Consider the following 53,858-nt stretch of genomic DNA (forward strand, 5'->3'; position numbering starts at 1 on the left):
CGGACACCGCCACGACGATCCGCTGACGACGCTTGGCCGCCAGCTGTTCGAGGCGCTGCGCCTCCTGGATCCGCTCACGGGCGCTGATGCGCTTGGACTGCTGGTTGCCGGAGGTCTGAGCCATGGGAAGTCAACTCCTGTACGCGGCGCGCGGATGCGCGCGGGGAGCCGCACCGGGTGCGGCGGGATGGTGAACGCGGGAGTTGTGCGCGCTGCCTGCGGACGTCGTCGGCCGTCGGCCGTCGGTCGACGAAGACGAACGGGCGGGACCGGGATCAGCAGGCAGGCGCGAAGACCGGCGGGCCACGCCGGGGAGCCGGGCTCAGCACCACGTCCTCGCGGCGCGGCCGCGGGTGGTCCGACACCGGCAGCGGCACCCGCAGCACCGGGCGTACCGGAGCCGGGAGCAGCAGCAGGACCAGGGCGCGCAGCGGGCGGGCCAGCGACTGGCGCAGCGCGCGCAGGGCCCGGGACAGGCCCGACAGGGCCGCATCGCCCAGCCGCAGCCAGGCCGCGGCCGCCAGCGCGATCACCAGATGCACCAGCAGGAGCAGCAGCTGGGTCGCCGCCGGGGCCAGCGACCCCGCGTGGCCCAGCGGGCCGGACAGCAGCGATCCGTCCACCGAACCGCCGCCACACACCAGCAGGTTCACGCCGCGCGCGGGCACGTGCTCGGACAGGATCGGCCCACAGCCGGTCTGTCCCAGGTTGAACGTGGTGTTGAGCATCAGCTCGACCGGCACCAGCACGCCGGAGATGTGCAGCATCCGCCGCTCCCCGCCGGCCAGTGCGGCCGCGACCAGGAAGACGACGGCGGTCGCGGCGGCCACCAGGGAGAGCGGCAGCGGGCGACCCGTGATGACCACCTGGCCCAGCGCGGACAGCGGCACGGCGAGCGCGGTGAACACCGCGGCCCGCAGGGCCCTGGTCGCATGGGTGGAGGTCGTCACGCCCCGGAGTATGCCACGACGCTTACACCCGGCACGAGGGTGCGTACCCGGTGAGGGGGAGCGGCTTCCTGCCGGAGGGCGGTCGTTCATCTGCCTGACGCCCTGTCAACGGCGACGGCCGACGTCGCTCCTCCGTTCGATCGGCCGGGGCGCAGTGTGCGTGCCGTGGACGAACTGAGCTTCCGGGGGAAGGGCCGGTATCGTCCGTCCTGGTCGCAGCTTGCGCCACTGGGCGTCGTGTTGGCCCTTCGAGGGGCTTTCGCCCCACTGTGGCCGGAGTCGTCGCGGGCCTGCTCATGGCGGTTGTCGTCGCGGTCGTCGTGATGCTCCGGAGCCGGTAGGCCGGAGCCGTTGGTCGGGAGCCGGCGGTCCGGGCATCGCGCGGCCGGGTTCAGTAACCTGGATGGCGTTCACGGCGACCCCGACGAGGGGGTGAGTGCTCATGGCGCGTCCCGAGGCCACGGTGGGGCAGGTGCTGCTGGCCCGCATCGAGGGCCAGGTGGCAGTGCTGGCCAGCCTCGACGACGCCGTCCGGGCGGACGAACCGGACGCGGTGCACCGGATGCGGGTCGCCTGCCGGCGGCTGCGCAGCGCCCTGCGGACCTTCCGGCGGCTGTTCACGCCCGGGGCCACCGACCACCTGGTCACCGAACTGCGCTGGCTCGCCGCCGCCCTCGGCGGCGCGCGGGACCGCGAGGTGCTCGCCGAGCGACTGGCCGCCCAGGCCCGCGAACTGCCCGCCGGCTGTCGCCCGGAGCAGGTCGCGGCGGAGCTGGAGCGGTGGGGACGGGCCGAGTACCGGCAGATCTGGCCCGAGGTGGTCGCCGCGCTCGACAGCCCGCGCCGCCGCGCCCTCGCCGACGGCCTCGCCACCCTCCTCGCCGACCCCCCGCTGCGCCGCCGGGCCGACCGCGCCGCCACCTCCGAACTGGCCCGGATCGCCGAACGCGAGCAACGCCGCACCGGCGAGCGCGTCCGGGCGGCCCTCGCCGCCGGGACCGCGCCCGCCGAGCAGCGCGACCGCGCCCTGCACGACGCCCGCAAGGCCGCCAAGCGCGCCCGCTACGCCGGCGAGACCGCCGCCCCGGCGGTCGGCGCGGCCGCCGAGCGGTACGCGGAGCGGATGAAGGCCGTCCAGGAGCTCCTGGGCGAGCACCAGGACGCCGTGGTCGCCGCCGACACGCTCGCCGGGCAGGCCGCCGGCAGCGGCGAGCCCTTCGGCCTCGGGGCGCTGTACGTGCGCCAGCTCGCCGCCGCCGAGGCGGCCCGAGCCCGCCTGCCGCAGGTGTGGGCCCGGGCGGCGGGGCACAAGTTGCTCCGGTTCGGGTAGGGCCTGTCCGGCGGATCCTGCCGGGCCCGCGACGCCGGGTCCGCCGCAGGGCCGCACACCGTCTGCGGCTACTCCGGCGCGGGGCTGAGCCCCGCCGACCGTGCGGCGGTGCGTAGCAGGGCGCGGAGCATGGGGGTGGTGAGGCGGCCGGTGTTGGTGTTGCGCGGGCTCACGTGGTAGCAGCCGAACAGCTGGAGGGCGGGGCCGCCGTCGACGGCGGGGAGGGTGACCTGGGCGCCGTGGCCGAAGGCGGGGCGGGGCCGGGGGACCTGCCAGCCGGCGTCCGCGAGGGCCGGCAGGAGGGCCTGCCAGGCGAAACCGCCGAGGGCGACGACCGTCCGTACGGTGGGGCGCAGCAGCTGGAGTTCGCGGGTGATCCAGGGGCGGCAGGTGTCGCGTTCGGCGGTGCTGGGTTTGTTGTCGGGCGGGGCGCAGCGGACCGGGTCGGTGATGCGCACGCCGTACAGTCGCAGGCCGTCGCCGTAGCGGACGGACTCCGGGCGGTTGGCGAGCCCGAGGTCGTGGAGTGCCGCGTAGAGCAGGTCGCCGGAGGGGTCGCCGGTGAAGATCCGGCCGGTGCGGTTGGCGCCGTGGGCGGCGGGGGCGAGGCCGACCAGGACGAGCGGGGCGTCGGGCGGTCCGAAGCCGGGGATCGGGCGGGCCCAGTAGTCCCAGTCCTGGTAGGCGCGGCGCTTGGTGCGGGCGGTCTCCTCGCGCCACTCGACCAGGCGCGGACAGGCCCGGCAGTCGGTGACGACGCGGTCCAGCACGGCCAGCGAGTCGGCGCGGGCGGCGGCCTCGGCGGGGTGGCGGGGGTCGGTGGGGTCGTCGGCGGGGGACTGCGGCATGGCCAGATCCTAGGGCTCGCCGGCGTTGTTCCGGGCTTCGTTCCGGGCTTCGTTCCGGCTGTGCCCGGGCAGGCGTAGCGTGGAATCAGCTGCTCCGGCGGCCCCCGGCTGGGCCGGGTCGGCGACGGCCGGGACTCGCTGGTGCGCGAGCAGGCCGCAAGGAGGCCGCGATGATCGTTGATGTCGTGCTGGGTGCCATCGGGGGGCTGGCCGGATTGGGGGCGATCTGGGTGGGCCTGAGTGTCCGGGTCGTCCAGCAGTTCCAGAAGGGGGTGGTGTTCCGCTTCGGCCGGGTGCGCGAGGAGGTGCGCCAGCCCGGGCTGGTGGCGCTGCTGCCGATCGCGGACAAGCTGCGCAAGGTGAACGTGCAGATCGTGACGATGCCGATCCCGGCGCAGGAGGGCATCACCCGGGACAACGTGACCGTCCGGGTGGACGCGGTGGTGTACTTCCGCGTCGAGGACCCGGTGAAGGCCACCGTCAACGTGCAGGACTACAACTTCGCGATCTCCCAGGTGGCGCAGACCTCGCTGCGCTCGATCATCGGCAAGAGCGAGCTGGACGACCTGCTGGCCAACCGCGAACCGATCAACCAGGGGCTGGAGTTGATGATCGACAGCCCGGCGCTGGGCTGGGGCGTCGAGATCGACCGGGTGGAGATCAAGGACGTCGCGCTGCCGGAGTCGATGAAGCGCTCGATCGCCCGGCAGGCGGAGGCCGAGCGGGAGCGGCGGGCACGGATCATCACGGCGGACGGCGAGTACCAGGCCTCGGCCCGGTTGTCGGAGGCGGCAGCGGTGATGAGCGCGACCCCGGCGGCGCTCCAACTGCGGTTGCTGCAGACGGTGGTGGAGGTCGCGGCGGAGAAGAACTCGACGCTGGTGCTGCCCTTCCCGGTGGAGCTGCTGCGGTTCCTGGACAGCGCGACGGAGAACCAGCAGCGGGCCGCGGTGGCGGCTGCGGCTGCCGCGGCGAAGGCCGCCGAACGGGCCGCCGTGGATCGGGAGGAGGCCGCGAAGGCGGAGGTCGAGCAGGAGTCGAAGCCCGGACCGCCTCCGCTGGAGGAATTGTTGGATCAGTCGCCGCTGTCGCGGACGGACGCGGCGGACGGGCGTGCGGAGTCGGACTCGGCGGCCTGACCGGTGCCCGGTGGCGTCCGCCGCGGGCCCGGACCACGATGGACAAGGGGGCGGAAGCCAGGTCAGGAGGCGGATCATGACCAGAGCCAGCGACATCATGCACCCGGGCGCGGAGTGCATTCGCGAGCACGAGACGCTCGCGGCCGCCGCCCGGATCATGCGGGAACGGCACGTCGGCGCGCTGCCCATCTGCGGGGAGGACGACAAGCTGCTGGGCATCGTGACCGACCGTGACATCGTGCTGCGCTGCGTCGCGGAGGGCCGGGATCCGGCCCGGGTGACGGCGGGCGAACTGGCGATGGGCCGGCCGATGACGGTGGAGGCGGACGACGATACCGAGCAGGTGCTGCGGGTGATGGAGCAGCACCGGGTGCGCCGGCTGCCGGTGATCAACCACCCGGAGCACAAGCTGGTCGGGATGATCAGCGAGGCGGACATCGCGCGCGGGATGCCGCAGGCCCGGGTCGCGGAGTTCGTGGCGGCGGTCTGCGCGGAGGAGCCGCCCAAGGTGGAGGCCCTGACGGCGAAGGCGCCCGAGGCGGAGGTCTGACGGCGGAGGTCTCACGCCGAGAATCCGGCTCGGGTGGTAACGTTTGTTACCGAAACCCGCACTTGTTAACTATAGTTGTCACATGACGTCGATCGAGATCACCCCCGAGGAACAGTCCGCGCTGGTCAAGGCCCTCACCGACGCCCTGAACCCCCTCGCCACCGCCGTGCGCTCCCGCGAGACCGGGCTGCCCGAGGACCGGATGTGGCACGGGGACCCGGCCGAGGTCGCCCTCTCCGTCCTCGCCGCCTGGAAGGTGGTGGACGCGGAGGTCAAGCGGCTGACCGCGATCGCGGCCGGGACCGCCGGCTCCTACGGCGCGAGCTACGAGCAACTGGGCGCGGCCTGGGGCATCACCCGCCAGGGTGCCCGGAAGAAGTGGCCCGACGCCCGCCCGGCGGCGCAGCCCGGCAGGCTCGAACTGTTCGGCGGCACCGCGGAGTTGGTTCAGGACGCGGAGTCCGGCGGCTGGCGCTGGACGGGCGTCGGCGCCGACGGGGCGCTCGGCGCGGCCGACCGCGGCCACCCGGCGAAGGAGGAGGCCGCGGCCCACGCCGGCGCCTTCCTCAAGGAGCACGCGGCGGACTGAGGAGGACCCTAGCGCAGCGCCCGGGCGATCAGCTCCGACAGGTGCAGGGCCTGTCTCCCCTCGGCGAGTTGGGCGATCTGGGTGCGGCAGCTGAAGCCGTCGGCCAGCACCACCGTGTCGGGGGCGGCGGCCCGGACCTCGGGGAGCAGGACGCGCTCCGCGATCGCCTCGGAGACCTCGAAGTGGCCCTGCTCGAAGCCGAAGTTGCCGGCCAGGCCGCAGCAGCCGGAGTCCAGCACCCGGTTGCGCAGGCCCAGCCGTTGCTCGACCCGGCGGTCGGCGGCGCTGCCGAGGACGGCGTGCTGGTGGCAGTGGGTCTGGGTGACGGCGTCCAGCGGGATCCGGGGGAGCGGGGCGTGCGGTGCGTACTCGTCGAGGAACTCGGCGAAGGTGCGGGTGCGTTCGGCGAGCGGGCGGCCGTCCGGGCCGAGCAGCCGGGGCAGGTCCTCGCGCAGGGTGGCGGTGCAGCTCGGGTCCATCCCGACCACCGGGGTGTCGGCGGGCAGTGCGTCGCCGGCCAGCACCCGCAGGCTGCGGCGCAACACCCGGCGGGCGGTGCCGAGTTGGCCGGTGGAGTACCAGGTCAGGCCGCAGCAGACCGGGCCGGCGGGCAGTCGGACGTCGAAGCCCAGGTGCTCCAGCACCTCGACGGCCGAGCGCAGGACGTTCGGCTGGAGGTGGTCGGAGAAGGTGTCCGGCCACAGCAGCACCGGCCGCGCGCCCGCGGGGGCCGGGTGCGTGGCGCGGTGGCGCCGGTACCAGCGGGTGAAGGTCTCCGGCGGGAGGACCGGCAGGACGCGCCGCCGGTCGATCCCGCCGAGCCGCTTGAGCAGCCCGGCGGCCGGGGAGCGGGCGATGGTGTTGGCGGCGCCGGGGGCGAGGGCGGCGGCCCGCAGCCACAGCGGCAGCCAGCCCATCGAGTAGTGGGCGAGTGGGCGGGGCCGGTGCCGGTAGTGCTGGTACAGGAACTCGGTCTTGTAGGTCGCCATGTCGACGTGGACCGGGCAGTCGCTCGCGCAGCCCTTGCAGCTCAGGCAGAGGTCCAGCGCCTCCCGGACCTCGGCCGAGCGCCAGCCGTCGGGGATCGCCCCCTCCGTCCGGTGGCCGGAGGGCTCCCCCGCGCCGCGCAGCATCTCGGCGAGCAGCCGGGCCCGGCCCCGGGTGGAGTGCCGCTCCTCGCCGGTGGCCATGTAGCTGGGGCACATCACCCCGGTGTTCGGGTCCACGCACTTGGCGACGCCGACGCAGCGGTGCACCGCCTTGGCCAGGCTGCCGCCGTCCTGCTCGTACGGGAGGGCGAGCGGCAGCGGGCGGCGCGGCGCGGTGACGAAGCGCAGGTCGGCGTCGAGCGGGCGCGGGTCCACCAGGGCGCCCGGGTTGAGCAGGTTCTCCGGATCCCAGATCCGCTTGAACTCGCCGAACAGGGCGATGACTTCGGGAGAGTACATGCGGGGCAGCAGTTCGGCCCGGGCCTGCCCGTCGCCGTGCTCGCCGGAGAGCGAACCGCCGTACGAGACCACCAGGTCGGCCGCCTGCTCCAGGAACTCCCGGAAGACCAGCACCCCTTGGGGCTCGTCCAGCGGGAAGTCGATCCGCAGGTGCACGCAGCCGTCGCCGAAGTGCCCGTACGGGACGCCGCGCAGGCTGTGCCGGCGCAGCAGGCCGCGCAGGTCCCGCAGGTAGTCGCCGAGGCGCTCGGGCGGGACGGCGGAGTCCTCCCAGCCGGGCCAGGCCTCGCCGCCTCCGGGCAGCCGGGTGACGATCCCGGCGCCCGCCTCCCGGACGGCCCAGAGCTGGCGCTGCTCGGTGGGGTCGGTGACGAGGGCGACGGCGGCGGAACGCTCGCGGCGCACCTCGTCGGCGAGCCGGCGGGCGGCCTGGTAGGCCTCGACGGGGGTGGCGCCGCCGGTCTCCAGGAAGAGCCAGCACTCGCCCGCGGGCAGCCGGTCCAGCGCGGGCGGGCGGGGGCCGGCGGCGAGCAGCGCGGCGATCAGGTCGGCGGCCATGCCCTCGGCGGTGAGCGGCCGCAGCGGCAGCAGCGCGGGGATCGCGTCGGCGGCGGCGCCCTCGTCGGGGTAGCCGGCCACCACCAGGGCGCGCGCGGGCGGTTCCTCGACCAGCCGGACGGTGGCGCCGAGCAGGAGCGCGCAGGTGCCCTCGGTGCCGGTGAGTGCGCGGGCCAGGTCGTGGCCGCGCTCGGGCAGCAGGGCGTCCAGCGGGTAGCCGGAGGTGCGGCGCGGCAGTTCGGGCAGGCCCTGGCGGATGGTGGCGAGGTTGCGGTCGGTGAACTCCTGGAGCCCGCGGTGGAGTTCGCCGGCCCGCCCGGGCAGGGTGCGGAGCGCGGCGCGTTCCTCGGGGGTGAGCCGCCCGCCCACGGTCAGTTCGGTGCCGTCCGCCAGCAGCAGCTCCAACTGCTCGACGTTGTCCGCGGTGCGCCCCCAGGCGAGTGAGTGCGAGCCGCAGGAGTTGTTGCCGATCATGCCGCCGAGGGTGCAGCGGCTGTGGGTGGACGGGTCGGGGCCGAAGCGCAGCCCGTACGGCCGGGCGGCGCGCTGGAGGTCGTCCAGGACGGTGCCCGGCTGGACCCGGGCGGTGCGGGCCTGCGGGTCGACGTCCAGGACCGCTCCGAGGTGGCGGCGGAAGTCGAGCACCACCGCGCCCGGGCCGATCGCCTGCCCGCCGATGCTGGTGCCCGCCCCGCGCGGCACCACCGGCACGCCGTACTGGCGGCAGAGCGCGAGCGCGGTGCGGACGTCGTCCAGGTCGGCGGGTTTGACCACGCCGAGCGGCAGCTGGCGGTAGTTGGACGCGTCGTGGCTGTAGACGGTCCGCTCGGCGGTGCCGAAACGGACCTCCCCACACAGGACGGCGGCCAGCTCACGGGCCAGCTCGGCCCCGGGGACGGCGGACGGACGGCTCACCAGGGACCTCCGGGCGGCGACGGCGACGGCTTCGGCCGATCATGGCAGCCGCGGGCCCGCAGGGGTACCGGGCGCGACGGGGGTACCGCCGACGGGGTGTCCTGCGGCACTCCGGGGGCGCGTGATCACCGGCCCCCGGAGTGCCGCCCCGGCCGGTGGCCGGCGGACGGCGGCGCCGCGCACGCCCGACGCCCGGTCACTTGCGGCCGGTGAGCGTGCCGCGGGCGATGTGGGAGAGCTTGGCCATCTCGAACGCCGGGTAGGCGCCGCCGGCCAGCAGCGAGAACTTGATCCCCTCGCGCCCGGCCGGTCGGCGGTGGCCGGGGGGCTGGAAGCGCCGGTGGTGTTCGGCGGCCCGGTGGAAGAACGGCGGTCGCTCGGCGCGGGTGACGCACCCGGCGAGGTCGAAGACGAACAGGTAGTGCCGGATCATCCGGACGAACAGCGCGTCCCGCACCGCGTACAGGTGCGGCTGATCCTCCAGCAGCGCGAAGCTGCGCTCGTACTGGTCGAAGAGGTCGAACACGCTGCTGCCCGGCGATCCGGTCGGGTGGACGGTCTCGCGGCGGCGCAGCTGCACGCACTCGCGCGGCAGCACGGCGATCCGCCGCGCGGCGAGCAGCGCCGCGTGCACCACCGGGATCTCCTCGTACCGGCCGTCGGGGAAGGCCAGCCGCTGCTCCTCCCAGTGGCCGCGGCGGATCAGGCGGTCCCAGATCAGCGGCGGCGCGCCGAACAGCGCGGGGCGGTCGAAGGGCTCGAACACCTCGGGGCCGGCCTCGGCCAGCAGCGCCTCCGCCCCGCCCGGCCAGTCCCGGTCGTTGTGCCGGCGGGAGTGGCCGAACAGCAGCAGGTCCACCGGGCCGGTCTGCTGCAGCCGGTCGGCGAGGGTCTGCAGCGCGTCCCGGGGCAGCAGGTGGTCGGCGTCGAGGAACAGCAGGTACTCGCCGCTCGCCCGCGCCGCCCCCGCGTTCCGGCTCACCCCGACTCCGACCGCCGCGTTGAGGTGCAGGACCGACAGCCGCGGGTGCCGGGCCGCGTACGCGTCGGCGAGCCCGCCCGCGGCGTCGGGGGAGCGGTCGGCGACCAGGATCACCTCGACGTCGCGGAAGGACTGGGCGAGCAGGGAGTCCAGGCAGTCCGCGAGCTGTTTCTGCTGGTCGTAGGCGGGGAGCACGACGCTGATGAGGGGTGAGGGCATGACGCCGGAGCGTAAGAGGGCGCGCTGACCGTGGCAAAGCCCTGACGGTGCGTAATTCCGAGCAATCTGCGGCAAATCGTACGACCGTGCGCCATATCTTCACGCCGCCTGCCGGACGCGTCCACGACAGTCGGCCGGACGGCGCGAGGCCCGCGACGCGTTGCGCGTCGCGGGCCCGGAACGTGCCGAAGGGTCGGCTCAGTACCAGTGGTGGTTCTGCCAGAACGACCAGGCGGCGCAGGGGCTGCCGTAACGGGAGTTCATGTAGTCCAGGCCCCACTTGATCTGGGTGGCCGGGTTGGTGCGCCAGTCGGAGCCGGCCGAGGCCATCTTGGTGCCGGGCAGCGCCTGGACCAGGCCGTAGGCGCCGGAGGAGGCGTTGACGGCGAGCGGGTTCCAGCTGCTCTCGCGGGACACGATGTTGCTGAAGCACTGGAGCTGGCCGGCCGGGACGAGCTGGGCGGCGATCTGCTGCGGGCTGCCGGCCGGGGCCGGGGCGCTGGTGAGGTTCTGGCGCTGCTGGGAGCGGGAGGCGGCGGCCTGGGCGTCGGCCTGGGCCTTGGCGTCCGCCTGGGCCTTCGCCTCGGCCTCGGCCTGGGCCTGCGCGTCGGCCTGGGCCTTCGCCTGGGCGGCGGCCTCCGCCTCGGCCTGGGCGGCCTGGCCGGCAGCGGCAGCGGTGTCAGCCTGGGCCTGGTCGTTGACCGGCTTGCCGTCCACCGTGACGGCGGCCGCGGGAGCGGCGGCCTCGGCGGTGTTCCCGGCCTGCGGGATGGCGAGGGCGGCGGTGGCGGCGCTCGCGACGACGAGGGTGGTGATGCCGGTGATCAGGGAGTTGCGGCGGGCATGGCTGAGCTGCATGAAGCGGACGATCCTTTTCCGTCGGGGGCCGTGCCGGTGGCACTGGGGGCGGGGCATCGCACGGGCTCCCGGGTGAGCGGGGGCCCGCGCGGCCGTCCGGGACGGCCGTGGCGCCCCGGCGGAACTGGCGGGGCGGGCGGGCTGCGTGGCGTCGGGGTCGGCCGCGCTGCCTGGCGACGGGCCATTCTTGGCAGGGCCGGGGACGGGCCGCAAAGGCGTCCGCCACTACGGCGGGTAGTAGTCGCGGGGCGGTCGCGGCGGGGCACGTCGGTGGTTTTGGGGTAATTTTTCCGACTTGTATGTTTAGGGGTCGGAAGCCGGTGGCGCGGGCGGAGCACGAGGGCGGGAGGGGTGGTGGCCTGCGTGGTTCGGGGTGGGTCCGGCCGCGGGGGTGTGGCGGCGGCCCGGGGTCGGGTGGTCGGGCGGCGCCCCGGGCGGGGGCATCCACTATCGGGGGCCGTAGACGGTGAACCCCGTGTGGGCGGCCTCACATGTTCGGCGGGCCGACTTCGGCGCAGGGTGACCGGCCGGTCACCGCCTCAGGAGGCCGCGTGCGGGCTCCCGGGGACGGGCTGCGCGCCGACGGGGGTGATGTCGGTGTCGGCAGCGGCGGTGTCGGAGCTGGGGGACGGCTCCTCCTCCGCCGGAACCAGGTCGCGCGCCAGCAGGGTGGCGCCCGCGACGGCCCCCGGCATGGCGAGGACCGTCACCAGCGGGATCAGGAACGCCAGGATCAGCGGTGTGCCGAAGCCCAGCGCCAGTCCGAGCCGGGCGCGCAGCAGCCGGATCCGTTCGGGCTGCGGCACCCCGCGCCGCTGGAGGGCGACGGCCGCCAGCTCGACGGTCAGGAAGAAGCCGGACACCAGGAAGCCGAGCACCGGCACCACCGTCTGCCCGATCACCGGGATGAACCCACAGGCGAACAGCAGCACGCCGAACGCGGCCACCCGCACCAGCACGTACACGCTGTCCCGCACCGCGATCACCAGCTCGCGCCAGAGCGGCGACTCCGGTGGCGTGGGTGCGCCGCCCTCGGTCTCGTCGACCTTGGCGCAGAGCGCCTCGTAGAAGGGCTGCCCGACCAGCAGTGTGACGGCGGTGAAGGTGAGCAGCGAGAGCAGCAGTCCGCCGCCGAAGACGATCGCCGCGAGCGCGTCGCGCAGCAGGCTCTGCCAGGGCGAGCCCCAGTGGTCGGCGAACGGGGTGGCCCAGCCGGCGAGGTCCTTCGACCAGCCGCCGAGGAAGGCGAGCGCGACGGCGTACCCGACCAGGGTGAGCAGTGCGGGCAGCATGCCGAAGCCCCACCAGCGGCCGTGCCGGGCCACCCACTTCTGGCCCTCGACCAGGTACTTCATCCCCGCCGCAAGATCTCGCATGGCGATCACCTTAGACCGACCGGCACATGGTGAGCGGCGTCGCGACGCCCACCATGTGCCGGTCGGTCTAAGGGCTTCCCCGCCCGGAACCCCGCATTGCCGTGTTCCTGCCAGTTTCGACCGGCAAGGCCCGACTCCTCCCGTCGCGCCTCCCGTCGGGCCACCCTCGGTGCTCCCCGACCTGTCATGGAGGAGCCTGATGAAGCGTCAATTCAGCAGATTGATCGTCCTGTTGGCGTCCCTGGTGCTCGGCGCCGGCGCGCTGGTGCTGCCCGCCGCCGCCTCGCCCGCGCCCTCGCCGACCGTGGTCGGCGGCACGCGGGCGGCGCAGGGCGAGTTCCCGTTCGTGGTGCGGCTCTCGATGGGCTGCGGCGGCGCGCTCTACACCCCGCAGATCGTGCTCACCGCCGCCCACTGCGTCAACGGCACCGGCGCCGACACGAGCATCACGGTCACCCTCGGCGCGGTCGACCTGCGCAGCGGCAGCGCGGTCAAGGCCCGCTCGTCGTACGTCTACCAGGCGCCCGGCTTCACCGGGGCGGAGAACGGCGACGACTGGGCGCTGATCAAGCTGTCCTCGCCGGTCGGCAGCAGCCTGGTGACCACGCTGCCGACCACCGACTCCACCGCCAACGACAGCGGCACCTTCACCATCATGGGCTGGGGCGCCGCGACCGAGGGCGGCGCCCAGCAGCGCTACCTGCTCAAGGCCACCGTGCCCTTCGTCGACGACTCGACCTGCGCCAACGCCTACCCGGGCCTGAACACCGCGGCCTCGCTCTGCGCGGGCTACGTCGACCAGGGCGGCGTCGACACCTGCCAGGGCGACTCCGGCGGGCCGATGGTGCGCCGGGACGCGGCCGGCCGCTGGGTCCAGGTCGGCATCGTCAGCTGGGGCAACGGCTGCGCCCGGCCGGGCTACCCGGGCGTCTACACCAAGGTGAGCACCTACGCGGCCGACATCGCCTCGGCGGCGGCCGGGCTCTGACGCCGGTGCGGGCCTGAGCGGGCGCCCGGAGGAGCGCCCGCGGAGCGTCCGTGGGAGCGTTCGGAGGAGCGCCCGGGGGAGGTCGACCACCCCCGGGCGCTCAGCAGTTCGCCGAAGGCCGGTCCGGCCGGAGCCGGTCCGTCGCAGGCCCGTCCGTCGAGGGCCTGGCCGCCGAGGGTCCGTCCGCCGCAGTCCGGTCCGCCGCTGAACCGCCCAGCCAGGCCCGGGCCCGGCGCCGCTCGTGGGCGATCCGGCCGGTGGCGTCCGGCGGCAGCCAGGAGAGCACGGCGGCCGCGGCCTCGCGCCGCCCGGCCCGGGCGTACGCCCCGGCGAGGCGGCCGGCGACCAGCGCGTGGTCGTGCGGGTGGACGGCCGGGTCCAGGCGCCCCAGGGCGGCGCCCAGGTGGGCCACCGCCGCGTGGGCGTGGTCGGAGCGGCCGGTGCGGACGGCGAGGTCCCGGTGGCAGGTGCCGTGTGCGACGCCCAGCACCAGATCGGCCCGGGCCGGCCCGGGCGTCGGCTCGCCGGCCCGCCGGGCGGCCTCGGTCAGCCGCTCGGCTTCGGCCAGCGCCCGCCACGCCTCGGGCGCCGCGCCGGCCAGGGCGTGGGCGTGCGCCTGGGCGAGGGCGGCCCAGGCCCGCAGGCCGGGCAGTGAGCGGGCGACGGCGTGGGCGGCCTCGGCCAGGGCGAGTGCGGCGGCCGGGTCGCCGCTCCACCAGTGCAGGGTGCTCTGCCGGGCCAGCAGGGCGGCCGTGGTCGGCTGGTCGTCGGCCGCGCGGGCCCATTCCAGCCCGGCCGCGTACCAGCCGAGCGCGCGGGTGCGGCGGTCGCCCTCGAAGTGGGCCCAGCCGGCGAGTTCGGCATAGCGGGCGGCGAGCGAGCGGACGGCGGGGGCGGTCCCGCGCGGGGTGGTGTGCTGCCAGCCGGCCAGCGTGCGGGTGTGGTGTTCGAGGACGGCGGTCAGCTGCTCGCCGCCGATGTGGGTGGCGGCCGCGCGGTAGACGTCGAGCAGGTGGCCGAGCACCTCGAAGGTGACGGCGTCCGGCCGGTCCGCCGAGGGCCCTGGTCCGGCCCCGCCGAAGGTCGGCCGGGCGGGGGCGGCGAGCTCGCCGAGGCGTTCGCGCTCCCGTCGGACGGGCTGCCAGAGGGCGGCCAACTCACCTCCGGTGAGCAGGAGTTCGTCGGCCCGGGCGGGCAGCCCCGGGGGCGGCCAGCGGCGCGCGTTCTCCACTCGGCTGATCAGTGAGTTGTGGTAGCCGAGCAGGCGGCCGAGTTCGGTCTGGCTGAGCCCGCGGGCCTCGCGCCAGTGGCGCAGCCGGTGGCCGAAGCGCAAGCGCGCGGACGCAGGGGCGGGGAGGAGCGGCAAGAGGTCTCCCGGGAAGGGTGGGGGAGCGCTCGTGGGGGAGCGCCATGCCCAGGTATCCCCCTTGACGTGCCATCGTCAAACTGTTGTTCCCGTCGTCGTCACGTTGTGGATCGAGGTCCGGGCCCGGTGCCGGGCCCGGGAACGGCACCGGGCCCGGGAGCCTCCGCAACGGCTCCCGGGCCCGGCACCGCCGCGGCTCGGACGGGTCAGGACTCCGCCGCCACCGCGGCCCGCCGCCGGCGGCCCACCACGGCCGAGGCCGCGAGCACGATCGCCGCGGCGACCAGCGACAGGTACATCTGCTTGCGCCCGTCGGCGTCGGTGAACATGTACGCCACCACGAACCCGATCATGCCGATGGCCGTCCAGGTCAGGTAGGGGTACAGCCACATGCGGACGGTCAGTCGCTCGGGAGTCTCCCGCTCGATGATCCGGCGCATCCGCAGCTGGGAGAAGCAGATCACCAGCCAGACGAAGAGCGCAATCGCGCCGGAGGAGTTGAGCAGGAACGCGAACACCGTGTCCGGCGAGGTGTAGTTGAAGAACACGGCGACGAAGCCGAAGACCACCGAGGAGAGGATGGCCACCCGCGGCACGCCCCGGTCGGTCACGGTCGCGAAGGCCTTGGGCGCGTCCCCGCGCCGGCCGAGCGAGAAGGCCATCCGGGAGGCCGTGTACATCCCGGAGTTGAGGCAGGACAGCACGGCCGTCAGCACGATCACGTTCATCACCTGGCCGGCGCCCGGAATGCCCACGTGCTCCAGCACCGCCACGTACGGGCTGCCCTTGACGGCGGCCGAGTCCCACGGCAGCAGGGTGACCACGAGCAGGATCGAGCCCAGGTAGAAGATGCCGATGCGCCAGATCACGCTGTTGGTGGCCTTGCTGACCGCGCGCTCCGGGTCCTCCGACTCGCCCGCGGCGAGGGTGACGATCTCGCTGCCCATGAAGGCGAAGACCACCGTGAGCATGCCGGTGAACACCGCGCCCACGCCGTGCGGCAGGAAGCCGCCGTGGCCGGTCAGATTGCTGGTGCCGACCGCGTGGGTGCCGGGCAGCAGGCCGAAGACGGCGAGCGTGGCGATCACCAGGAACGCGGCGATCGCCACCACCTTGATCCCGGCGAACCAGAACTCGAACTCGCCGTAGGAGGCCACCGAGAACAGGTTGGTGGCGGTCAGCACCGCCATCACGATCAGCGCGAACGCCCACTGCGGCACGCCGGGCATCCAGGTGTTCAGGATCTTCGCACCGGCGGTGGCCTCCACCGCGAGCACCACGACCCAGAAGAACCAGTACAGCCAGCCGATGGTGAACCCGGCCCAGCGGCCGAGCGCGCGGTCCGCGTACGCCGAGAACGAGCCGCTCTGCGGGTCGGCCGCCGCCATCTCGCCGAGCATCCGCATCACCAGCACGACCAGCACACCGGCCAGCGTGTAGGAGAGCAGGATGCCCGGCCCGGTGGAGGCGATGCCCGCGCCGGAGCCGACGAACAGCCCGGCGCCGATCACCCCGCCGATGGCGATCATCGACAGGTGGCGGTTCTTGAGCCCGGCCTTCAGGTGGCCATCGCCGCCGTGCCCGGGCGGCCCGGGCTGGTGGGGGGCCTGGGCGGCTGCCGCAGGCTTGGTGGTGTCCGCACTCATCAGGTGAGTCCTGTGCCTTTCCCGCGCGGCGCGACCCTCGGCTCGTTGCGCCGAAGGGTGGGGGACGGACCCGCGCATTGCGGTGCAACCTAACTTCTTCGGCCGCTTATCGGAACAGCACTTCGGTAACTGTTCGCTCACCGGACACGAAAGGCCAGGTCAGGGGGGTGGACAAGCAGTGCGAAAAGCTCAAATCTGACGCATTGCCAGTGGTTTGGCGGCGTTCCGGGCCCTGCCGGGGCTCACGGCCCGCGCAGCTCCAGCACGGTGATCCGCGCCGCGTCCGTCGGCCGGCCGGTGAGGCGCGCCGCCAGGATCCGGGGGAGGTCGCCCTCCTGCGAGTACCCGGGCAGCACCGCCACCTCCGCCCGCCGCACGCCGGCCTCGCCCCGTACCGCGTAGACCACCCGGTACACGGTCCGCTCCGGGGGCGGTGGCGCGTCCTGCCCACGGCTTCGGACGGTCATCCGCATCGACCTCCTCGGCTCATTGTCGGCCCGGTGTGGCCGATCGGGGCAAACCCGGGCACAGTGGGATTCTCGGCACGTCCCCGGTACGGGGACGCCCCGTCGGGCGGGAACCTCCGGGAAGGAGCGATCCCATGCAGACCACCTGGAAGGGGACGATCAGCTTCGGGCTGGTCAGCATCCCCGTCCACCTCTACTCGGCCACCCAGGAACACGACGTCCCGCTGCACCAGGTGCACGCCAAGGACGGCGGACGGGTGCGGATGAAGCGGTACTGCGAGCGGGAGGAGAAGGAGGTCCCGTACGCGGAGATCGCCAGGGGCTACGAGTCGCCCGACGGCCGGACGGTCACGCTCACCGACGAGGACCTCGCCGACCTGCCGCTGCCCAGCAAGAAGATCATCGACGTGCTGGCCTTCGTGGACGCCGGCGAGATCGACCCGCTGATGTTCTCCAAGGCCTACTACGTGGGCGTCGCCGACAAGGCCGCCGCCAAGCCGTACGCCCTGCTGCGCGACGCGCTCACCGAGTCCGGGCAGATCGCCGTCACCAAGATCGCGCTGCGCACCCGCGAATCGCCCGCGGTGCTGCGGGTGCACGACGGCACGCTGGTGCTGCAGACCTGCATCTGGCCCGACGAGGTCCGCCCGGTGGCCGGCATCGCGCCCGAGGAGGACGTCACCGTACGGCCGCAGGAGCTCAAGATGGCGCGGTCGCTGATGGACACCCTCTCCGAGGACTTCGACCTCGCCCAACTGCACGACGACTACCAGCAGGCCCTGCAGCAGGTGATCACGGCCCGGCTGGAGGGCGTCGAGCTCCCGCACGAGGAGGAGGCGGGCGAGGCGCCGGACAACGTGATCGACCTGATGGAGGCACTGCGCAGCAGCCTCAAGCAGGCCAAGGGCGGGCGGGCCACCGCCGCCGGATCCGGACCGGAGGAGGACGGGCCCGCGCCCCGCGGGCGCGCCCCGGCGACGAAGCGCGCCGCGTCGGCGGGGGCCGCCTCCGAGCCTGCCCCCGAAGCCGCCGCCCCCGCCGCCAAGAAGGCCACCGGGGCGAAGCGGACCACGACCGGAAAGGCCACGACCGGAAAGTCCACGGCTCCGCGCAAGGCCTCCTGAGCCCCGCGGATCCGGCAGCACCCCGAGAACCCGGAGGCGATCCCGATGGACCTGCTGACCTACAAGGAACTCGACACCGACCCCGACACCCCGCAGCACCTCGGGCCGGCCCAGCGGGCCTGGCACTGGCTGCTCAGCCTCAATCCGACCGCCGTGGTGTTCATGGTCGCGCTCTCGCTCGGCCTGGCCATGGTCGGCGCCCAGGTGAGCTGGCTGCCGATGCTGGTGCTGATGGCCATCGTCTGGGGCGCGACCCTCCTCGCCCTGGTCGGCGTGGTCGCCCGCTGGATGACGCCCGGCCGGGGCAGGCACCGGATGGCGTCCTGACCCGGCCGCGCCGACCGCACCGGTCGCGCCGCTCGCGTCCGGCGGATCCGGGGGCGCTCAGCCGATCCACACCGTGGTGACGTTGCAGAACTCCCGGATCCCGTGCCCGGACAGCTCCCGGCCGAACCCGGAGCGCTTGACGCCGCCGAACGGCAGCGCCGGGTGGGAGGCGGTCATCCCGTTGAAGAACACCCCGCCGGCCTGGATGTCGCGTACGAAGCGCTCCTGCTCGCCCTCGTCCCGGGTCCAGACGTTGGAACTGAGCCCGAACGGCGTGTCGTTGGCGAGCGCCACCGCCTCGTCCAGGTCGGCGACCCGGTAGACGGTGGCGACCGGGCCGAAGGTCTCCTCCTGGTGGATCCGCATGGCCGGGGTGATGCCGGTCAGCACCGTCGGCTCGTAGAAGTACCCGGTGTCCCAGCCCTCCGGGCGCCCGCCGCCGCACTCGACCCGGGCGCCGTGCGTGCGGGCGTCCTCGACCAGTTCCTCCAGGTCGTCCCGGCCCTGGCGGCTGGCCAGCGGGCCGACGTCGGTCGCCTCGTCCATCGGGTCGCCGACGCGCAGCTCCCGCATCGCCTCGGTGAACGCGGCGGTGAAGCGCTCGTAGACGTCGGTGTGCACGATGAAGCGCTTGGCGGCGATGCAGGACTGGCCGTTGTTCTGCGCCCGGGCCCGGACGGCGGTGCGCACCGCCGCGTCCAGGTCGGCGCTGGGCAGCACCACGAACGGGTCGCTGCCGCCCAGCTCCAGGACGGCCTTCTTCACCTCGTCGGCGGCGGTGGCGGCGACCGCCCGCCCGGCCGGCTCGCTGCCGGTGAGCGTCACCGCGGCCACCCGGCGGTCCCGGATCACGCCCTCGACCGCGCCCGAGCCGATCAGCAGGGTCTGGAAGCAGCCCTCCGGGAAGCCGGCCCGCCGGAACAGCTCCTCCAGCGCCAGCGCCGTCCGGGGCACGTTGGAGGCGTGCTTGAGCAGGCCGACGTTGCCCGCCATCAGGGCCGGCGCGGCGAACCGGATCACCTGCCAGAACGGGAAGTTCCACGGCATCACGGCCAGTACCGCCCCGAGCGGGCGGTAGCGGACGTAGGCGCGGGAGGCACCGGAGTCGGCGACGTCGGCGGGAGCCGGGTGCTCGTCGGCGAGCAGCGCCTCGGCGTGGTCGGCGTACCAGCGCATCGCCTTCGCGCACTTGGCGGCCTCGGCCCGGGAGGCAGCGATCGGCTTGCCCATCTCCTCGGTCATCGTGCGGGCGATCGCCTCCAGGTCCTGGTCGAGGAGGTCGGCGGCCCGGCGCAGCAGGTCGGCGCGGGCGGCGAAGGGGGTGGTGCGGTAGCCGTGGAACGCGGCCGCGGCGCGGGCCAGCCGCCGTTCGACGCCGGCCGCGTCGAGGGGTTCGAAGGTCTCCAGGATCTCGCCGGTCGCGGGGTTGACGCTGGCGATGGGCATGCGGGGCTCCCAGGGGGTCGGGGTCCGGTGCGTCTGCGCCTCTCACCCTCTCCGACACCCCGCCCGCGGGCACGCCACCACCGCCCGGCGTGTCCCGCCGGGAGCCGGTTCCACCCGGGCGACGACTCGGGCAGCTACTCGGGCAGCGACTCCACCCGGGCCGCCGCCTCCCTGGCCCGGGCACCGGCCCTGGTCCGCCCTGCCGTCACCAGGCGGTCGGGGAAACGGTGCAGATACTCGGCCTCCAGCTGCCCCGTGCGCAGGGTGTGCCGCTTCAGCGCCTCGTCCGAGCCGTACAGGAACGTCTCGTGGCGGGTGCGGTGGAGTTGCTCCAGCTCGTGCAGCAGCGTGTCGTTGCCCAGGGCGTGCGGGGAGACGCCCTCGGGCCGGACGTGCGGGTCGATGTACCGCATCTCGGTACCTCCTCGACGGAAGCCCCCTCCTACCGGTTGCCCGCTGCCCCCGGCCGGTACACCCCAGCCGTGCACCCTTCACGACGTGCCCGGCCTCCGGGAGCGACGTGCCCGGCCGCCGCGACCCGCCCGTCCGGGCCGGTCGTGATCGAACAGCTCGTAGGATGAATCTCTGGACGCTTCGCCCCCACCCCCTACAGCTCGGACAGATCCCCCATGCCGCTCCCCAAGGCCGAACTCCACCTGCACATCGAAGGCACCCTGGAGCCCGAACTCGCCTTCGCCCTCGCCGCCCGCAACGCCGTCGCGCTGCCCTACGCCGGCACCGAGGAGCTGCGTGCGGCCTACTCCTTCAGCGACCTGCAGTCCTTCCTGGACCTGTACTACGCGCTGATGGCCGTGCTGCGCACCGAGGAGGACTTCGCCGACCTCGCCGACGCCTACCTCGCCCGCGCGGCCGAGCAGGGCGTCCGGCACGCGGAGATCTTCTTCGACCCGCAGGCGCACACCGCGCGCGGCGTGCCGCTCGGCGTGGTGGTCGACGGGCTCACCCGGGCGCTGGCGCGCAGCGAGGAGCGGTACGGGATCAGCACCCGGCTGATCATGTGCTTCCTGCGGGACGAGTCCGCCGAGTCCGCGCTGGAGACCTTCGAGGCCGCCCGCCCCTACTTCGACCGGATCGCGGGCATCGGCCTGGATTCCGCCGAGGTCGGCCACCCGCCGGCCAAGTTCCGCGAGGTCTACCGGCGGGCCGCCGAGGCCGGGCTGCACCGCGTCGCCCACGCGGGCGAGGAGGGCCCGGCCTCCTACATCACCGAGGCGCTGGACGTCCTCGGCGTCGAGCGCATCGACCACGGCCTGCGCTGCCTGGAGGACGGCGACCTGGTCGCCCGCCTGGTCCGCGAGCAGATCCCGCTCACCCTCTGCCCGCTCTCCAACGTCCGCCTGCGCTGCATCGACACCCTCGTCGACCACCCGCTGCGCGAGATGCTGGAGGCCGGCCTGCTGGTCACCGTCAACTCCGACGACCCGGCCTACTTCGGCGGCTACGTCGACGACAACTTCCGGGCCGTCCGGCAGGCCCTCGCCCTCGACCAGGAGGCCCTCCGCCGCCTCGCCGCCAACTCCTTCCGAGCCTCCTTCATCGACGACGAGCGCAGGGCCCAACTCCTCGCCGAGGTCGAGGAGTTCGTGTTCGACGCGGTCGAATTCTGACGGGGATCCCGACCGAGCCCCGGTCCCGGGCGGGCTTCCTCGTCGGCTGCTCGGGCACCGCCGCCTTCAGCGAGCTCACGGGACTGCCGAAGCAGCCGTCCCGGCCCGGGTGTAGTGCAGCAGGGTGACGCCGCTCGCGAAGCGGCGGGTGTCGGTCAGGGTGAGCGGGACGGGGTGGGGGGTGGGGCGGAAGAGGAGGGTGCCGCGGCCGAGGACGACGGGGTGGACGTAGAGGCGGAACTCGTCGATCAGGTCGTGGGCCAGGAAGGACGCGGCCAGGTCGGCGCCGCCGAGGGCGAGGTCGCCGCCGGGGGCGGTGGTGAGGGCGGCGATCGCCTCGGGGGTGACCTCGCGGGCGATGGCGGTGTTCCAGCCGGCGTGCCGGAGGGTGCGGGAGAAGACGGTCTTCGGCATTTCGCGCCAGATGGCGGCGAACTCGGCCATCGGGCCGGCGTTGGCCGGGTCCTGGTCGGCGGTGGGCCAGAACGAGGCCATCAGCTCGTGGGTGACCCGGCCGGAGAGGAAGCCGCCCATCCGGGCGAGTTCCTGGTTGAAGTGGGTGTGCAGGTCGTCGTCGACGAGCTGCCAGCCCAGGTCGTGGTCCGGGCCCTCGAAGTAGCCGTCGAGGGAGACGGACATGAAGAGGACGATCCTGCGTCGCATGGGCGGCCTCGGGCGGAGGATGGTCCGCCGCCCCCGGGGGTGGGGGCGGCGGACGGCGATCAGATCAGGGTGCTCCAGTAGTACCAGAACCGGTTGAGGATCAGCAGGGCGATCACCGCGTACCAGAGGGCCGGGACGATCCAGTGGTAGCGGGCCGCCTCGCGGACGGCCGGGCGCAGGGTGCGGCCGGTGGGGATGATCCCGGAGCGCAGGTTGTGCAGGGTGGTGTACCAGAACAGCGGGATCATCGCGGCCCAGACCACCATGCAGTACGGGCAGAGCGCGCCGATCCGGTAGAGCGCCTGGTACATCAGCCAGGTCACGAAGCCGATGCCGAAGACCGTCCCGGCCTGGAGGCCGAGCCAGAACCAGCGCCGGTAGGCGGCGCCCGCGAGCAGTCCGGCGCCGATCGCGATCACGACCGCGAAGCCGATCAGGCCGAGCAGCGAGTTGGGGAAGCCGAAGGCCTCGGCCTGGTCGCTGCGCATGATCGACCCGCAGCTGATGATCGGGTTGATGTTGCAGTTGGGGACGTACGACGGGTCCTCCAGCAACCGGAACTTGTCCAGGGTGAGGACCGAGGAGGCGAACAGGCCGACCGCGCCGCCGATCAGCAGCAGCCAGGCGAACGGGCGGCCGGAGCCGTAGGTCCGCACGGCGGGGGCGGCGGTCGTCATCCGGTCACCTGCTTGACCATCGCGGTGAACTGCTCGGGGGAGACGGCCTTGCCACCGGTGAGGACGTCCAGCTTCCTGCCGTCCAGCTTCACGGTCGGGGTGCCGGTGACGTCGCTCTTGTTGAACTCCTCGTTCACCCGGGCCGCCCACGGCGCGTAGGTGCCGTCCTGGACGGCCTTGACGAAGCCGTCGGTCTTCAGGCCGGGCACCTGGCCGGCCAGGTCGAGGATGTGGTTGACGTCGCCGAAGTCGTCGGTGCGCTCGTCGGGCTGGTTGGCGTAGAGCACGTCGTGGAACTGCTTGAACTTGTCCACGCCCTCGTTGAGCGCGGCGCCGGCGGCGGCCAGCGCGGTGCGCGAGCCCTTGCCGCCGAGGTTCTTGTCCAGGAACGTCGCCAGGTGGTACTCGACCTTGTAGGTGCCGGCGTCGGCGAGCTGCTGGATGGCCTTGCCGGTGGTGGTCTCCAACTGCTCGCAGAACGGGCAGCGGAAGTCCTCGTAGACCTCCAGGGTGTGCGGGGCGTCGGCCTTGCCGTAGGTGATCACGGTGCCGTCGGTGCCGCTCGCGTTGGCGGGGACGACCAGCGGGCCGTTCGTGGCCGCGTCCGTGGAGCCGGAGGAGCCGCTGACGGCGAAGGCCACGCCCGCCACCAGGGCGAGCACGGCGGCGGAGGCACCGCCGACCACGACCCGGCGGCGGATCCGGTCGGAGCGCTCGGCCTGGGCGCGGGCGGCGCGCATGCGGTCGGTGGCGGAGGTCTTGCCGGTGGTCTTGCGGGTGTTGCTCATGGAGTGTCGTCCTGTGCTCTCGGGCGTGCGGGGGTGCGGGCGCGCGGGGCGCGCGGCGAGAGGACCGGCCGGGAACGGCGCTCGGAGGCGCGCGTTGCTCAGCAGGCCAGGGCGAGCGCCGGCGGACCGCGCCGGACGGCCGGGCGGACGACGACGTCCTCGGCCGGGATCAAGGTCCGGCTGGCCCGGGGGAACGCCACCCGCGCCACCGGACGGGCCGGGACGGGCGCGACGAGCAGCCGCAGCCAGCGCGCGGCGGCCGGCAGGTGCCGGTGCAGGAAGTCGCCCAGCATCGGGACAGTACGGGCGAGGCCGGCCAGCGCGGCGTCCGCGCGGCGCAGCCAGAACGCGCCGGACAGCGCGATCGCGGCGTGCACCAGCAGGAGCAGCAGGACGCCGACCCGTTGGGAGACGCCGTGGCCGAGCAGGAACCCGCCCAGCGAGCCGCCGCCGCACAGCAGCGGCTGGAAGCCGTGCGCGGCACCGGGCGGCAGGGACGGGCAGGCGGTCTGGGCGAGGTCGAACAGTGCGCTGACGCCCAGCTCCAGCGGCAGGAACACCGCCGCGACCGCCGGGTACCCGCGTTCGCGGCCGGCCAGCGCGTACGCCACCGCGAACACGGCGACGGAGGCCAGGGCCATCGTGCCGACCGGCAGCGAGCGGCCGGTGACGAGCACCTGGCCGAGCCCGGCGAGCAGCACGAGCAGCGCGGCGAAGACCGCCGCGCGGAGCGTCCTGGTGACCGGGCCGATGCTCATGGCACCCGAGTCTGCCACAGGTTGAAAGCGAAACGGTCGGGCCGAAGGTCCGCTGTGAAGAGCCTCACCACCGGCACTGAGCTGGGCTTATCCGGTCCTTACGGGTGGGTGCCCGCCGTGCTCACCCGCGCCTCCACCAGCTCCCGGAAGTGCTTCAGGTCACCGCGGACGGTCCGCTCGATCGCCCCGGCCTGGGCGAAGCCGCGCGGCCCGCCGAACGCCTCGTGCACCGCCTCCGGGTCGTACTCCACCCGGATCTGCAGCCGGGTGTGCCGGGCGTCCAGCGGCAGCAGCGCGAACGTGCCGCGCAGCGGGATCCCGTCGAGCGTCCGCCAGGACATCACCCGGCCCCGGCCGCGGTCGGTGATCTCGGTGTCGACCTCTCGCTCGGCGCTGCCGAACCGCACCCCGAGGTGCGCCAGGTTCCGCCCGTGCGGATGGGCGCTGCGGACGCCGTCGACGAACTGCGGGTACTCGTCCACCCGGTGCAACTGCTCCCAGGCGGCGAGGACGGGGGCGTCGATGTCGATCTGTTCCTCAAGGGTGCTCATCACGGTGCTCCGTGGAGGGGGGTTAGTACAAGCCTGCTCCCCGGGCGGGGGTCGGGCAACGGGTGGGGGTAGGGCAACGAGTGCGGCTCGGGTGGGAGGTGGGCCGCGGGCCGGAGGCGGGGTTCGGGCGGGCGGTGGGCGCGGGGCTGCGGGAGACTGGGCGCATGCCGGAGCTGCCCGAGATCGAGGCGCTGAGCGCCTTCCTGTCCGAGCGGTTGACCGGGCGCGTCATCGCCCGCGCGCAGCCGGTGGCGATCAGCGCGCTGAAGACGTACGACCCGCCGGTCACCGCGCTGGAGGGGCGGACCGTGGGCTCGGTCACCCGGCACGGCAAGTTCCTGGACATCGAGGCCGGCGGGCTGCACCTGGTGGTCCACCTGGCCCGGGCCGGCTGGCTGCGCTGGAAGGACGGCCTGCCCGCCGAGCCGCCGCGCCCGAGTCCGAGGAACCCGCTGGCGCTGCGGCTGCGCCTGGCCGGGGAGGCCGGCGACGGCTTCGACCTGACCGAGGCGGGGACGAAGAAGGGCCTCGCGGTCTACGTGGTGAAGGACCCGGCCGAGGTGCCCGGGGTGGCCCGGCTGGGCCCGGACCCGCTGGACCCGGGCTTCACCCTGGCGGACTTCGCGGCTCTGCTGAGCGGCGAGCGGCGCCGGCTCAAGGGCGTCCTGCGGGACCAGAGCGTGCTGGCCGGGGTGGGCAACGCCTATTCGGACGAGGTGCTGCACGCGGCCCGGATGTCCCCGTACAAGCTGGCGTCCAGTCTGACCGGGGAGGAGACGGCGCAGCTCTACGAGGCGCTCGGCGCCACGTTGCGGGACGCGGTGGAGCGCTCGCGCGGGCTGGCGGCCGGGGAGCTGAAGGCGGAGAAGAAGCTGGGGCTGCGGGTGCACGGCCGGACGGGCCTGCCGTGCCCGGTCTGCGGGGACACCGTGCGCGAGGTGTCGTTCGCGGACTCCTCGCTGCAGTACTGCCCGACCTGCCAGACCGGGGGCAAGCCGCTGGCGGACCGGCGGCTGTCGCGGCTGCTGAAGTGAGGCCTGCGGGTGGGGCGGCCGTGGGGCCCGTCCGCTCGGGCGTCCGTCCGCCCCACCCGGGCCGGGGCCGGGCCCTCGTGTGGGGGGCCGGTCCCGGTAGGCGCTTGATGGGTCGGCGCTTGACGGGGCAGCGCCTGGTGGGTCAGCGCTTGACGGCGACGCCGCCCCAGTAGTACGCGGCCTTCGGGTCGGTCGGCGGCTCGCCGTCCGGGCGCCAGGCGAGGACGGGGGACAGGCCCGGCTCGACCAGATCCCAGCCGTCGAAGAAGCGCAGGACGTCGTCACGGGTGCGCGGGACGAGGGTCATGCCGCCGGCCCGGGCCGCCTCGGTGACCTTGCCGACGGCCTCCGGGTCGAAGTCCTGGGTGGGGGTGGTGAGGGCGATGCAGCTGCCGGCCGGCAGGGCGTCGCGCAGCGCGGCGACCCGGCCCCAGGGGTCGTCCTCGTCGGCGATGAGCATCAGGACGGCGATCATCAGCAGGCCGACCGGCCGGGTGAGGTCGAGGGTGGCGGTGAGCGCCGGATCGGCGAACAGTTCCTCGGGCTTGCGCAGGTCGGCGTGGATGTAGGTGGTCCGGCTGGCCGGGCTGGACACCATCAGGGCGCGGGCGTGGGCGAGCACGATCGGGTCGTTGTCGACGTAGACCACCCGGGTGCCGGGGCTGACCGCCTCGGCGATCTCGTGGGTGTTCGGCGAGGTGGGGATGCCGGTGCCGAGGTCGAGGAACTGGCGGATGCCGTGCTCCCGGGCGAGGTGGCGGACGGCCCGGCCCTGGAAGGCGCGGTTCGCCTTGGCCATCTCCTTGACGCTCGGCACGGCCTCCTCGATGGCCTGCCCCATGGCGCGGTCCGGCGGGAAGTTGGTCTTGCCGCCCAGCCAGTAGTCGTACACCCGTGCGGAGTGCGGCGCGGTGGTGTCGACGCCGAAACGTTCCCACTGACTCAGCTCGGCGGGGTCGTTGTCGGGCCGGTCCTGGCCCGGGATGTCCTGACTTGTCGTCATGGCCACGTCCTCTGATGGCAGATCATCACACTGGGGAGGGCTCAGCGTAGCGGTCCGGAGGGGAGGCGGGGCGTCCGGTGGGGGTGTAGCGGGGAAGTCCTGCGGGGGCGGGGTGCGCTTGCGCCGTCTGAGTGGTGATCGGGTCCGTCGGAGTTGAGCCCGGAGAGCGACGGCGGTGCGCGGGGGAAGCATTCAGAATGCTGTCAGATCATCAGATTTCATCTCGAATGTCTTCCCGTCGCTTGTTGCTGGTCGCGGCCGGGATGTCCCTGCTCGGGGCGGCCGGCTGCCGGAGCCCCTGGAGCAGCGGCGACGGCGCCACACCGGACGCCGCCGCGGGCGCCACGGCGACCACGGCGGGTGCGGCGGGCGGGGAGGGGAAGCCGGGCGCCGCTCCGGCCACCCCCTCCAAGACGCCCTCGCCGCTCCCCAGCAGCCCGCCGCCCTCCGCCCCCGCGCCGAACAAGGAGCCCGTCCACCGGGTGCTCACGGCGGCGGAAGCCAAGCCGTTGTACGAACTCGGCCCGGACCGGCGGGCGGTGGCGCTCACCATCGACGACGGGCCGGACCCCCGGTACACGCCGACCGTGCTGGCGCTGCTCCAGCAGCACGGGATCCGGGCGACCTTCTTCCTGATCGGTGAGAACGCCGTCGAGCACCCGGCCCTGGTGCGGGAGATCGCCGACCACGGCCACCACATCGCCAACCACACCTGGACCCATCCCGACCTGCGGCACATGTCCGAGGGCCGGGTGCGGGACGAACTGGAGCGCACCTCCGACCTGCTGCACCGGACCACCGGACGCCAGCCGACCTGGTTCCGGTCGCCCGGCGGGGACTGGCCGGCGGTCACGCTCAAGGTGAGCGCCGACCTCGGGATGCGGCCGATGTGCTGGTCGGTGGACCCGCGGGACTGGGCCCGGCCCGGGACCTCGGCGATCACCGAGCGGGTCCTCAAGAACGTCCGGCCCGGGTCCATCGTGCTCAACCACGACGGCGGTGGGGACCGCTCGCAGACGGTGGCGGCGATGAAGGCGTACCTGCCGGTGCTGCTCGACTCGGGGTACTTCTTCACGGCCCCGCCGAACTGAGCGGGTTGCTCCGCCGACCTTGAGTGGATGCGAAAAGATGGCGGGGTAGCGGCTTTGACTTTTAAACCACTCGAAAGGGTGGATTGGAAGAACCGTTTCTGCGAATTTTGGGCCTCTAGGGTGATCTCGCACCAATTCACCAGGTACCACCGAGTACCACCTGAAAGGCCCTCACGCATGCGTCTCCGCAATGCCGCGCTCGCCGTCGCCAGCGCCGTCGCCCTCGTCCTCGCCGTGCCGATGTCGGCCAATGCCGCCACCGGTGAATTCCTGTACAAGGTCGGGCCCGGTGTGCTGGCCGGGCTGGCCGACCCGGAGAGCCGGGTGTGCATCGATCTGTTCGGGACCACTGAGGACCACCCGGGCTTCGCACCCGAGAACCTCACCAAATCGACGGCCACGGTGTTCCTCGACGAGCACTGCTCGGGCGATGTCTTCTACGTCATGAACCCCGGCAGGAAGCTCGGCGACCGGCTGAAGCTGCGCTCGGTCGTCTTCTCCTGAGCCGCCGGGACCGCGGAGTGGCCCGGGTCGGACGGTCGGCGTAATTTCGAACTGTCCGGCCCGGTCGCCGGCGCCTCCTCGTGCCCGTGGTCGGGCGCCGCAGCCTGGGCAGAGTGAAGGAGGGCCTGCGATGACCGGCAACGGCTACGCACACCCCGAGGCGCTGGTCCGCACCGAGTGGCTGGCCCACCACCTGAACGACGGGACGATCCGGGTCGTCGAGGTGGACGAGGACACCACCGCCTACGACCGGGACCACATCCCCGGCGCGGTCGGCTGGAACTGGACGACCGACCTGCACAGCCGGGTCGGCCGCGACTACGCCGACCGGGAGGGCGTCCAGCACCTGCTGCGAGCGGCCGGGGTGGAGGACGACACCACCGTGGTGCTCTACGGCGGCAACAACAACTGGTTCGCCGCGTACGCCTACTGGCTGCTGCGGCTGCGCGGCTTCGGGCCGGTGCGGCTGCTGGACGGCGGGCGGAAGAAGTGGGAGCTGGAGGGGCGCGGGCTCACCGAAGAGGTGATGGACTACCAGCACACCACCTACCGGCTGACCGGGCCCGAGCGCCCGGAGCTGCGGGCGCTGCGGGACGAAGTGCTCGGCAAGGCCGAGGTGTTCGCCAAGCCCGGCTCGGACGCGGTGCTGGTCGACGTCCGCTCGCCCGCCGAGTACCGGGGCGAGCTGATCGCACCGCCGCACCTGCCGCAGGAACAGGCGCAGGTGCCCGGGCACATCCCCGGCGCGGTCAACGTCCCCTGGTCGCAGGCGGCCAACGACGACGGGTCGTTCCGCTCGGCGGAGGAGCTGCGGGCGCTGTACGGGGGGAAGGGCGTGGAGCCGGAGCGCGAGGTGATCGCGTACTGCCGGATCGGCGAGCGCTCCGCGCACACCTGGTTCGCGCTCACCGAGCTGCTGGGGTACCCGCACGTCAAGAACTACGACGGCTCGTGGACGGAGTACGGCTCGCTGGTGCGGGCACCGGTGGCGCTCGGAGGGTGACGGCGGCAGGGGTCGGCAGCAGGGTCGACGGCAGGGGGTGAGGGGCTGCCGGGGCGTGCGGGGCCGGTGTGGCGTGTGACGGCGTCGCGGCGCTGCCATTTCGGCCTGTTTCTTTTCATGAACATCTCACGATCAGGGAGTGGACCCGGGGCCGCCGGGACAAGGATCGATCCGACCCATCGTCCCAGTGACCCTGGAGGACCACGTGCGCAAGAGGCTGATCGTCTCTGCCGCCAGCGCCCTGAGCCTGTTCCTGGCCGTCCCCGCCTCGGCGACCGACTTCCAACCCGGCGCGGCCGGGGCCGGCGACTCGTACTACCCGACCTACGGAAACGGCGGGTACCGCGTCTCGCACTACGACATCCGGCTGAAATACCAGCCCGCCACCGACGAACTGGAGGGCACCACCACCATCCTCGCCACGGCGACCGAGAACCTCTCCCGGTTCAACCTGGACTTCGCGCTGAACGTCCAGGAGGTCCGGGTCAACGGGCGACCGGCGACCTTCGCCACCAGCGGTGAGCAGGAACTGGAGATCACGCCCGCCCGGCCGCTCGCCAAGGGCGGCCAGGCCACCGTGGTGGTCCGCTACAAGGGCGTCCCGTCCACCGTGAAGAAGTACGGCTTCACCGCCTGGCTGCGCACGCCGGACGGTGCGGTGGCGGCCGGCGAGCCCGAGTCGGCGTGGTGGTGGTTCCCGAGCAACGACCACCCGAGCGACAAGGCCACCTTCGACGTCTCGGTCCAGGTGCCGGACGGCAACCAGGTGATCAGCAACGGCATCCTGACCGGCGCCACCTCCCAGGCCGGCTGGACCCGCTACAGCTGGCGCGAGAACAAGCCGCAGGCGACCTACCTGGCCACCCTCGCGGTCGGCAAGTTCGACGTCACGACCGACACCACGCCGAGCGGGCTGCCCGTCTACAACGCGTACAGCAAGGACCTCGGCGAGAACGCCGACGCGGCCAGGGCCAGCGTCGAGCGCACCGGTGAGCTGGTCGACTGGCTGAGCGGCTACTTCGGCGACTACCCGTTCAGCTCGGTCGGCGGCTACGTGCCCAACGTCAAGACCGGCTTCGCCCTGGAGACCCAGACCCGGGTCTTCTACAGCCCCCGGCAGTTCGCGCGCGGCACCAACACCTCGGTCGTCGTGCACGAGCTGGCCCACCAGTGGTACGGCGACAGCGTCTCGGTCTCGCACTGGAGCGACATCTGGCTGAACGAGGGCTTCGCCCGGTACGCGCAGTTCCTCTGGTCCGAGCACGAGAACGAGGGCACGGCGCAGGAGCTCGCCGACTACGTCTACGCCTCGCACCCGGCCGACGACGCGTTCTGGAGCGTCAAGCCGGGCGACCCGGGCGCGGCCGACCAGTTCTCGAACGCCGTCTACGACCGGGGCGCGGTGGCCATCCAGGCGCTGCGCAACGCCGTCGGGGACGACGCGTTCTTCCGGATCCTGAAGGGCTGGCCGGCCGAGCACCGCTACGGCAACGCCACCGTCCAGGACTTCCAGGCGTACGCGGAGAAGATCTCCGGGAAGAAGCTCGGGGACCTCTTCACCACCTGGCTGTTCACGGCAGCCAAGCCGGCCACCGGGCCGGCGCCCGCCGGGGCGGCCTCGCTGGCGCCGGGGGCGGACGCGGGTCGGGCCGACGGGCAGCTGCCGGTGGAGCCGAAGTCCTGGAAGAAGATCCAGGAGACCAACTCGCTGCACGACGCGGAGCATTGAGGCCTGGCGCGTCTGCGGTGAGCAGGTGAGCAGGTGAGCAGGTGAGCAGGTGAGCAGGTGACCTGGTGACCTGGTGACGGGTGTGGTCCGGTCGGCCGCTTGAGGAAGCGGGCGGTCGATCGGGCTACGCCGCTCCGGGGCCGTCGGCCGCCAGCAGCTCGGTGAGGCGGCGGACGGCGAAGGGTATGAGCTCCCGGACCGGGATCAGCCGGCAGGGCGCGCTGCCGACCAGCACCTCGCGGATGCCCGCCTGCTCCTCGAACTCCCGCCCCACGACGGGGAAGTGGGTGCTGTTGTCGTTGCCCACGTCGGGCGCCTCGATCCAGACCCGCTCGCCCTGGATCGCCATCGGGAAGCGGCGGAGCTTGAGCCGGCGGTTGGGCGCGAAGGTCTCCGCGTAGTGCAGGAAGGTGTTGCGGTTGTGCCCGACGCCGATCAGCAGCACGTACCCGCCGAGGTCGTGCAGCGCGCCGAAGGGCGACTCGCGACCGACCGCGAAGCCCAGTGAGCGGCGGACGGTGACCTCCCGGGCGTGCGCCCCGACCGCGGCGACCGAGGCCTGCGGATGTGTGCTGCGCAGGCTCTCCGGCAGCGCGCGCAGCGCCTCCGGGACGGCGCCCATCCGGGAGGGGAGCCCGGCGTGGAACAGCGGGACGGCGGCCCGCCGTTCGGCGATCTCGGGGCTCGGAAGGCCGGTGTGCTCCGGTGCCGGGTCGCTGACGACATCGCCGGTGAACGTGGGCACCGCGACCGTGCCGCCGGGCCCGACCGCCTCGCGCAGGCTGGCCACCACGGCCGCGGCGCCGCCGTCGACCCGGCCGAGGCTGGAGAGCGAGGAGTGCACGATCACCGCCATGCCCTCGCGGACGCCGACCCGCCGCCAGCCCTCGACGAGATCGGCGGTGCTCAGCGGCGCGCCGGGCGGGGCGGTGCGTGGCCCGGCGCTCTGCGCGGTGGTGCGGTGCGAGGTCATGGTGCCCCCTGGTGGCGCTGGTGCAGGTGCTGGTGGGATCGTTCGGGGCCGACCATAGCGGGTGCCACTGACAACCGGTCAGGACGGGTGCTCGGGGCGCATCGCGGTGACGCGCGGGTCGGCGGTCACCGTAGGCCCGCCGACTCGGCCAGCACCCGGGCCTCCTGCTCGGGCGTGAAGCCGTGGCCGAGCGGAGGTTCGCCGCGCGCCCTGTCCCAGGCGAGCACGTCGGCGGCGGTGACCGCGAGCGGGGTCGCCGGCAGCCCGGCCGCGCGCGCCCGGGCGGCGCTGCGCTGTTGGCCGGGCCAGAGCGGCTCGGCGCGGACCAGCGGGAAGAACGGCGGCGGCGCGCTCTCCGGCGGCACCGGGACGACCTCCACCTCGGTGCCCGCCACCTCGGCGCAGGTGGCGATCAGCCGGCCCAGCGTGGTCGGCTCGGCCGGGCCGACGGCGTGGAAGGCGCCCGCCCGGTCGTCCTGGAGCAGCCGGCCCACCAGCCGGGCCAGGTCGCGGACGTCGACCACCTGGACGGGCTGCTCCGGCCGCCCCGGCAGCGCGACCCGCCCGCCCCGGGCGGCCCGGCGGGCCCAGTAGGTGAGCCCGCGCTGGTCGTCGTGGGGGCCGGCGACCTTTCCGGGCCGCACGATCGTCGCCCGGTCGCCGTAGCGGGCGGTGACGGCGTCCTCGCAGGCGACCTTGAGCCGGCCGTACGTCTCCTCGGTCAGCTGCTCGGCGTCGCGCAGCGGTGCGCGGCGCGGGGCGGACTCGTCCGAGCCGGGGGCGAGGCCGGTCCGCTCGTACACCGCGTGGCTGGAGATGAACAGGTAGCGGCCGACCCGGTCGCCGAGTGCGGCCATCGCCTGGTCGACCTGGCGGGGGCGGTAGCCGCTGACGTCCACCACCGCGTCCCAGCGGCCGTCGCGCAGGGCGGTGTGGTCGCCGGTGTCGCGGTCGCCGATGAGGTGGGTGGCGGCGGGGAAGAGACCGGGGTTGGTCCGGCCGCGGGTGAACAGGGTGACCTCGGCACCGTCGCGCAGGGCGTGGTCGGCGATCGCGCGGCCGACGAAGGAGGTGCCGCCGAGGACGAGGATCCGCATGGGGCCAGCGTAGCGGCGGGGGTCGGCCGGCATGCGGGGGCCGGCGCTCGCCCGCCGCGCGGAGGAGCCGGCGGCGTGCCGTCTCCGCGGCGGCCCGGAACCGCGTCGTCGGGGCCATGGCGACGCGGTCCGGCCGGTGTCGGGTACCGGGGTCAGCCCGCTTCGGCGGCGCGGGCCTCGGTGAGGATCAACTCCTCGATCCCGTACAGGAAGCGCTCCATCGCCGGGCGCGGGAGCACGGCCGGGTCGGCCGTCATGGTCAGGCTGAGCGCGTCCGGGAACTGCAGCGCGTCCAGGGCGTACGTCAGGCCGGGGCGCGGTTCGAACTCCACCGGCCAGGTCAGGGTGGTCCGGTCGCCGCCGGTGTCGGTGCCGGGAGCGGCCAGAACCAGCTCGCGGGTGTCGTTGAAGACGCAGGACCGGTCGGCGAGCGGGACGCCGTCGGCGGCGAGCCGCCCGATCTCGGCGTCCAACCGGAGCCTGTCGTAGTAGGCGTGGCGGTAGGTGCCGATCGCGGCAGCGTGTGTGCGCCGCACGACGTCGCCGAACTCGGCGGTGGCGTCCGGGAGATGGAACAGGCCGTCGCCCGCGACCACGCTCACCGCGTTGGTCAGCTCGGGCCGGAAGCGGTTGCTGACCACGACGCTCAGCACCGCCTCCGCCGAACCCGACAGTCGGGCCGTCATCGTGGCCGTCGCCGCCAGCAGCACCGAGGAGGAGCTCACCCGGTGGGCGGCCGCCACGCGTTCCACCGCGCCGGGCAGCGCCGGCGAGCGCAGCACGGCGTTCGGGAACGCGTCGGCAGGCCCGGACGGCTGCGGAAACAGTCGGGCCGGGGCCGACCGGAGCTTGCGCAGGAACTGCTTGCGGGCGCCCGCGTCCCGCCGCTGCCCGCGCTCCGACACCTGGAACTCCGCCTCCTCCAGGGGCTGTTGGCCAGGCTCGCGCAGCTTGGCCAGCTCGTCCGGCGAGGTGCCCAGGCAGAGCGCGGTCAGGTCCGCCACCAGGCGGTTCATCCCCGTGCCGTCGACCGCGGTGTGCGAGAGCACCAGGCTCACGTACCGGGCCAACCCGCCCGCCTCCACCACACCGACCCGGATCGGCCACTGCGCGGCGGTGTCGAACGGCTGCGCCGCGAGTTCGTCGTGCAGCCGGCCGCCCGCCTGCGCCGGGTCGCACCCCTCCGCGCAGTGGCGGACCTCGATGCCCAACCTGCCCTCCGCGTCCAGCACTTGGAGCAGCCGACCGTCCTCGCCCGGCACCAGTCGGGTGTGCAGGGAGTCGTGCAGGTGCAGCAGCCGCGCCAGGCCGTCGAGCAGGACGGGCAGCGGCAGCCCGGGGGCGAGCGGAGCCGCGGTGGCGATGTTGTACCGCGGCACGTCGGCCGGGGCCAGCCGGCTCACGGCGTCCCGGATGGCCTGTTGGCCCCAGGTGGCGGGTCCGGCGCCGGACCGGCCGGACGAGAAGGCGATCTCCAGCAGTTGACGAGTGGTCACCGTGTGGCTCTCCGATGTGGCGGTGGATCGTGACGTCGTGCCGGTGCGTTGGGAGCGCGGATGCTGCTGGGGAGAGTGTGGCGCACCGCCCGCCGGGCGTCGAGGGTTGACCAGGGCCCGTGGCCGTGGCCGGGCGGGGGAGTCGAGGTCGAGGGCGCGCCCGGACGGCGGGCCAGTAGCCCCGGGAGTCCCGATGGCCAGTCGTCAGAAGCCGCCGTCCGGTGCCGTGCCCGAGGACGGTGCCGTACTGGCCGCGCTGCGGAACGGGCCCTTCGACGTCGCGCTGCGCACCGCGATCGAGGCCCGCGGCCTGCCGCTGGAACGGCTGCGCAGCCGGCTGGCCGAGAGCGGCCTGCGGATCGCCGTCACCACCCTGAGCTACTGGCAACGCGGGCTGCGCCGGCCGGAGCGCCCGGAGTCGTTACGGGTGGTGGCCGCGTTGGAGGAGATCCTCGGGCTGCCGCCGCGCTCGCTCACCGTCCTGCTCGGGCCGCCGCGACCGCGTGGTGCGGCGGCCCGCGCCCCCCGTCCGCCCCGCCCGTACCCCCAGATCGTGCGCACCCCCGGCGACCTGGACGGGCTGCTCGCGGCACTGGACAGCCCGGCCGCCGGAAAGCTCCAGGTGGTCACCGAGTACGCGACGGTGACGGTCGGGCCGCACCACGAACTGGCGGCGCTCAGCTCGATGCTGGCGATCCGGGCCCGCCAGGACGGGGTCGACCGGGCCCTGGTGATCTACGACTGCGACGAGGGCGTGGACCAGGACGCCGTCGAGATCCTGGCCGGGGACAGCTGCCGGCTGGGCCGGGTGCGCCGCGACCCGGAGGCCCGGGTGGTGCTCGCGGAGCTGCTCTTCGACCGCTCGCTGCACTGCTCCGAGACCCAGGTGTTCTCCTTCGAGGTGCGCCCCCACAGCGACGCCGAGTGTTGCCGGTACCGCGCCGCCTTCCGCTTCCCCGCCGACCACTACGTCCTGCGGGTGCGCTTCGACCCGGCCGAACTCCCGGTGCAGTGCCAGTGGTTCACGGCCCGCGACTCGGACGGGCCGGCCGACGGCACGGCCGACCTGACTCTGGACAGCCACCACCTCGCGCACGTGGTCGCCGCCGCCCTGGGGCCGGGGGCCGCGGGCATCCGGTGGGCCTGGACGTAACGTCGGGCTCCGAACCCCGCCTGCGCGGCGGACCCGGGCCCCGGGGCTGGGTGCCGTCGGGGCAGGGTGACCGCCACGGTGCGGGACCCGGAGCGTGCCGTCCTGCCGGGGCGGCAGGCAGGTCGGCACGCTGATGGGGGTGGCGGGTCAGGGGCGGTGGGCGGTGATGACGTGGTAGTCGAGGAGGCCGTTGTGCCAGGCGGGGAGGAAGTTGCGGGTCCAGTGGCCGGGTGGGACGGTCTCGGCGAGGTAGCGGTCGAGGCCGGGCCAGACGTCGGGGCCGATGGTCTCGGTGGTGACGGCGGTGAAGCCGGCGGCGGTGAGGTCGCGGGTGAAGGTGGTGAGCGGGTGGGGGACGTCGAGGCCGTCGGCGAAGCTGGCGAGGAGGATGCTGAGGCGTTCGGCGATGTCGGGGCCGTCGGTGGCGAAGAAGGTGGTGACGACGAGTCGGCCGCCTGGGCGTAGCACGCGGGCGGCCTCGCGGGCGAAGCCGGTGAGGCCGCGGAAGTGCTGGGCGGCCTCGACGGAGTAGACGCCGTCCAAGGAGGCGTCGGCGAAGGGGAGATCGTCAGCGGAGCCGAGGGTGTAGGCGAGCCGATCGGGGTAGGTGGCCAGGGCCTTGGCGTTGACGGCGCGGGCGCGTTCGATCTGGTCGGGGTGGATGTCGACCCCGGTGACGGCGGCGAACCGGAACTCGCGCAGCGCGAGGGCGGCGCCGAGTCCGCGTCCGCAGCCGACCTCGGCCAGGCGCAGGTGTGGGTGTGGCTCCGGGAACGCCCGCAGGACCCGGCGGTAGAGCTGCTCCTGACTGTGCACCCGGTCCTCTGCGGTGGGGGCGGTGAGGTCCATGCCCTGCCAGTAGCCGAAGTTGATGAACCCGCCTGCGAAGCTGGCGGCTTGGGACAGATCGCCGGCGCCGTAGGTCCGGCGGACGGTCGGGGGGATGCGGTTCTGGTCCATGGGTCGCTGGGTCTCCTGGTCTGTGGTCGCCCGGCCCTCGGGCGCGCCGAGGTACGTACCCAAACCGGTATGCGTCCGAACACGGCGAGTGACGGTCTTGGGGTGGATGCTACTGGGTGGCGGAGGGGGTCCGCGCCGCCTCGCCGCCGGGAGCGAAATGCGCTGTCAGGCAGGGCGATCCGTTCGTTACAGTCCGCGAGGATTCCACAGCCAGAGGAGAAACGATCCCGTGAACACCGACGAACGCCCCGCCCCGCCGCTGACCGGCGGCGAGCGCGAGATGCTGCGCGCCTTCCTGGACTTCCACCGGGCGACGCTCGCGATGAAGTGCGAGGGCCTCACCGAGGAGCAGCTGCGGCAGCGCTCCAGCCCGCCGTCCACGCTGACCCTGCTCGGCCTGGTCCGGCACATGGCGGAGGTGGAGCGCACCTGGTTCCGGCGCGTCATCGACGGCGAGGACGTCCCGCTGGTCTGGTCCGAGGACGGCGACTACCAGGCGGCCTACGACGCCACCGGCGCCACCCGCGCCGAGGCCTTCGCCGCCTGGCAGGCCGAGGTCGGGCACTCCCGCCGGATCGAGCGCGCCGCCGCCTCCCTCGACGTCACCGGCTACCAGCCGCGCTGGCAGGCGGAGGTCTCGCTGCGCCTGGTGATGCTCCACCTGATCCACGAGTACGCCCGCCACAACGGCCACGCCGACTTCCTCCGCGAGGCCATCGACGGCACGGTGGGGGCGTAGCCCAGGCGTGGCCCGGGCGCAGCCCGCCTCGGGGGCGGGCGGGGCTACCAGCCGAGGAGGTGGGTGCGGTGGGTGAGGGCGGTGAGGATGGACTTGGCGGTGGTCTCGGGGGTGAGAGCGCTGGTGTCCAGGGTGTGGGGGCCGGCGGCGGTGTCCGGGGCCGGGTGGAGGACGACGTAGTGCAGGGCGGTGCCGGTGGTGCGGCTCTCGCGGCGGAAGGTGTCCAGGGTGGACGGGGCGGCCGGGCACTCGACGATGACCTGGTAGCCGCGGGTGGCGTAGGCGAAGGCGGCCTGTGCGGCGGCGGCGAGGGCGGTGGTGTTCTGCCGCTCGGCCTCGGGGAGGTGGGGCGGCAGCTGGCCGCGCCGGATGACCCGCAGGAAGTCGTGCGCGCGCAGGTGGACGCTCGGGTGCAGTTCCTCCGCGAGCAGGGCCGCGACCGGGCTCTGGTCGGCCCCGGACGGGTCGACGAGGACGAGGACGCCGCCGGCACCCCGGCCGCCCCCGAGCTCCGGCCCACCTACGGTCGTACGGTTCACAGCTGCTGATCCCTTCGCGGGCCGGGGACGGACGGGTAGCCGGGGCGAGGCGGGCGGAGTGCGGAAGGGCCGGTCGGACCCGGATGCGGACAGCCGACCGCCTCGTTCCTACGACTGATGCATTCGGGGATCAACCTAGTCCACGCCGGCGCCCCGAGTCGTCCCCCTCCTGGTCCGGACCACCTGGCAGTGGTCCTCGGCGTCCTCGGTGCGGAGCACGATCGGGTTGGTGCGGGCCGCCATCGGGCCCCAGAGGAGGTCCGGGCCCATCGTGCTGCCCCGGCCGGGCGTCCCGTCCGCCGTCGGGTGGCGGACCTCGGCCCGGACGTGGGCGGCGAGCGAGGCCGTCGTCCGCCACGCCACCGTGCCGGAGCCGTCGGTGGGCAGGGACTCCTGGCGCAGCCGGCCCTCGTCGGTGAGGAAGCGGACCGTCCCACCGGGGACGGGTCCGGAGCAGGTTCGCCGGAGCACCCGGTGCCCGCAGCCTCGCAGCACAGGAATTCCACGCGCCCCAAGGCGAGTTTGACGGTACGAAGGCCGGGAAGGACAGCCCCCGACAAGGGGGTATCCCGCATGGAGCTGGACCGGCTGTTCGACGGCCGACGGCGCTCGGCGATCGAGGTCGCGGACGTCTTCGTCGACCGCAGGCCGCTCATCAGGGCCTTCGACCAGGCCGTCGCCGACCTGCGGCAGCACGCGGCACCCACCGCCACCGCCCCGGCCCAGCGGCGCAACCTGCTGGTCTTCCACGGGCTCGGCGGCATCGGCAAGACCCGGCTGTCCAAGCACCTCGAACAGCGGTTGCGGAACGGCGAGTACGACCAGCCCGCCGAGCGCAGGATCGGCTGCCGGATCGACTTCGAGGACCCGGCCTTCGCCGAGCTGGAGAACCTGGTCATCGCGCTGCGCGCGGCCGTCGGCCAACGCGAACGCAACTGGCCCGCCTTCGACCTGGCCTTCGCCGTCTACTGGCAGCGGGCCCATCCCGGCGAGCCGCTGGGCCAGGTGATCTCCCGTGACTCGGCGCTGCGCCGCCTCAACGGCGTGGCCGACCTGCCCCAGCAGATCGACGAGACCCTCAACGCGCTGCTCGGGCCGATCCCGATCGCGGGCCTGGCCCGCCGGGCGGTCACCGCGCTGATCAGCAGGATACGGGACCGGATCCGCCGGGACCGGTTGCTCGCCACCTGCCCGGGGCTGGAGGCGATCACCGAGATCGAGGACCCGGCCGAGCAACTGCCGTTCCTGCCGGCCCTGCTCTCCTGGGACCTCGCCGAGCACAGCCACCGGCACCCCCTCGACGTGGTGTTCTTCCTCGACACGCTGGAGAAGACCGAGCGCCGCCCGCGGCTGGGCGGCGGATTCGAGGACCGGCTGGCCAGGCTGGTCTACCTGCTGCCCAACGTGCTGTTCGTTGCCACCGGGCGCAACCGGCTCGACTGGGGCGACCGGCACCACCCGGCGATCCACTACTCGGGGCCCAACTACTGGCCCACGCTGGCCGTCACCCTCCCGCAGCAGCGGCAGGGCGACCTCCAGGTGGCCGGCTACCACGGCGCCCAGCACCAGCTGACCGGCCTCTCGCCGACCGACGCCGACACCTACCTGAGGCTGCGGCTGACCCGGCGTGGCGAGCCCGCGATCCCTTTGGACATCCGAGAGGCCGTCATCGTGGCCTCCGGCGGAGCTCCGCTGTACCTGGAGCTGTCGGCCGAGTACTTCGACCAGCTCAGCGCCGACGGACGAACGCCCCAACCGGCCGATTTCGGAGGGACCTTCGCCGAGATGTTCATTCGGATCATGCGCGACCTGGACCGCGAGGAGCGGGCGCTGCTGCGCGCCGCCTCGCTGGTGCACGGCTTCGACGCCGACCTGCTGAACGCCGCCGTCCCGGACGCCCGGGACAGTGCGCTGCGCCGCTTCCTGGCCCGCCCGATCGTGCAGCAGCGGAGCACCGGCTGGCTGCGGCACTCGGTCGACGAATACGTACGGGAGGCGGTCCGCGCGCACGACCAGGACACCGACGACGCCTGGTCCACGGCCGAGTGGCGCCGGGCGGCCGAGCGCATGGTCGGCCACCTCGGCGGGCAGCTGGCCGAGACCGCCGCCGACCCGACCACGGCCGACCGCGCCCGGCTGGCCGAGGGCTTCACCACTGCCGGGCTGCTCACCGCCGAGACCGGCGAGGTCCCGGACTGGCTCTACGACCTCGCCTACGGCTTGCGGCTGCGGTTCGGCACCCAGGTGCTCGCTGACACCGCCGACTGGCCGGTCCCGGCGGACGGCCCCACGGCCGCCTTCGCCCTCGCCTGCCAGGGCATCGCCCAGCGCAACCTGGGCAGTCGCGCCATCGCGGTGGAGCTGCTGGAACGGGCCGCCGCCCACCCGGCGCTGGCCGGCGGCGGCTACCCCGGCCTGTTCGTCCGGCACCGGCTGGGCAAGGCACTTGAGGAGGCCGGCCGCTACGCGGAGGCGGAACGGCTGATCGCGCAGGCGGCGGAGGTCGAGAGCCCACTGCGCAGCACGGCGGAGAAGGACCTGGCCTGGGTGCAGTGGCTGCGCGGCGACGGCCGACGGCTGGTGGACTGGTCGCGGGCGCACCTCGACTCGGCCATCGGCTTCCACCGGGCCCAGGCGCTCGATCTGTTGGGCCAGTTCAGCTATCTGCAAGGGGAGTTCGCGGACGCCGAGCGCTATCTGCGGGCGGAGGTGGACGATCCCGAGCTGGCGGCGGCCGGCATCGGACGGGACGGCGGCTGGCGGCACCTCGGCATGGTGCTCTCCTGGATCCGCCCGCTGGAGGCGATCGCCGTACTGGACCGGGCACTTGAGGTCAACCAGGAGATGCGGGCGGCGGTCGGGGTGGCGCAGACGTACCTCTTCCGCGGGGTCGCCCGGACCGGTTACGGCACGGCAGCCGAGGTCCGCACGCACCTCGCGGAGGGCGAGCGGCGGCTGGCCGAGACGCACGGTGGCGCGGACCGCTGGATGGTGCTGCTGGCGCTGCTGTTCCACGAGCTGGTGGACGGCACCCGGCAGGGCGCCCTGGCGGCGGGCGACCGCCTGATCGCGTACGTGCGGGAGACGGACTGCCACCCCGGGCTCGGCGAGATCGCCGAGCGCTGGCTGGCCGTCCGCGGGCTGCACCCGGCCGAGCCGGTGCTGCGTCAGGAACACTGGACCGAGCGGGACCGGGCGCTGGCCGGCTGGGAGCAGGTTCTGCGCGAACGACTGGCGCTGCGGACCCCGTCGCCCTGACCGATCACGGCCGGGCCGCGCCCGGTCACGGCGGCCTTGTCCGGGGTGCCCGCATCGGGGCGGGCGGGTCCGTCCGCTCCCCACCCGTGGCGGTGAATCAGGGGTGCGCCGGGGCCCACGGGCGTGGGGCGGGTCGGTGAAGGGCGCGGGCGTCGGGGCGGCGAGTTGCACGTGGCGACGATCGGTCGGTTCATTCTCATGAGGATGATGAGGATCGGATCGTCGCGGAGGAGACGGGTGTGGCACTGAGCCGGCGGGTGCTGTTGGCGGCGGTGGCCGGGAGCGCGCTGGCGGGGTGCCGGCCGTCGGCGCGAGGCGGGGTGGGGGATCCGTCCCCGGCGCTCTCCGCGACGGCTACTCCGGCCGCGACGGCTGCGACGGTTACCCCGGCCGCGACGGCTGCCCCGGCTGCGACGGCCACTCCGGCCGCGCGCCGGGAGCCGACCCGGGCGGAGCTGGTCGACCGGTACGGCGGCACGGCGCCGAAGGAGTGGGGGCTGGAGGTCGCCGGGGTGATCACCGCGCTGCCGGACGGCGAACGGGCGACGGCGCTCACCTTCGACGCCTGCGGCGGCCCCGGCGGGAACGGCTACGACGCCGACCTGATCGACTTCCTGCGGGCGCGCTCCGTCCCGGCCACGCTCTTCCTGAACGCCCGCTGGATCGCCGCCAACCCGGACGTGTTCGAGCGGCTCGCCGCCGACCCGCTCTTCGAGATCGGCAACCACGGCACCGTCCACCGCCCGCTCTCGGTGAGCGGCCGCTCCGCCTACGGCATCGCCGGCACCCGCGACGTCGGCGAGGTGTACGACGAGGTGGTGGGCAACGCGCACCAGCTCGCCGGGCTGCTCGGCCACCCGGTGCGGTTCTTCCGCTCTGGCACCGCGCACTACGACGACGTCGCCACCCGAATGGTCGCCGACCTGGGGGAGCGCGTCGCGGGCTTCACCGTGAACGGTGACGGCGGGGCGACGCTCAGCGCCTCCGAGGTGCGGCAGGAGGTCGCGGCGGCCCCGCCGGGATCGATCGTGATCGGCCACATGAACCACCCGGGCGGCGGCACCGCCCCCGGTGTGGCGGCGGCGGTGCCGGGGCTGCTGGCGGCGGGGCGGCGCTTCGTCCGGCTGTCGGACGTGCTGGGCTGACGCACGGGCTGTCGCCCGGGTTGTCGCGCTGGGCCTGCGTGCTGGGCCTGTGTGCTGGGCCCGGCAGGATCCAGCGGCGAGCGTTAGGCCAAGCGGAGGCCTCCGGGGTGCTCCTCCTCGATGATCCGGACGAGCCAGTCGAAGACCGTCGGCCCCTGTCCGGCCCGGGCGGCGGCGAGGTCGGCGCGGACGTGCTCGCGGTTGGCGGGGTGGCAGTGGCCCAGCCGCAGCTCCAGCTGGCGGACCGTCTCCGGGTAGCCGAGGTTGCGCCGGGAGACCTCGTGGTCGCGCCACTCGATCAGGTAGTCGCCGTCCTCGGGGGTGCCGTAGCCGCCGCGCAGGCAGTCGGCGAAGGCGTCGAGGTTCCGGCCGAAGTAGCCGTCGCTGCCGATGGTCTCCCCGACGACGTCCCAGAAGTCCTCCAGCGTGCGGATCCGGGCGCCGGCTATCACATAGGTCACGGTCACGGGGTCGAGGATATGCCGAGTGCGGTCGTCGGCGGGCCGCACTACCGGGCCACCGCGATGGCAGTGGCGAGCAGGCCGTCCCGGACGGTCCAGCGGCCGTCGAAGCCCTCGACGCGGCGGTCGCCGACCGTCGGGCCGGGGACCAGCAGGCGGGCGGTGAAGGAGCCGTCGGGGGAGAGGACCAGGTCGGCCTCGCTGAAGTCCAGGAACAGCCCGGTCAGCGGAAACCACGCCTTGTAGACGGACTCCTTGGCGCTGAACAGGATGCGGTCCCACGGGGTGCCCGGGTGTTCGGCGAGCAGCTCGGCGATCCGCTTGCGCTCGTCGGGCAGCCCGATGACGTCCAGGACGTCGTCCGGGAGCGGGAGGGCGGGCTCGGCGTCGATGCCGACCGAGGCGAGGTCGTCCGCCTTGGCGACGGCGGCGGCGCGGAAGCCGTCGCAGTGGGTGAGGCTGCCGACGACGCCGTCGGGCCAGCTCGGGGCGCCGCGCTGGCCGGGGACCAGCGGGCGGTAGGGGACGCCGAGGCGGGTGAGGGCGGTGCGGGCGCAGTGGCGGACGGTGGTGAACTCGCGGCGGCGCTTGGCGACGGCCTGGGCGACGGCCGCCTCCTCGGCTGGCTCCAGCCGGGCCTCCGGCGGGTCGTCGTAGGCCACCTCGGTGACGACGGCGTCCGGCAGCAGGTCCCCGATCACACGCTCCCCCTCGGTCGGTGGCGCGGACGGCCGCCGCGCGGACCGAGCCTAACCCGGGTGGGGGTGGTCCCGGTGGCCTTCGGGGGAAGCGTCATCGGGACCACCAGGAGCACTGGAACCACCGGCGCCGCCACTCGAAGGCCGCCGCTGCCCTGCCCTGCCCTGCCTCGCGCAGCGCCTGGGCGACCGCGTCAGGGGACGGGGCCGGTGCGCCGTGGGATAGGTGACGGAGTGCCGGGCACTGTGCGAGACGAAGGTGCCCTGGTCGGCCTCCTGGTGCAGGCCGCCGACGCGTGCGCCCGACTGCGTCCCGGTCGGGCGGAGTGGGCAGGCGCGGACGGATCCGCAGCCGAGCGCGGCGGTGCTACGGTCGTCCCCACCGGGGCGGCTCGGCAGCGTGGCCGAGGTCGCCCGGGTAGCCGAGGTCCGCCCGGGCGGTCGGCTTCCTGGCGAGCGAGGAACCGTCGTTCGCCGGCGGTGCCCGCCCCGCCGTGGACGGTGGGATGACCACGATGCCGCCCGAAGTCCTGCTGTGCTGACGCCTGTTGAGGAGAGCCCTGCCGTGCGTGCCGAACCCGTCGCCGATACGCCCTACCTGGACCTGGGCGAGGGCCCGCTGTGGGATCCCGGCACGCAGCTGCTGCGCTGGATCGGCATCCCCGACCGGCGGGTGCTCACCCTGGAGCCGTCCTCGGGCGAGATCCGGTCCCTCCAACTCGACGTCACCCCCGGCACGTTGATGCCGTACGGCGACGGCGAGCTGATGCTCGCCACCGAGCGGGGCTTCGAACTGCTCGACCCGGCGACCGGCCGCACCACGCTGGTCGCCGCCGTCGAGGCCGACCGCCCGGACCGCCGGATGAACGACGGCAAGACCGACCCGTACGGCCGCCCGGTCGCCGGCACGATGGGGCGCGGCGAACCGCGTGAGCCCGGATCGCTGTACCGCCTGGAGCCGGACGGTGGCGTCCGGGCGATCCTCGGCGGGCTCGACATCCCCAACGGCCTGGCCTGGCCGGAGCCCGACCGGCTCTGGCACATCGACACGACGACACGCCGCATCGTCCTCTACGCGTACCCCGAGCACGGCCCGGTCGTCGAGCGGATCCGCTCGCTCGACGTCTCCCACCTGCCGGGCTCGCCGGACGGCATGACGCTCGACGCCGACGGCAACCTGTGGGTGGCGTTCTGGGACGGCTGGGCGGTGCACTGCCTCTCGCCGGAGGGCGTGGTGCTGGCCTCGGTGGAGCTGCCGGTGCCGCGCGTGACCAGTTGCGCCTTCGGCGGGGCGGACGGGCGGACGCTCTACATCACGTCCGCCCGGTCGGACCGACACCCGCTCTCCGGGGGTCTGTTCAGCGTGCGACTCTGATCCCCTACGGCCCCGGCTACTGCCCCAGCAGCCGGGCGAAGTCCAGCCCGAGGCTGCCGAGTACGGGCAGGGCGCCGAGGTCGGTGACGGCGCCGACGGGGATGCTGTAGCCCTGGTTCACCTCGTGGGGTGCGGCGGCGGTGGGTGCGGCCGTGGCCGGGGTGGCGGCGGTGGGTGCGGCCGTGGCCGGGGTGGCGGTTGCCGGGGTGGCCGTGGCAGGGGTGGCGGTGGCCGGGATCAGGACGGCGCCGAGGGGCAGGGCGGCGAGTGCGGTGCGCATGTGACGGAGCCTCCGTGGGCGGGTGTGGTGGCCTGTCAACACCCTGCGTTGCGGAGCGGTCACGTATCTTCGCCCCTTCGGCCGCATTGGTAAAGGTTCATGCCTTGTGTTCATGCCAACATGGCGGAGGTCTGGACCACATCAATGCCGAGCGCATACGTTCCCTTTACTCGGATGGGCATGGCGCCGCCGAATTCCCTTGCGGCCTTGGCGACTTTCGTCTGTCATGCCCATGGCTATCGAACCGGAGGGAACCATGCGCGCCATCAGCAAGAACCTCAGGATCCTCGCGGGCGCCCCGCTCGCGGCCGCCGCCCTCATCGCCCTCACCGCCGGTACCGCCAGCGCCTCGATACCGATCAACCAGCCCATGACCGGCAAGGCCACCTACTACACCGACGCCGGCTACGGCGCCTGCGGCACCCCGATCGACGCGTCCAGCCAGCTGCTCGTCGCCGTCTCCCCCGCCTGGTGGACCGCCGCCAACCCCAACAACGACCCTCTGTGTCAGGGCATCTCGGTCAAGGTCACCTACCAGGGCAAGACCGTCACCGTCCCGGTCAGGGACAAGTGCCTCTCCTGCGAATCCACCCACATCGACCTCAGCCAGCCCGCCTTCGCTCAGTTCGCTCCGCTCGGCCAGGGCGTCATCAACGGCCTCACGTGGCAGTTCGTGCAGACCGGCCTCAACGGCAGGACCGTCGAACTCTCCGCGCCCGTAGCCGGCTCCACCATCGGCTGATCCGGCGGCCCCGCGACGCCGGGTACCGCGCTCCCACGAAGCCGTGGGGGCGCGGCACCCGGCGCCGGTCGCGCCCGTGTTCGGGACTGTTCGTCGCATGGTGAGGCTTCGACGGCGCAGGAATCCGGCCGCCATCGTGACCGCAGGCGTCGTGGTGGGTGGCGTCGCGGTGACGGCTTGGGTGTTCCAGCCCCCCGGGCATGAAGGTCCACAAGGGCGCCACGGTCGGCCAGTTGCTCGTCAGCGCCGACGGCCGCACCTTGACGCTCAGCATCGGCTGGAGCTGCGAGCGGCAACCTGACCTCGTGGTCCGCGAGACCGCCGACACGGTGGGTGGGCCGGCCCCGCTCTCGGACCAGGAGCTCATCCGCGTCACGCAGGGCCTCAAGTAGCCGCTGCCGTCGCAGAATGCCGGGTGTTCTCAACGGTAGTAGCGTCCCCATGGCCGCATCCTCGGACGCACGCGAGCGGCCCACCGGGCGAGGCGAGTTGTGGGGAGCCGCCGCGGAGCCGTCCGGGAGGGTCGTGCGGGCGGATCCCGTGGTGGAGCGGGATGGGCGGTCCGGTTGGCGTGTGGTGTGTTGGTGGCGAGAGGAGAGTGCGGAAGTGCGTGGGGACGGGAAGCCGGTGCTGTACGTCGTGGTGTGTGCGGCGGGAGTGGCGGGCGGGGTGGGGGAGTTGATCGCCGCCGCGCAGGAGAAGGGCTGGGAGGTGGGGGTGGTGGCGACGCCGCCGGCGATGGGGTTCATCGATGAGGAGGGGATCGTGGCGCGGACGGGGTATCCCGTCCGCTCGGCCTGGCGGCGGCCGGGGGATCCGCGGCCGTTGCCGGATCCGGACGCGATCGTCGTGGCGCCGGCGACGTTCAACACGATCAACAAGTGGGCGGCGGGGATCTCGGACACGTTGGCGCTCGGCATCCTCTGCGAGTCGTACGGGTGGGGCGTCCCGGTGGCGGTGCAGCCGTGCCTGAGTGCGGCGCAGGCGGTGCATCCGGCGTACGGGGAGAGCCTGGCGAGGCTGCGGGGTATGGGGGTGCGGATCGCGGAGTTCGTGCCGGGGGCGTACAGCTGGACGCGGGTGTTGGAGCTGCTGGAGGACTGACAGGGTGGCTGGCCGGGGGCGGGGATCTTGGCAGTGTGAGGGTGTTCCGCGCCGAGGGGCGGGGGGTAGCGTCCGGGCAGGTCGGCGAGGGCGCGGGAGGTTGCGGTGGCGGTCAACGGCGAGGTGTCGTTCTGGTACGCGGCGGGTGGGGTGCCGGTGCCGGGGCCGCCGCTGCCCGGCAGTGCGGACGTGGACGTGTGCATCGTCGGCGGCGGGTACACCGGGCTCTGGACGGCGTACTTCCTGAAGAAGGCGGAGCCGTCGCTGCGGATCGCGCTGCTGGAGCGGCGGTTCTGCGGCTACGGTGCCTCCGGGCGCAACGGCGGCTGGCTGTACAACGGCTTCGCGGGGCGGGGCGCGTTCGCCAAGCGGTACGGGTGGCACCCGGCCGCGGCGATGCAACGGGCGATGGACGAGGCCGTCGGCGAGGTGGTGGACGTCGCCGCCGCCGAGGGGATCGACGCGGACATCGTGCGCGGCGGGGTCCTCGAAGTCGCCAGGAACAAGGCCCAGTTGGAAAGGCTGCGGGCTTTCGCCGAGGCCGAGCAGGCGTACGGCCCCGGCCGCGTCGAGCTGCTGGGCGCCAAGGAGGCGGCCGACCGGATAGCCGTCGCAGGCGTCCTGGGCGGCACCTGGTCGCCGTACGGCGCGCGGATCCAGCCGGCCGAGCTGGTGCGCGGCCTGGTGCGGGTGGTGCGCGAGCTGGGGGTGGAGGTGCACGAGGGGACGGCGGTGACCACGATCCTGCCGGGCACCGCGTACGGCCGGCCGCGTGCGGTGACGCCGCACGGCACGGTGACGGCCGATCATGTGCTGCGCGCCACCGAGGGATTCACGGCCGGGCTGCGCGGTGAGCGGCGGACCTGGCTGCCGATGAACTCCGCGATGATCGCCACCGAGCCGCTGCCCGCCGCCTTCTGGGCGGACGCGGGCTGGCAGGGCCGCGAGGTGCTGGGCGACTTCGCGCACGCCTACATGTACGCGCAGCGCACCGCCGACGACCGGATCGCGCTGGGCGGCCGGGGGGTGCCGTACCGGTTCGGTTCGCGGACGGACTCCGACGGCGGCACCCAGGTGGAGACGGTGCGCCAGCTGCGCGGGATCCTGAACCGTTTCTTCCCGGCCGCCGCGCAGGCCCGGATCGACCACGCCTGGGCGGGGGTGCTGGGCGTCCCCCGGGACTGGTGCGCCACGGTCGAGCTGGACCGGGCGAGCGGTCTCGGCTGGGCGGGCGGGTACGTCGGCAGCGGGGTCACCACGACGAACCTGGCCGGCCGGACACTGCGCGACCTCGTCCTCGGCCGGGACACCGAGCTGACCCGGCTGCCCTGGGTGGGCCACACCGTGCGCCGCTGGGAGCCGGAGCCGCTGCGCTGGATCGGGGTGCACGCGATGTATGCGGCCTACCACGCGGCCGACCGCCAGGAGGCGGCCGGTCGGAGCACCACCTCGCCGATCGCCCGGGTCGCGGACGTCGTTTCCGGGCGGTGACCTCGCCTCGGGGCGGTGACCTCGCCTCGGGGCGGTGACGTCGTCTCCGGGCGTTACCGAGCGCGGCCGTTCGGACGCCCCGCCGTGCAAAGCGGCCCGGGAGCAAGCACGGTGGGGGCGTGCTGAGGAGAACGCTGGTAGGCCTGTGCGCCCTGCTGTTCTGCGTGCCGGCGACCGGTGCGCAGGCCAGGTCGCCCGGGTGGGCGGTCGTGGTGGTGGACCAGGCGTCCCGTCGCGTCCTGGTGCTGCAGAGCGCCGAGGAGCTGATGGCCTACCAGGGCCCGGGGTGGCTGCCCGTCGTCTGGGGCTGGAGCGCCGACCGGGCGGCCGACCTCGCGGACCTGGCACCCGCGCGGAGCTGGACGAACCCGGACGAGGCGAAGAGCCGGGTCCGGCAGGGCCGGCGCTACCTGCTGGCCACCGCCTCCGGCGGGCTGGCCGCCGTCGTCGAGACCGCCACCGGCGTGACCCGCTGGGCGGCGGACGTGGGCGAGGGGGCCAATCCGCACAGCATCGAGCTGCTGCCGGACGGCAACGTCGCGGTCACGGCGAGCGGCGGTGGGTGGGTCCGGGTGTACGCGGCCTCGCAGGGCCCGCGCGCCACCGCACACGCCGCCTACCGGCTCCCGGGCGCGCACGGCGTGCACTGGGAAGGGCGGACGGGCCTGCTCTGGGCGCTCGGCGACGACGTGCTCATCGCGCTGCGGGTGGGCGGCACCCCGGCGGCGCCCACCCTGACCGTCGTCCGTACGACGCCGCTGCCGGACCACGGCGGGCACGACCTCGCGCCGGTGCTGGCCGCGCCCGGGCGGTTCTGGGTGAGTACCCTGACCCACCTTTGGCGCTACGACCCGGCGGACGACCGCTTCACCGCCGTGCGGCTGGGCGACCCCGCAGCCGTCCGGGACGTCAAGAGCATCGGCGACGAGCCCGGCACCGGTCGGCTGCTCACCGTGGCCCCGGACCACACCGGCCCGTGCGACTGGTGCACCTCGGTGATCATCCTGCACCGGCCGGACGGGACGCGGACGCTGCGCGGGACGCACCTCTACAAGGCGAGGTGGTGGGGAGCCTGGTAGCACATGTGCGACGCACGGGTGCCGGTTTCAGGGTTCGGGTCGGCGATGTCACCCGAACTGCCGACGGCATTCGGATGATGGGGCATATTGTGTACCCCGGCAAACTACTCCAATAGAAGTGAGTTTCCCGTCGCCGTCCGTAAACCATCCGTCGACCGTGCCGGCTGGGATAGCGTCGAAGGCGTCGGGGGGCCGACGCCGATTCGGTGTATTCGAACACTAGCTACTGGGCCGTAATGGCCGGAATGAGTCCTGGAGAAAAATATGTCGAATTTCATGCCGGACAACATGCCGGAGAAAATGCCGGACACCGTCGACGACCTGCAGCTCGCGGCGGAATCGCTGGCCGCTTTCCCGGCCCGGGGCGTGGCCGGTGGTTCCGATGTCACCGAGCGGCTCGCGGCGGTCGCCGAACTCTGCCGGTCCGTCGATGCGGTGCTCGACAGCCTGGTCGTCCAGGCCGCTGCGGAAGCCGCTGAAGAGGGTTGGACGGCGGCCCGGATGGCGGCCGAACAGTCGGGCTACTACGCCAGGTTGCAGCGGGCTCTGCTCCCCGCCGCGACCGGCGCCGGGCTGACGCAGCAGTGAGCGCGCTGCGTCCGGGCGGGCATGTGCTGTCCTGCCCCACCCGGTGGAGCGACGTCGACGAGAACGGGCACATCAACAACGCCCGGCTGGTCGGCTACGTCCAGGAGGGGATTTACGACCTGTTCTGCCACCACGCGACCGCCGTCCGGGAATCCCTTTTCCCGTCCGGATTCATTATCGCGCGGCACGAGATCGATTTCCTGGAGCAGTTGCACCACCGGCCCGAGCCATTGTCGGTGCGGCTGACCGTGGAACGGATCGGAAGAAGTTCCGCGCATGTCGTGGTGAATGTCTGCCGTGATCCGCTCACCTTTATGCGGGCCAGAACCGTGGTGGTCGCGCGGGATCGCGAATCCGGCCGCTCGCGCAAGCTCAGCTCGAACGAGCGGAGTTTTCTCGCGGCGTTTATGCCGGACGCCGAACGGGCCGTGGCGGCACTGCCCACCGCGCCGCCCACAACCTCGCCGCAGCGCGTGGCGGTCCGGTCGAGCACCGCCTCGCCGAGCCGGACCCGCAGACGGTGCCGGGCCTCGGCGGCCTGACGCCGGGGCCCCGTCCCCGGTAGCCCCCGCGCCGGACCGGGTGCGGGCCGGCGGCGTGATCGACAACGGCGTCGATCCGCCCGGCCGGTCTCCCTCCCGCCGCGCCGCAGTAGGCTGAGCAGCACGGGCACCGGGACGCCCCACCGCGGTCGCGGGCCGCGTCGGCGTCACCGGCCGGACCCCGCCGCCTCCGGTCACCGGCCTTCCGTCGCAGGCCACCGGCCGACCGTCGCCGGCCGCCGTCCCACCAGGCCTCTTGTCGCCTGTCACCGGGCCGTCGGCCTCCGGCGCCGGCGATCGGGCCCCCGGCCGTCAGGCGGGCCGCCGCCGGTTCCCGCGGGATTCCGCCGACCGGAAGGAGGACGCGATGACCAGCTCCCGGGAGGACTTTCGCGCCCGCGTCGTCGAACGCGGGGAGTACCGGAACGAGGGGGAGGCGGAGCACGCCATCCGGGTCGTGCTCGCACTGCTCGGCGAGCACCTGGTCGGGACCGCACGGGCCGACCTCGCCGACGCACTGCCCGAGACGTACGCCGCGATCCTGCGCGACGCCGGGCCCGCCGCCGAGCCGCTGACCGCCGAGCGCTTCGTGCGCGGTGTGGGCGGGTGGATCGACGGCGCGACCGAGGCGACCGCGCCGTGGGACATCGGGGCGGTGCTCAGCACCCTCGTCGACCTGGCTCCGAGGGACGTCGTCGACCGCGTGGTCGATCAGCTTCCGGACGGCTACGACCTGCTGTTCGGCTGCCCGACGCCCGCCTGGGCGGGGGCGCCGGTGGTGGCCCGGAACAGCTCCGCGCCCGGGCCGGTCAGCCCGACCGGTCCGGCGCCCGGCCGCAGGTAGGCGGACGCGCCGGGAGGCAGGTCGAGGTCCGCGAAGCCGGGTGCGTGCAGTCGGGCGCGACCCGCGACGCAGAGCAGGATCTGCGGGGTGGGCAGCTCCATGCGGGCGGCGGCCGCGCCGGGGTGCAGCCGGGAGAGGCGGAACTCCTCGGCGGGGGAGGGGAATTCGTCCTCGACGGGGTCGCGCGGGAGCGCCGCGAGGACGCGGGGTTCGCCCGCGCGGAAGGACGTGACCGCCAGCAGGCCGTCGACGTCCACGTGCTTGGGGGTGAGTCCGCAGCGCAGCACGTTGTCCGAGCTGGCCATCAACTCCACGCCCAGGCCCCGGAGATAGGCGTGCGGCACCCCGGCGTCCAGGTACAGGGCCTGGCCCGCGCGAAGCCGTACGTGGTTGAGCAGCAGCGCCGCGATCAGGCCCGGGTCGCCGGGGTACTCGTCCGCGGCGCGGGCGTAGCCGGCGCAGGCCTCGGCGAACGGGCCGCCGGCGGCCGCGACCCGCTGCAACGACCGGTTGACGTCAGCGAGTTGGCCTCTTCCGGGCCGGTCCTCGGCCAGGAACCGGCGCAGCAGCGCGGGCAGTACCTCGGCGGGGTGCCGCCCGCGCAGGGCCTCGGCCCAGGGGGCGAGCAGCGGGACGGCGAGCGCGTCCAGCAGCCGAGCCGTGTCGGCGGCCGGACGGAAACCGCACAGCGCCTCGAACTCGCCCAGTGCGCAGATCAGTTCGGGCTTGTGCTCGCGGTCCCGGTAGATCCGCCGGGGCGCGTCGAGTGGAATGCCGCGGGCCTCCTCGTCCGCGTACCCGGCCGCGGCCTGGGCCCGGGTCGGGTGGACCTGGAGGGAGAGCGCCCGGTCGGCGGCCAGCAGCTTGAACAGGAACGGCAGCGCCGGGCCGAAGCGCCGTACGGTGCCGGGCCCGAGCAGGCCGTCCGGGTCCTGGCGGATCAGCTCGTCCAGCGGCTGCGGTCCGTCGGGTCCGTCCAGGGTGGACGGCGCCGACGGGTGTGCGCCCATCCACAGTTCGGCCTGCGGGGCGCCGGTGGGCGGGGTGCCGGTCAGCGCGGGGATGGCGGTGGGCGAGCCCCACGCGTACGGGCGGACCGGGTTGTGGAGCAGGGCGAAGGGCGGGAGCGGCACGGCGCGGCCTCCGAAGGGTGCGGGTCAGCGGCAGAGCGCCGCGGCGCCGATCAGCCCGGCGTCGGTGCCGAGCTCGGCGCGGCGGACGTCGAGGCCGCGGACGTAGGACAGCGTGGCGTAGCGGTCGAGGTGGCGGGCGAGCGGCGCGAACAGCAGGTCGCCGGCGGTGGCGACGCCGCCGCCGACCACCACCCGGTCGAGGTCGACCAGGGCCGCGGTGGCGGCGATCCCGGCGGCGAGGGCCTGGGCGGCGCGGTCGAAGGAGGCGAGCGCGATCGGGTCGCCCGCCCCGGCGGCGTCGGCGACGGCGCGGGCCGAGTGGTCCTCCCCGCTCGGGCGCCAGCCCTCGGCGAGGGCCCGGCGGGCGATCGCGGTGCCGCTGGCGAGGCCTTCCAGGCAGCCGCGCGAGCCGCACGGGCAGGGCTCGCCGTCCAGCTCGACGGTGATGTGGCCGAGGTGGCCGGCGTTGCCGCTGGGGCCGGGCCGGACGGCGCCGTCGAGCACCAGTCCGGCGCCGACGCCCGTCGACACCACCAGGCACAGCGCGTTGTCCGCGCCCCGGGCCGCGCCCTGCCAGTGTTCGGCGGCGGCCATCGCGACGCCGTCCCCGGCCAGCCGGACGGGCAGGCCCCGGGCGGCCACCGCCGGGTGCGCGGCGACCTCGGCGACCAGCGGGAAGCCGCGCCAGCCGGGGATGTTGACCGGGCTGACGGTGCCGGCGGCGAGGTCGACCGGGCCGGCGCTGCCGATCCCGACGGCGGTCACCTCGGCCCAGCCGGCGGCGCCGGCCAGCTGGTCCAGCACCTCGTGCACGACGGCGAGCACGGCCGCGCCCGGCTCCTGGGCCGGGGTGGGCAGCTGGAGCCGGTGCCGCAGCCGCCCGTGGCCGTCGACCAGCGCCCCGGCGATCTTCGTGCCGCCGATGTCCACGGCGGCGAACAGCGGGGTGGCGGCGGGCGGCGGGGTGAGGGTCATCGCGGCGGGCTCCAGGCGAGTGCGGGCAGGGGGTGGCGCCCGGCCCGGTGGGGCCGGGGCGCCGATCAGCGTAGTGGGGCGTCCGAGGCGCACGGCCCCCGCGACGGGTGGGGCCGCGGGTGGCGTACCCGCGGCCCCACCCGCCCGGTCGGCCGCCCCGGTCAGCCGGCCGCGCTCAGGCGCAGCGTGACCAGCTCGAACGGCCGCAGCGCCAGCCGCACCCCGCCGTCCTCCAGGGCGACCTCGCCGCGGGTGCCGTCCCACGGCCGCTCCAACAGGTCGCAGGGGACGGCCCCGGCCAGCGGGTAGGAGGTGGTGAGCCGGCCCCGGGCGCGCCCGCCGCCGGCCTCGTAGACGCGGACGATCAGGTCGCCGCTGCGGTCGTCGGCGAGCTTGACCGCGCTGACCACCAGGGCGTCGTTGTCCAGCTCCACCAGCGGCGCGACCTGCTCGGCGCTGCCGGTGACGCGCCGCTCGGGCAGGCCGATCCGGTAGCCCTCGCGGACGGCGTCGCCGATCGCCGCGCCCGGGACGAGGGCGTGCCGGAAGTGGTGCAGGCCCTGGTCGGTCTTCGGGTCGGGGAAGCGGGGTGCGCGCAGCAGGGAGAAGCGGACCGTGGTGGTGGTGCCGC

The 53,858-nt window shown here is 74.1% G+C and carries 56 protein-coding genes (2 of these 56 cut by a window edge); 26 read left to right on the forward strand and 30 right to left on the reverse strand.

Going from position 1 to position 53,858, the window contains the following annotated elements; all coding sequences use genetic code 11:
- Both ACIOJE_RS25605 and ACIOJE_RS25610 read right to left on the reverse strand, forming a co-directional pair.
- Nucleotides 1-124, reverse strand: the beginning of a protein-coding gene (locus ACIOJE_RS25605) for a thioredoxin domain-containing protein (RefSeq protein ID WP_280685066.1). Its footprint begins 704 nt before the window's first position; the window shows 124 of its 828 coding nt (coding positions 1-124); the start codon lies at nucleotides 122-124; its stop codon lies beyond the left edge, outside the window.
- Between the two features lie 151 nt (nucleotides 125-275).
- Nucleotides 276-950 (reverse strand): hypothetical protein, encoded by a 675-nt coding sequence (locus ACIOJE_RS25610; protein WP_280685065.1) that lies wholly within the window; start codon nucleotides 948-950, stop codon nucleotides 276-278.
- Between the two features lie 442 nt (nucleotides 951-1,392).
- On the opposite strand from ACIOJE_RS25610, the gene ACIOJE_RS25615 reads away from it, so the two are divergent.
- Complete coding sequence (locus ACIOJE_RS25615) at nucleotides 1,393-2,280, forward strand: CHAD domain-containing protein (RefSeq protein WP_400779105.1); 888 nt, start codon at nucleotides 1,393-1,395, stop codon at nucleotides 2,278-2,280.
- A gap of 68 nt (nucleotides 2,281-2,348) precedes the next feature.
- Here the strand turns inward: ACIOJE_RS25615 and ACIOJE_RS25620 are convergent, their stop codons facing one another.
- Nucleotides 2,349-3,128, reverse strand: a complete 780-nt coding sequence (locus tag ACIOJE_RS25620) for a uracil-DNA glycosylase (protein WP_400779107.1) — start codon at nucleotides 3,126-3,128, stop codon at nucleotides 2,349-2,351.
- A gap of 170 nt (nucleotides 3,129-3,298) precedes the next feature.
- On the opposite strand from ACIOJE_RS25620, the gene ACIOJE_RS25625 reads away from it, so the two are divergent.
- From ACIOJE_RS25625 to ACIOJE_RS25635, 3 genes are all read left to right on the forward strand, one after another.
- A complete protein-coding gene (locus ACIOJE_RS25625) occupies nucleotides 3,299-4,267 on the forward strand; it encodes an SPFH domain-containing protein (RefSeq protein WP_280685062.1) in 969 nt (322 codons plus the stop codon).
- 76 nt (nucleotides 4,268-4,343) lie between these two features.
- Nucleotides 4,344-4,817: a CBS domain-containing protein gene (locus tag ACIOJE_RS25630; protein ID WP_280685061.1), complete on the forward strand. Its 474-nt coding sequence runs from the start codon at nucleotides 4,344-4,346 to the stop codon at nucleotides 4,815-4,817.
- 82 nt (nucleotides 4,818-4,899) lie between these two features.
- Nucleotides 4,900-5,406, forward strand: a complete 507-nt coding sequence (locus tag ACIOJE_RS25635) for a hypothetical protein (RefSeq protein ID WP_400779110.1) — start codon at nucleotides 4,900-4,902, stop codon at nucleotides 5,404-5,406.
- A gap of 8 nt (nucleotides 5,407-5,414) precedes the next feature.
- Here ACIOJE_RS25635 and ACIOJE_RS25640 read toward each other — a convergent pair whose 3' ends face one another.
- The 4 genes from ACIOJE_RS25640 to ACIOJE_RS25655 form a co-directional block, all read right to left on the reverse strand.
- The gene (locus ACIOJE_RS25640) at nucleotides 5,415-8,327 is read right to left on the reverse strand and encodes an FAD-binding and (Fe-S)-binding domain-containing protein (RefSeq protein ID WP_400779112.1); all 2,913 of its coding nucleotides are present in this window, start codon (nucleotides 8,325-8,327) and stop codon (nucleotides 5,415-5,417) included.
- Between the two features lie 196 nt (nucleotides 8,328-8,523).
- Complete coding sequence (locus ACIOJE_RS25645; RefSeq protein ID WP_400779114.1) at nucleotides 8,524-9,528, reverse strand: glycosyltransferase family 2 protein; 1,005 nt, start codon at nucleotides 9,526-9,528, stop codon at nucleotides 8,524-8,526.
- A gap of 198 nt (nucleotides 9,529-9,726) precedes the next feature.
- Complete coding sequence (locus ACIOJE_RS25650; RefSeq protein WP_400779116.1) at nucleotides 9,727-10,386, reverse strand: transglycosylase SLT domain-containing protein; 660 nt, start codon at nucleotides 10,384-10,386, stop codon at nucleotides 9,727-9,729.
- 539 nt (nucleotides 10,387-10,925) lie between these two features.
- On the reverse strand, nucleotides 10,926-11,762 hold the full coding sequence (locus ACIOJE_RS25655) for an EI24 domain-containing protein (protein ID WP_400779118.1): 837 nt from the start codon (nucleotides 11,760-11,762) through the stop codon (nucleotides 10,926-10,928).
- Between the two features lie 199 nt (nucleotides 11,763-11,961).
- Between ACIOJE_RS25655 and ACIOJE_RS25660 the strand changes: the two genes are divergently transcribed.
- Nucleotides 11,962-12,750, forward strand: coding sequence for a S1 family peptidase (locus ACIOJE_RS25660; RefSeq protein ID WP_400779120.1), 789 nt, complete (start codon nucleotides 11,962-11,964; stop codon nucleotides 12,748-12,750).
- A gap of 100 nt (nucleotides 12,751-12,850) precedes the next feature.
- Here the strand turns inward: ACIOJE_RS25660 and ACIOJE_RS25665 are convergent, their stop codons facing one another.
- The 3 genes from ACIOJE_RS25665 to ACIOJE_RS25675 all read right to left on the reverse strand — a co-directional run bounded on the left by ACIOJE_RS25665 (nucleotide 12,851) and on the right by ACIOJE_RS25675 (nucleotide 16,229).
- A complete protein-coding gene (locus tag ACIOJE_RS25665) occupies nucleotides 12,851-14,116 on the reverse strand; it encodes a helix-turn-helix domain-containing protein (protein ID WP_400779122.1) in 1,266 nt (421 codons plus the stop codon).
- Between the two features lie 206 nt (nucleotides 14,117-14,322).
- On the reverse strand, nucleotides 14,323-15,762 hold the full coding sequence (locus tag ACIOJE_RS25670) for an amino acid permease (RefSeq protein ID WP_280685053.1): 1,440 nt from the start codon (nucleotides 15,760-15,762) through the stop codon (nucleotides 14,323-14,325).
- A 242-nt stretch (nucleotides 15,763-16,004) separates the two neighbouring features.
- Entirely contained in the window at nucleotides 16,005-16,229 is a 225-nt protein-coding gene (locus tag ACIOJE_RS25675) for a hypothetical protein (protein WP_280685052.1), read from the reverse strand.
- A gap of 134 nt (nucleotides 16,230-16,363) precedes the next feature.
- Here ACIOJE_RS25675 and ACIOJE_RS25680 point away from each other — a divergent pair, with 134 nt between their 5' ends.
- Both ACIOJE_RS25680 and ACIOJE_RS25685 read left to right on the forward strand, forming a co-directional pair.
- Nucleotides 16,364-17,353 (forward strand): Ku protein, encoded by a 990-nt coding sequence (locus ACIOJE_RS25680; RefSeq protein WP_400779125.1) that lies wholly within the window; start codon nucleotides 16,364-16,366, stop codon nucleotides 17,351-17,353.
- Between the two features lie 45 nt (nucleotides 17,354-17,398).
- Nucleotides 17,399-17,680: a hypothetical protein gene (locus tag ACIOJE_RS25685; RefSeq protein WP_280685050.1), complete on the forward strand. Its 282-nt coding sequence runs from the start codon at nucleotides 17,399-17,401 to the stop codon at nucleotides 17,678-17,680.
- A gap of 57 nt (nucleotides 17,681-17,737) precedes the next feature.
- Here the strand turns inward: ACIOJE_RS25685 and ACIOJE_RS25690 are convergent, their stop codons facing one another.
- Complete coding sequence (locus ACIOJE_RS25690; protein WP_400779127.1) at nucleotides 17,738-19,126, reverse strand: NADP-dependent succinic semialdehyde dehydrogenase; 1,389 nt, start codon at nucleotides 19,124-19,126, stop codon at nucleotides 17,738-17,740.
- Nucleotides 19,127-19,260: 134 nt separating this feature from the next.
- Nucleotides 19,261-19,539, reverse strand: coding sequence for a DUF6158 family protein (locus tag ACIOJE_RS25695; RefSeq protein ID WP_280685048.1), 279 nt, complete (start codon nucleotides 19,537-19,539; stop codon nucleotides 19,261-19,263).
- Between the two features lie 216 nt (nucleotides 19,540-19,755).
- Here ACIOJE_RS25695 and ACIOJE_RS25700 point away from each other — a divergent pair, with 216 nt between their 5' ends.
- Nucleotides 19,756-20,754, forward strand: a complete 999-nt coding sequence (locus ACIOJE_RS25700) for an adenosine deaminase (protein WP_400779129.1) — start codon at nucleotides 19,756-19,758, stop codon at nucleotides 20,752-20,754.
- 75 nt (nucleotides 20,755-20,829) lie between these two features.
- Here ACIOJE_RS25700 and ACIOJE_RS25705 read toward each other — a convergent pair whose 3' ends face one another.
- From ACIOJE_RS25705 to ACIOJE_RS25725, 5 genes are all read right to left on the reverse strand, one after another.
- A complete protein-coding gene (locus ACIOJE_RS25705) occupies nucleotides 20,830-21,393 on the reverse strand; it encodes a dihydrofolate reductase family protein (protein ID WP_400779131.1) in 564 nt (187 codons plus the stop codon).
- Between the two features lie 83 nt (nucleotides 21,394-21,476).
- Complete coding sequence (locus ACIOJE_RS25710; protein WP_400779133.1) at nucleotides 21,477-22,094, reverse strand: vitamin K epoxide reductase family protein; 618 nt, start codon at nucleotides 22,092-22,094, stop codon at nucleotides 21,477-21,479.
- On the reverse strand, nucleotides 22,091-22,882 hold the full coding sequence (locus tag ACIOJE_RS25715) for a DsbA family protein (RefSeq protein WP_400779135.1): 792 nt from the start codon (nucleotides 22,880-22,882) through the stop codon (nucleotides 22,091-22,093). Before ACIOJE_RS25715 ends, ACIOJE_RS25710 begins: the two co-directional genes overlap by 4 nt.
- A 98-nt stretch (nucleotides 22,883-22,980) precedes the next feature.
- Nucleotides 22,981-23,640 carry a hypothetical protein gene (locus tag ACIOJE_RS25720; protein WP_280684126.1) on the reverse strand — a complete coding sequence of 220 codons (660 nt, stop codon included), beginning with the start codon at nucleotides 23,638-23,640 and terminating at the stop codon, nucleotides 22,981-22,983.
- Nucleotides 23,641-23,738: 98 nt separating this feature from the next.
- The gene (locus ACIOJE_RS25725) at nucleotides 23,739-24,191 is read right to left on the reverse strand and encodes an SRPBCC family protein (RefSeq protein ID WP_400779137.1); all 453 of its coding nucleotides are present in this window, start codon (nucleotides 24,189-24,191) and stop codon (nucleotides 23,739-23,741) included.
- Between the two features lie 164 nt (nucleotides 24,192-24,355).
- Between ACIOJE_RS25725 and ACIOJE_RS25730 the strand changes: the two genes are divergently transcribed.
- Entirely contained in the window at nucleotides 24,356-25,225 is an 870-nt protein-coding gene (locus ACIOJE_RS25730) for an Fpg/Nei family DNA glycosylase (protein WP_400779139.1), read from the forward strand.
- A 142-nt stretch (nucleotides 25,226-25,367) separates the two neighbouring features.
- Here ACIOJE_RS25730 and ACIOJE_RS25735 read toward each other — a convergent pair whose 3' ends face one another.
- On the reverse strand, nucleotides 25,368-26,228 hold the full coding sequence (locus tag ACIOJE_RS25735; RefSeq protein ID WP_280684120.1) for an SAM-dependent methyltransferase: 861 nt from the start codon (nucleotides 26,226-26,228) through the stop codon (nucleotides 25,368-25,370).
- Nucleotides 26,229-26,455: 227 nt separating this feature from the next.
- Between ACIOJE_RS25735 and ACIOJE_RS25740 the strand changes: the two genes are divergently transcribed.
- From ACIOJE_RS25740 to ACIOJE_RS25755, 4 genes are all read left to right on the forward strand, one after another.
- Nucleotides 26,456-27,319 (forward strand): polysaccharide deacetylase family protein, encoded by an 864-nt coding sequence (locus ACIOJE_RS25740; RefSeq protein WP_400779141.1) that lies wholly within the window; start codon nucleotides 26,456-26,458, stop codon nucleotides 27,317-27,319.
- 177 nt (nucleotides 27,320-27,496) lie between these two features.
- A complete protein-coding gene (locus ACIOJE_RS25745; RefSeq protein ID WP_280684116.1) occupies nucleotides 27,497-27,823 on the forward strand; it encodes a hypothetical protein in 327 nt (108 codons plus the stop codon).
- Nucleotides 27,824-27,953: 130 nt separating this feature from the next.
- On the forward strand, nucleotides 27,954-28,826 hold the full coding sequence (locus ACIOJE_RS25750; RefSeq protein WP_280684114.1) for a sulfurtransferase: 873 nt from the start codon (nucleotides 27,954-27,956) through the stop codon (nucleotides 28,824-28,826).
- A gap of 205 nt (nucleotides 28,827-29,031) precedes the next feature.
- Nucleotides 29,032-30,555: a M1 family metallopeptidase gene (locus ACIOJE_RS25755; protein WP_400779144.1), complete on the forward strand. Its 1,524-nt coding sequence runs from the start codon at nucleotides 29,032-29,034 to the stop codon at nucleotides 30,553-30,555.
- 124 nt (nucleotides 30,556-30,679) lie between these two features.
- Here ACIOJE_RS25755 and ACIOJE_RS25760 read toward each other — a convergent pair whose 3' ends face one another.
- From ACIOJE_RS25760 to ACIOJE_RS25770, 3 genes are all read right to left on the reverse strand, one after another.
- Nucleotides 30,680-31,528 carry an AAC(3) family N-acetyltransferase gene (locus tag ACIOJE_RS25760; RefSeq protein WP_280684110.1) on the reverse strand — a complete coding sequence of 283 codons (849 nt, stop codon included), beginning with the start codon at nucleotides 31,526-31,528 and terminating at the stop codon, nucleotides 30,680-30,682.
- A gap of 125 nt (nucleotides 31,529-31,653) precedes the next feature.
- A complete protein-coding gene (locus tag ACIOJE_RS25765; protein ID WP_280684108.1) occupies nucleotides 31,654-32,625 on the reverse strand; it encodes an NAD-dependent epimerase/dehydratase family protein in 972 nt (323 codons plus the stop codon).
- Between the two features lie 152 nt (nucleotides 32,626-32,777).
- Nucleotides 32,778-34,121, reverse strand: a complete 1,344-nt coding sequence (locus ACIOJE_RS25770) for a condensation domain-containing protein (RefSeq protein ID WP_280684106.1) — start codon at nucleotides 34,119-34,121, stop codon at nucleotides 32,778-32,780.
- A 193-nt stretch (nucleotides 34,122-34,314) separates the two neighbouring features.
- Here ACIOJE_RS25770 and ACIOJE_RS25775 point away from each other — a divergent pair, with 193 nt between their 5' ends.
- Nucleotides 34,315-35,274 (forward strand): hypothetical protein, encoded by a 960-nt coding sequence (locus ACIOJE_RS25775; protein WP_280684104.1) that lies wholly within the window; start codon nucleotides 34,315-34,317, stop codon nucleotides 35,272-35,274.
- 147 nt (nucleotides 35,275-35,421) lie between these two features.
- Here ACIOJE_RS25775 and ACIOJE_RS25780 read toward each other — a convergent pair whose 3' ends face one another.
- Complete coding sequence (locus ACIOJE_RS25780; protein ID WP_280684102.1) at nucleotides 35,422-36,234, reverse strand: class I SAM-dependent methyltransferase; 813 nt, start codon at nucleotides 36,232-36,234, stop codon at nucleotides 35,422-35,424.
- A gap of 280 nt (nucleotides 36,235-36,514) precedes the next feature.
- Between ACIOJE_RS25780 and ACIOJE_RS25785 the strand changes: the two genes are divergently transcribed.
- On the forward strand, nucleotides 36,515-36,973 hold the full coding sequence (locus ACIOJE_RS25785; protein ID WP_280684144.1) for a DinB family protein: 459 nt from the start codon (nucleotides 36,515-36,517) through the stop codon (nucleotides 36,971-36,973).
- A gap of 44 nt (nucleotides 36,974-37,017) precedes the next feature.
- Here ACIOJE_RS25785 and ACIOJE_RS25790 read toward each other — a convergent pair whose 3' ends face one another.
- Nucleotides 37,018-37,512, reverse strand: a complete 495-nt coding sequence (locus ACIOJE_RS25790; protein WP_280684100.1) for a hypothetical protein — start codon at nucleotides 37,510-37,512, stop codon at nucleotides 37,018-37,020.
- A 135-nt stretch (nucleotides 37,513-37,647) separates the two neighbouring features.
- Nucleotides 37,648-37,983: a hypothetical protein gene (locus ACIOJE_RS25795; protein ID WP_400779148.1), complete on the reverse strand. Its 336-nt coding sequence runs from the start codon at nucleotides 37,981-37,983 to the stop codon at nucleotides 37,648-37,650.
- Between the two features lie 102 nt (nucleotides 37,984-38,085).
- Between ACIOJE_RS25795 and ACIOJE_RS25800 the strand changes: the two genes are divergently transcribed.
- On the forward strand, nucleotides 38,086-40,770 hold the full coding sequence (locus tag ACIOJE_RS25800) for a hypothetical protein (protein WP_400779150.1): 2,685 nt from the start codon (nucleotides 38,086-38,088) through the stop codon (nucleotides 40,768-40,770).
- A 239-nt stretch (nucleotides 40,771-41,009) separates the two neighbouring features.
- Nucleotides 41,010-41,915 (forward strand): polysaccharide deacetylase family protein, encoded by a 906-nt coding sequence (locus tag ACIOJE_RS25805; RefSeq protein ID WP_400779152.1) that lies wholly within the window; start codon nucleotides 41,010-41,012, stop codon nucleotides 41,913-41,915.
- Between the two features lie 83 nt (nucleotides 41,916-41,998).
- Here the strand turns inward: ACIOJE_RS25805 and ACIOJE_RS25810 are convergent, their stop codons facing one another.
- The gene (locus ACIOJE_RS25810; protein ID WP_280684094.1) at nucleotides 41,999-42,382 is read right to left on the reverse strand and encodes a barstar family protein; all 384 of its coding nucleotides are present in this window, start codon (nucleotides 42,380-42,382) and stop codon (nucleotides 41,999-42,001) included.
- A gap of 41 nt (nucleotides 42,383-42,423) precedes the next feature.
- Complete coding sequence (locus ACIOJE_RS25815; protein ID WP_280684092.1) at nucleotides 42,424-43,077, reverse strand: 4'-phosphopantetheinyl transferase; 654 nt, start codon at nucleotides 43,075-43,077, stop codon at nucleotides 42,424-42,426.
- Nucleotides 43,078-43,639: 562 nt separating this feature from the next.
- Between ACIOJE_RS25815 and ACIOJE_RS25820 the strand changes: the two genes are divergently transcribed.
- Nucleotides 43,640-44,449 (forward strand): SMP-30/gluconolactonase/LRE family protein, encoded by an 810-nt coding sequence (locus tag ACIOJE_RS25820; protein ID WP_400779155.1) that lies wholly within the window; start codon nucleotides 43,640-43,642, stop codon nucleotides 44,447-44,449.
- 16 nt (nucleotides 44,450-44,465) lie between these two features.
- On the opposite strand, the gene ACIOJE_RS25825 is transcribed toward ACIOJE_RS25820, so the two are convergent.
- A complete protein-coding gene (locus ACIOJE_RS25825; protein ID WP_400779157.1) occupies nucleotides 44,466-44,729 on the reverse strand; it encodes a hypothetical protein in 264 nt (87 codons plus the stop codon).
- Between the two features lie 256 nt (nucleotides 44,730-44,985).
- On the opposite strand from ACIOJE_RS25825, the gene ACIOJE_RS25830 reads away from it, so the two are divergent.
- The 8 genes from ACIOJE_RS25830 (at nucleotide 44,986) to ACIOJE_RS25865 (ending at nucleotide 51,119) form a co-directional block, all read left to right on the forward strand.
- A complete protein-coding gene (locus ACIOJE_RS25830; RefSeq protein WP_280684086.1) occupies nucleotides 44,986-45,471 on the forward strand; it encodes a cysteine/serine endopeptidase inhibitor in 486 nt (161 codons plus the stop codon).
- A 200-nt stretch (nucleotides 45,472-45,671) separates the two neighbouring features.
- On the forward strand, nucleotides 45,672-45,863 hold the full coding sequence (locus tag ACIOJE_RS25835; RefSeq protein WP_280684084.1) for a hypothetical protein: 192 nt from the start codon (nucleotides 45,672-45,674) through the stop codon (nucleotides 45,861-45,863).
- A gap of 214 nt (nucleotides 45,864-46,077) precedes the next feature.
- On the forward strand, nucleotides 46,078-46,575 hold the full coding sequence (locus tag ACIOJE_RS25840; protein ID WP_400779160.1) for a flavoprotein: 498 nt from the start codon (nucleotides 46,078-46,080) through the stop codon (nucleotides 46,573-46,575).
- A gap of 105 nt (nucleotides 46,576-46,680) precedes the next feature.
- Nucleotides 46,681-48,066, forward strand: a complete 1,386-nt coding sequence (locus ACIOJE_RS25845) for an NAD(P)/FAD-dependent oxidoreductase (RefSeq protein ID WP_400779162.1) — start codon at nucleotides 46,681-46,683, stop codon at nucleotides 48,064-48,066.
- Between the two features lie 119 nt (nucleotides 48,067-48,185).
- Complete coding sequence (locus tag ACIOJE_RS25850) at nucleotides 48,186-49,145, forward strand: DUF6528 family protein (protein ID WP_400779164.1); 960 nt, start codon at nucleotides 48,186-48,188, stop codon at nucleotides 49,143-49,145.
- A 264-nt stretch (nucleotides 49,146-49,409) separates the two neighbouring features.
- Complete coding sequence (locus ACIOJE_RS25855; protein ID WP_400779166.1) at nucleotides 49,410-49,733, forward strand: hypothetical protein; 324 nt, start codon at nucleotides 49,410-49,412, stop codon at nucleotides 49,731-49,733.
- On the forward strand, nucleotides 49,730-50,275 hold the full coding sequence (locus ACIOJE_RS25860) for a thioesterase family protein (RefSeq protein ID WP_280684075.1): 546 nt from the start codon (nucleotides 49,730-49,732) through the stop codon (nucleotides 50,273-50,275). The genes ACIOJE_RS25855 and ACIOJE_RS25860 overlap by 4 nt, the downstream gene beginning before the upstream one ends.
- 367 nt (nucleotides 50,276-50,642) lie before the next feature.
- Complete coding sequence (locus ACIOJE_RS25865; RefSeq protein ID WP_280684073.1) at nucleotides 50,643-51,119, forward strand: DUF2267 domain-containing protein; 477 nt, start codon at nucleotides 50,643-50,645, stop codon at nucleotides 51,117-51,119.
- Here the strand turns inward: ACIOJE_RS25865 and manA are convergent.
- From manA to ACIOJE_RS25880, 3 genes are all read right to left on the reverse strand, one after another.
- On the reverse strand, nucleotides 51,002-52,252 hold the full coding sequence (gene manA / locus ACIOJE_RS25870) for a mannose-6-phosphate isomerase, class I (RefSeq protein WP_400779169.1): 1,251 nt from the start codon (nucleotides 52,250-52,252) through the stop codon (nucleotides 51,002-51,004). The two genes, ACIOJE_RS25865 and manA, sit on opposite strands and share 118 nt — an antisense overlap.
- Nucleotides 52,253-52,276: 24 nt before the next feature.
- Nucleotides 52,277-53,227, reverse strand: coding sequence for an ROK family protein (locus ACIOJE_RS25875; RefSeq protein WP_400779171.1), 951 nt, complete (start codon nucleotides 53,225-53,227; stop codon nucleotides 52,277-52,279).
- Between the two features lie 161 nt (nucleotides 53,228-53,388).
- Nucleotides 53,389-53,858 carry the final stretch of an alpha-mannosidase gene (locus tag ACIOJE_RS25880; protein WP_400779173.1) on the reverse strand. Its footprint extends 2,572 nt past the window's final position, so the window shows 470 of its 3,042 coding nt (coding positions 2,573-3,042); the start codon falls outside the window, past its right edge — the gene reads right to left on this strand; it ends in the stop codon at nucleotides 53,389-53,391.

It is taken from the genome of Kitasatospora sp. NPDC087861 (assembly GCF_044742585.1).
Lineage (GTDB): Bacteria > Actinomycetota > Actinomycetes > Streptomycetales > Streptomycetaceae > Kitasatospora.

Excerpts from the sequence above, each read along its gene's own strand:
- ACIOJE_RS25615 (WP_400779105.1), top strand. The coding sequence starts at position 1,393 with ATGGCGCGTCCCGAGGCCACGGTGGGGCAGGTGCTGCTGGCCCGCATC.
- ACIOJE_RS25620 (WP_400779107.1), bottom strand. The coding sequence starts at position 3,128 with ATGCCGCAGTCCCCCGCCGACGACCCCACCGACCCCCGCCACCCCGCC.
- ACIOJE_RS25625 (WP_280685062.1), top strand. The coding sequence starts at position 3,299 with ATGATCGTTGATGTCGTGCTGGGTGCCATCGGGGGGCTGGCCGGATTG.
- ACIOJE_RS25630 (WP_280685061.1), top strand. The coding sequence starts at position 4,344 with ATGACCAGAGCCAGCGACATCATGCACCCGGGCGCGGAGTGCATTCGC.
- ACIOJE_RS25635 (WP_400779110.1), top strand. The coding sequence starts at position 4,900 with ATGACGTCGATCGAGATCACCCCCGAGGAACAGTCCGCGCTGGTCAAG.
- ACIOJE_RS25645 (WP_400779114.1), bottom strand. The coding sequence starts at position 9,528 with ATGCCCTCACCCCTCATCAGCGTCGTGCTCCCCGCCTACGACCAGCAG.
- ACIOJE_RS25650 (WP_400779116.1), bottom strand. The coding sequence starts at position 10,386 with ATGCAGCTCAGCCATGCCCGCCGCAACTCCCTGATCACCGGCATCACC.
- ACIOJE_RS25655 (WP_400779118.1), bottom strand. The coding sequence starts at position 11,762 with ATGCGAGATCTTGCGGCGGGGATGAAGTACCTGGTCGAGGGCCAGAAG.
- ACIOJE_RS25660 (WP_400779120.1), top strand. The coding sequence starts at position 11,962 with ATGAAGCGTCAATTCAGCAGATTGATCGTCCTGTTGGCGTCCCTGGTG.
- ACIOJE_RS25670 (WP_280685053.1), bottom strand. The coding sequence starts at position 15,762 with ATGAGTGCGGACACCACCAAGCCTGCGGCAGCCGCCCAGGCCCCCCAC.
- ACIOJE_RS25675 (WP_280685052.1), bottom strand. The coding sequence starts at position 16,229 with ATGACCGTCCGAAGCCGTGGGCAGGACGCGCCACCGCCCCCGGAGCGG.
- ACIOJE_RS25680 (WP_400779125.1), top strand. The coding sequence starts at position 16,364 with ATGCAGACCACCTGGAAGGGGACGATCAGCTTCGGGCTGGTCAGCATC.
- ACIOJE_RS25685 (WP_280685050.1), top strand. The coding sequence starts at position 17,399 with ATGGACCTGCTGACCTACAAGGAACTCGACACCGACCCCGACACCCCG.
- ACIOJE_RS25690 (WP_400779127.1), bottom strand. The coding sequence starts at position 19,126 with ATGCCCATCGCCAGCGTCAACCCCGCGACCGGCGAGATCCTGGAGACC.
- ACIOJE_RS25695 (WP_280685048.1), bottom strand. The coding sequence starts at position 19,539 with ATGCGGTACATCGACCCGCACGTCCGGCCCGAGGGCGTCTCCCCGCAC.
- ACIOJE_RS25700 (WP_400779129.1), top strand. The coding sequence starts at position 19,756 with ATGCCGCTCCCCAAGGCCGAACTCCACCTGCACATCGAAGGCACCCTG.
- ACIOJE_RS25705 (WP_400779131.1), bottom strand. The coding sequence starts at position 21,393 with ATGTCCGTCTCCCTCGACGGCTACTTCGAGGGCCCGGACCACGACCTG.
- ACIOJE_RS25710 (WP_400779133.1), bottom strand. The coding sequence starts at position 22,094 with ATGACGACCGCCGCCCCCGCCGTGCGGACCTACGGCTCCGGCCGCCCG.
- ACIOJE_RS25715 (WP_400779135.1), bottom strand. The coding sequence starts at position 22,882 with ATGAGCAACACCCGCAAGACCACCGGCAAGACCTCCGCCACCGACCGC.
- ACIOJE_RS25720 (WP_280684126.1), bottom strand. The coding sequence starts at position 23,640 with ATGAGCATCGGCCCGGTCACCAGGACGCTCCGCGCGGCGGTCTTCGCC.
- ACIOJE_RS25725 (WP_400779137.1), bottom strand. The coding sequence starts at position 24,191 with ATGAGCACCCTTGAGGAACAGATCGACATCGACGCCCCCGTCCTCGCC.
- ACIOJE_RS25730 (WP_400779139.1), top strand. The coding sequence starts at position 24,356 with ATGCCGGAGCTGCCCGAGATCGAGGCGCTGAGCGCCTTCCTGTCCGAG.
- ACIOJE_RS25735 (WP_280684120.1), bottom strand. The coding sequence starts at position 26,228 with ATGACGACAAGTCAGGACATCCCGGGCCAGGACCGGCCCGACAACGAC.
- ACIOJE_RS25740 (WP_400779141.1), top strand. The coding sequence starts at position 26,456 with ATGTCTTCCCGTCGCTTGTTGCTGGTCGCGGCCGGGATGTCCCTGCTC.
- ACIOJE_RS25745 (WP_280684116.1), top strand. The coding sequence starts at position 27,497 with ATGCGTCTCCGCAATGCCGCGCTCGCCGTCGCCAGCGCCGTCGCCCTC.
- ACIOJE_RS25750 (WP_280684114.1), top strand. The coding sequence starts at position 27,954 with ATGACCGGCAACGGCTACGCACACCCCGAGGCGCTGGTCCGCACCGAG.
- ACIOJE_RS25760 (WP_280684110.1), bottom strand. The coding sequence starts at position 31,528 with ATGACCTCGCACCGCACCACCGCGCAGAGCGCCGGGCCACGCACCGCC.
- ACIOJE_RS25765 (WP_280684108.1), bottom strand. The coding sequence starts at position 32,625 with ATGCGGATCCTCGTCCTCGGCGGCACCTCCTTCGTCGGCCGCGCGATC.
- ACIOJE_RS25775 (WP_280684104.1), top strand. The coding sequence starts at position 34,315 with ATGGCCAGTCGTCAGAAGCCGCCGTCCGGTGCCGTGCCCGAGGACGGT.
- ACIOJE_RS25780 (WP_280684102.1), bottom strand. The coding sequence starts at position 36,234 with ATGGACCAGAACCGCATCCCCCCGACCGTCCGCCGGACCTACGGCGCC.
- ACIOJE_RS25785 (WP_280684144.1), top strand. The coding sequence starts at position 36,515 with ATGCTGCGCGCCTTCCTGGACTTCCACCGGGCGACGCTCGCGATGAAG.
- ACIOJE_RS25800 (WP_400779150.1), top strand. The coding sequence starts at position 38,086 with ATGGAGCTGGACCGGCTGTTCGACGGCCGACGGCGCTCGGCGATCGAG.
- ACIOJE_RS25825 (WP_400779157.1), bottom strand. The coding sequence starts at position 44,729 with ATGCGCACCGCACTCGCCGCCCTGCCCCTCGGCGCCGTCCTGATCCCG.
- ACIOJE_RS25830 (WP_280684086.1), top strand. The coding sequence starts at position 44,986 with ATGCGCGCCATCAGCAAGAACCTCAGGATCCTCGCGGGCGCCCCGCTC.
- ACIOJE_RS25835 (WP_280684084.1), top strand. The coding sequence starts at position 45,672 with ATGAAGGTCCACAAGGGCGCCACGGTCGGCCAGTTGCTCGTCAGCGCC.
- ACIOJE_RS25855 (WP_400779166.1), top strand. The coding sequence starts at position 49,410 with ATGTCGAATTTCATGCCGGACAACATGCCGGAGAAAATGCCGGACACC.
- ACIOJE_RS25865 (WP_280684073.1), top strand. The coding sequence starts at position 50,643 with ATGACCAGCTCCCGGGAGGACTTTCGCGCCCGCGTCGTCGAACGCGGG.
- ACIOJE_RS25875 (WP_400779171.1), bottom strand. The coding sequence starts at position 53,227 with ATGACCCTCACCCCGCCGCCCGCCGCCACCCCGCTGTTCGCCGCCGTG.